The sequence below is a fragment of the Rhodococcus sp. 14-2483-1-2 genome (assembly GCF_002259405.1).
In the GTDB taxonomy this organism is placed as follows: Bacteria; Actinomycetota; Actinomycetes; order Mycobacteriales; family Mycobacteriaceae; genus Rhodococcoides.
In genome coordinates this window covers 57672-115342 of the sequence record NZ_NPFW01000022.1, presented here as the reverse complement: position 1 = coordinate 115342, position 57671 = coordinate 57672, and the positions used below count along the sequence as shown (strand labels likewise).

Annotated in this window: 54 protein-coding genes, 1 pseudogene and 1 riboswitch (2 of these 56 cut by a window edge); of the genes and pseudogenes, 28 read left to right on the top strand and 27 right to left on the bottom strand. The window is 64.7% G+C overall.

Annotation, left to right across the window (positions count from 1 at the left end; all coding sequences use genetic code 11):
- Both CH295_RS21665 and gnd read left to right on the top strand, forming a co-directional pair.
- Nucleotides 1-577, top strand: partial view of a DEAD/DEAH box helicase gene (locus tag CH295_RS21665; protein ID WP_037189258.1) — the 3' end only. 1145 nt of this gene lie to the left of the window's left edge; only the last 577 of its 1722 coding nucleotides appear in the window; its start codon lies beyond the left edge, outside the window; its stop codon occupies nt 575-577.
- A gap of 135 nt (nt 578-712) precedes the next feature.
- On the top strand, nt 713-2164 hold the full coding sequence (gene gnd, locus CH295_RS21660) for an NADP-dependent phosphogluconate dehydrogenase (RefSeq protein ID WP_094741913.1): 1452 nt from the start codon (nt 713-715) through the stop codon (nt 2162-2164).
- Nucleotides 2165-2234: 70 nt separating this feature from the next.
- Here gnd and CH295_RS21655 read toward each other — a convergent pair whose 3' ends face one another.
- The gene (locus CH295_RS21655; RefSeq protein ID WP_094634438.1) at nt 2235-2705 is read right to left on the bottom strand and encodes a DUF4262 domain-containing protein; all 471 of its coding nucleotides are present in this window, start codon (nt 2703-2705) and stop codon (nt 2235-2237) included.
- A 145-nt stretch (nt 2706-2850) separates the two neighbouring features.
- Here CH295_RS21655 and CH295_RS21650 point away from each other — a divergent pair, with 145 nt between their 5' ends.
- The 9 genes from CH295_RS21650 (at nt 2851) to CH295_RS21610 (ending at nt 15380) form a co-directional block, all read left to right on the top strand.
- Nucleotides 2851-4155: a DEAD/DEAH box helicase gene (locus CH295_RS21650; RefSeq protein WP_252342137.1), complete on the top strand. Its 1305-nt coding sequence runs from the start codon at nt 2851-2853 to the stop codon at nt 4153-4155.
- Nucleotides 4152-5051 (top strand): DMT family transporter, encoded by a 900-nt coding sequence (locus CH295_RS21645; protein ID WP_094741912.1) that lies wholly within the window; start codon nt 4152-4154, stop codon nt 5049-5051. The genes CH295_RS21650 and CH295_RS21645 overlap by 4 nt, the downstream gene beginning before the upstream one ends.
- 11 nt (nt 5052-5062) lie before the next feature.
- Nucleotides 5063-6499 carry a GuaB1 family IMP dehydrogenase-related protein gene (locus tag CH295_RS21640; protein ID WP_037189253.1) on the top strand — a complete coding sequence of 479 codons (1437 nt, stop codon included), beginning with the start codon at nt 5063-5065 and terminating at the stop codon, nt 6497-6499.
- Nucleotides 6500-6846: 347 nt separating this feature from the next.
- Nucleotides 6847-8226, top strand: coding sequence for a hemolysin family protein (locus CH295_RS21635; RefSeq protein ID WP_094741911.1), 1380 nt, complete (start codon nt 6847-6849; stop codon nt 8224-8226).
- Nucleotides 8219-9355 carry a hemolysin family protein gene (locus tag CH295_RS21630; protein WP_037189251.1) on the top strand — a complete coding sequence of 379 codons (1137 nt, stop codon included), beginning with the start codon at nt 8219-8221 and terminating at the stop codon, nt 9353-9355. Before CH295_RS21635 ends, CH295_RS21630 begins: the two co-directional genes overlap by 8 nt.
- Nucleotides 9356-10270: a hypothetical protein gene (locus tag CH295_RS21625; protein WP_037189250.1), complete on the top strand. Its 915-nt coding sequence runs from the start codon at nt 9356-9358 to the stop codon at nt 10268-10270.
- 66 nt (nt 10271-10336) lie between these two features.
- Complete coding sequence (locus tag CH295_RS21620) at nt 10337-12511, top strand: malate synthase G (RefSeq protein ID WP_094742167.1); 2175 nt, start codon at nt 10337-10339, stop codon at nt 12509-12511.
- 67 nt (nt 12512-12578) lie between these two features.
- Nucleotides 12579-14237: a substrate-binding and VWA domain-containing protein gene (locus CH295_RS21615; protein ID WP_252342136.1), complete on the top strand. Its 1659-nt coding sequence runs from the start codon at nt 12579-12581 to the stop codon at nt 14235-14237.
- Nucleotides 14238-14240: 3 nt separating this feature from the next.
- Nucleotides 14241-15380 (top strand): metallophosphoesterase, encoded by a 1140-nt coding sequence (locus tag CH295_RS21610; RefSeq protein WP_094634443.1) that lies wholly within the window; start codon nt 14241-14243, stop codon nt 15378-15380.
- Nucleotides 15381-15440: 60 nt separating this feature from the next.
- Here the strand turns inward: CH295_RS21610 and gcvP are convergent, their stop codons facing one another.
- From gcvP to idi, 12 genes are all read right to left on the bottom strand, one after another.
- Nucleotides 15441-18293 (bottom strand): aminomethyl-transferring glycine dehydrogenase, encoded by a 2853-nt coding sequence (gene gcvP / locus CH295_RS21605; RefSeq protein WP_037189248.1) that lies wholly within the window; start codon nt 18291-18293, stop codon nt 15441-15443.
- A gap of 193 nt (nt 18294-18486) precedes the next feature.
- Nucleotides 18487-18584, bottom strand: a riboswitch (glycine riboswitch).
- 11 nt (nt 18585-18595) lie between these two features.
- The gene (locus CH295_RS21600) at nt 18596-19153 is read right to left on the bottom strand and encodes a MerR family transcriptional regulator (protein ID WP_052047548.1); all 558 of its coding nucleotides are present in this window, start codon (nt 19151-19153) and stop codon (nt 18596-18598) included.
- A gap of 398 nt (nt 19154-19551) precedes the next feature.
- A complete protein-coding gene (locus CH295_RS21595) occupies nt 19552-20025 on the bottom strand; it encodes a bifunctional nuclease family protein (RefSeq protein WP_037189246.1) in 474 nt (157 codons plus the stop codon).
- Between the two features lie 98 nt (nt 20026-20123).
- On the bottom strand, nt 20124-20861 hold the full coding sequence (gene ftsR / locus CH295_RS21590) for a transcriptional regulator FtsR (RefSeq protein ID WP_037189245.1): 738 nt from the start codon (nt 20859-20861) through the stop codon (nt 20124-20126).
- Nucleotides 20858-21355, bottom strand: coding sequence for an oxoglutarate dehydrogenase inhibitor Odhl (gene odhI / locus CH295_RS21585; protein WP_032377955.1), 498 nt, complete (start codon nt 21353-21355; stop codon nt 20858-20860). The genes ftsR and odhI overlap by 4 nt, the downstream gene beginning before the upstream one ends.
- A gap of 213 nt (nt 21356-21568) precedes the next feature.
- Nucleotides 21569-21973, bottom strand: coding sequence for a glycine cleavage system protein GcvH (gcvH, locus tag CH295_RS21580; protein ID WP_037189244.1), 405 nt, complete (start codon nt 21971-21973; stop codon nt 21569-21571).
- Nucleotides 21974-22014: 41 nt separating this feature from the next.
- On the bottom strand, nt 22015-22764 hold the full coding sequence (locus CH295_RS21575; RefSeq protein WP_037189243.1) for a DUF881 domain-containing protein: 750 nt from the start codon (nt 22762-22764) through the stop codon (nt 22015-22017).
- Between the two features lie 3 nt (nt 22765-22767).
- Entirely contained in the window at nt 22768-23196 is a 429-nt protein-coding gene (locus tag CH295_RS21570; RefSeq protein ID WP_252342135.1) for a small basic family protein, read from the bottom strand.
- Nucleotides 23193-23990 (bottom strand): DUF881 domain-containing protein, encoded by a 798-nt coding sequence (locus CH295_RS21565; protein WP_230596205.1) that lies wholly within the window; start codon nt 23988-23990, stop codon nt 23193-23195. Before CH295_RS21565 ends, CH295_RS21570 begins: the two co-directional genes overlap by 4 nt.
- A 71-nt stretch (nt 23991-24061) precedes the next feature.
- Complete coding sequence (locus CH295_RS21560; protein ID WP_094741909.1) at nt 24062-24664, bottom strand: CDP-alcohol phosphatidyltransferase family protein; 603 nt, start codon at nt 24662-24664, stop codon at nt 24062-24064.
- A gap of 61 nt (nt 24665-24725) precedes the next feature.
- Nucleotides 24726-25361, bottom strand: a complete 636-nt coding sequence (locus CH295_RS21555) for an NUDIX hydrolase (protein WP_094741908.1) — start codon at nt 25359-25361, stop codon at nt 24726-24728.
- 26 nt (nt 25362-25387) lie between these two features.
- Nucleotides 25388-25996 (bottom strand): isopentenyl-diphosphate Delta-isomerase, encoded by a 609-nt coding sequence (gene idi, locus CH295_RS21550; protein ID WP_094634448.1) that lies wholly within the window; start codon nt 25994-25996, stop codon nt 25388-25390.
- A 44-nt stretch (nt 25997-26040) separates the two neighbouring features.
- Here idi and CH295_RS27910 point away from each other — a divergent pair, with 44 nt between their 5' ends.
- The 3 genes from CH295_RS27910 (at nt 26041) to CH295_RS21540 (ending at nt 27819) form a co-directional block, all read left to right on the top strand.
- Nucleotides 26041-26199, top strand: coding sequence for a hypothetical protein (locus CH295_RS27910; RefSeq protein WP_170946016.1), 159 nt, complete (start codon nt 26041-26043; stop codon nt 26197-26199).
- A 103-nt stretch (nt 26200-26302) separates the two neighbouring features.
- Nucleotides 26303-26560 (top strand): hypothetical protein, encoded by a 258-nt coding sequence (locus tag CH295_RS21545; protein WP_032398144.1) that lies wholly within the window; start codon nt 26303-26305, stop codon nt 26558-26560.
- Complete coding sequence (locus CH295_RS21540; protein ID WP_094741907.1) at nt 26557-27819, top strand: cupin domain-containing protein; 1263 nt, start codon at nt 26557-26559, stop codon at nt 27817-27819. Before CH295_RS21545 ends, CH295_RS21540 begins: the two co-directional genes overlap by 4 nt.
- A 6-nt stretch (nt 27820-27825) precedes the next feature.
- On the opposite strand, the gene CH295_RS21535 is transcribed toward CH295_RS21540, so the two are convergent.
- The 3 genes from CH295_RS21535 to CH295_RS27905 all read right to left on the bottom strand — a co-directional run bounded on the left by CH295_RS21535 (nt 27826) and on the right by CH295_RS27905 (nt 30669).
- A complete protein-coding gene (locus CH295_RS21535; protein ID WP_094741906.1) occupies nt 27826-28587 on the bottom strand; it encodes an SDR family NAD(P)-dependent oxidoreductase in 762 nt (253 codons plus the stop codon).
- A gap of 26 nt (nt 28588-28613) precedes the next feature.
- Nucleotides 28614-30410: an acyl-CoA dehydrogenase gene (locus tag CH295_RS21530; protein WP_094741905.1), complete on the bottom strand. Its 1797-nt coding sequence runs from the start codon at nt 30408-30410 to the stop codon at nt 28614-28616.
- Nucleotides 30411-30519: 109 nt separating this feature from the next.
- Nucleotides 30520-30669 carry a hypothetical protein gene (locus CH295_RS27905; RefSeq protein ID WP_170946015.1) on the bottom strand — a complete coding sequence of 50 codons (150 nt, stop codon included), beginning with the start codon at nt 30667-30669 and terminating at the stop codon, nt 30520-30522.
- Nucleotides 30670-30753: 84 nt separating this feature from the next.
- Here CH295_RS27905 and car point away from each other — a divergent pair, with 84 nt between their 5' ends.
- Nucleotides 30754-34281, top strand: coding sequence for a carboxylic acid reductase (gene car / locus CH295_RS21525; protein ID WP_094742165.1), 3528 nt, complete (start codon nt 30754-30756; stop codon nt 34279-34281).
- Between the two features lie 42 nt (nt 34282-34323).
- On the opposite strand, the gene CH295_RS21520 is transcribed toward car, so the two are convergent.
- Genes CH295_RS21520 through CH295_RS21505 form a run of 4 tightly spaced genes read right to left on the bottom strand, consistent with a single transcriptional unit; the run spans nt 34324 to nt 39189 of the window.
- Nucleotides 34324-35904, bottom strand: coding sequence for a regulator (locus CH295_RS21520; protein WP_094741904.1), 1581 nt, complete (start codon nt 35902-35904; stop codon nt 34324-34326).
- A gap of 10 nt (nt 35905-35914) precedes the next feature.
- A complete protein-coding gene (locus CH295_RS21515) occupies nt 35915-36628 on the bottom strand; it encodes a cysteine hydrolase family protein (protein ID WP_094741903.1) in 714 nt (237 codons plus the stop codon).
- Entirely contained in the window at nt 36625-38457 is a 1833-nt protein-coding gene (gene atzF, locus CH295_RS21510) for an allophanate hydrolase (RefSeq protein WP_094741902.1), read from the bottom strand. The genes CH295_RS21515 and atzF overlap by 4 nt, the downstream gene beginning before the upstream one ends.
- 57 nt (nt 38458-38514) lie before the next feature.
- The gene (locus tag CH295_RS21505) at nt 38515-39189 is read right to left on the bottom strand and encodes a GntR family transcriptional regulator (RefSeq protein ID WP_094742164.1); all 675 of its coding nucleotides are present in this window, start codon (nt 39187-39189) and stop codon (nt 38515-38517) included.
- 105 nt (nt 39190-39294) lie between these two features.
- On the opposite strand from CH295_RS21505, the gene CH295_RS21500 reads away from it, so the two are divergent.
- The gene (locus CH295_RS21500) at nt 39295-39591 is read left to right on the top strand and encodes a DUF503 domain-containing protein (protein WP_037189233.1); all 297 of its coding nucleotides are present in this window, start codon (nt 39295-39297) and stop codon (nt 39589-39591) included.
- A gap of 16 nt (nt 39592-39607) precedes the next feature.
- Here CH295_RS21500 and CH295_RS21495 read toward each other — a convergent pair whose 3' ends face one another.
- Nucleotides 39608-40171, bottom strand: coding sequence for a dihydrofolate reductase family protein (locus tag CH295_RS21495; RefSeq protein WP_037189232.1), 564 nt, complete (start codon nt 40169-40171; stop codon nt 39608-39610).
- Nucleotides 40172-40252: 81 nt separating this feature from the next.
- Between CH295_RS21495 and CH295_RS21490 the strand changes: the two genes are divergently transcribed.
- The 5 genes from CH295_RS21490 (at nt 40253) to CH295_RS21470 (ending at nt 42998) form a co-directional block, all read left to right on the top strand.
- Nucleotides 40253-41404, top strand: a complete 1152-nt coding sequence (locus tag CH295_RS21490; RefSeq protein ID WP_094741901.1) for an NAD(P)/FAD-dependent oxidoreductase — start codon at nt 40253-40255, stop codon at nt 41402-41404.
- Between the two features lie 19 nt (nt 41405-41423).
- Nucleotides 41424-41714, top strand: a complete 291-nt coding sequence (locus tag CH295_RS21485) for a hypothetical protein (protein ID WP_094634454.1) — start codon at nt 41424-41426, stop codon at nt 41712-41714.
- A 50-nt stretch (nt 41715-41764) separates the two neighbouring features.
- Nucleotides 41765-42184, top strand: a complete 420-nt coding sequence (locus tag CH295_RS21480; protein ID WP_094741900.1) for a hypothetical protein — start codon at nt 41765-41767, stop codon at nt 42182-42184.
- Nucleotides 42181-42477 carry a transcriptional regulator gene (locus tag CH295_RS21475; protein ID WP_094634456.1) on the top strand — a complete coding sequence of 99 codons (297 nt, stop codon included), beginning with the start codon at nt 42181-42183 and terminating at the stop codon, nt 42475-42477. The genes CH295_RS21480 and CH295_RS21475 overlap by 4 nt, the downstream gene beginning before the upstream one ends.
- Nucleotides 42478-42575: 98 nt before the next feature.
- Nucleotides 42576-42998 carry a VOC family protein gene (locus tag CH295_RS21470; protein WP_094634613.1) on the top strand — a complete coding sequence of 141 codons (423 nt, stop codon included), beginning with the start codon at nt 42576-42578 and terminating at the stop codon, nt 42996-42998.
- A gap of 6 nt (nt 42999-43004) precedes the next feature.
- On the opposite strand, the gene CH295_RS21465 is transcribed toward CH295_RS21470, so the two are convergent.
- The 4 genes from CH295_RS21465 to CH295_RS21450 form a co-directional block, all read right to left on the bottom strand.
- Complete coding sequence (locus CH295_RS21465) at nt 43005-44276, bottom strand: MFS transporter (RefSeq protein ID WP_094742163.1); 1272 nt, start codon at nt 44274-44276, stop codon at nt 43005-43007.
- Nucleotides 44277-44289: 13 nt separating this feature from the next.
- Nucleotides 44290-44922 (bottom strand): GyrI-like domain-containing protein, encoded by a 633-nt coding sequence (locus tag CH295_RS21460; RefSeq protein ID WP_094741899.1) that lies wholly within the window; start codon nt 44920-44922, stop codon nt 44290-44292.
- A 79-nt stretch (nt 44923-45001) separates the two neighbouring features.
- Nucleotides 45002-46522 (bottom strand): amidohydrolase family protein, encoded by a 1521-nt coding sequence (locus CH295_RS21455; RefSeq protein WP_094741898.1) that lies wholly within the window; start codon nt 46520-46522, stop codon nt 45002-45004.
- A 40-nt stretch (nt 46523-46562) separates the two neighbouring features.
- Nucleotides 46563-48020, bottom strand: coding sequence for a purine-cytosine permease family protein (locus CH295_RS21450; RefSeq protein ID WP_052047476.1), 1458 nt, complete (start codon nt 48018-48020; stop codon nt 46563-46565).
- Between the two features lie 119 nt (nt 48021-48139).
- Between CH295_RS21450 and CH295_RS28315 the strand changes: the two are divergent.
- Nucleotides 48140-48517: pseudogene (locus CH295_RS28315) on the top strand (PucR family transcriptional regulator ligand-binding domain-containing protein); the annotation flags it as partial.
- 39 nt (nt 48518-48556) lie between these two features.
- Complete coding sequence (locus tag CH295_RS28530; RefSeq protein WP_353955487.1) at nt 48557-49657, top strand: PucR family transcriptional regulator; 1101 nt, start codon at nt 48557-48559, stop codon at nt 49655-49657.
- A gap of 18 nt (nt 49658-49675) precedes the next feature.
- Here the strand turns inward: CH295_RS28530 and CH295_RS21435 are convergent, their stop codons facing one another.
- Both CH295_RS21435 and CH295_RS21430 read right to left on the bottom strand, forming a co-directional pair.
- Complete coding sequence (locus CH295_RS21435; protein ID WP_037189225.1) at nt 49676-51220, bottom strand: alanine/glycine:cation symporter family protein; 1545 nt, start codon at nt 51218-51220, stop codon at nt 49676-49678.
- A 92-nt stretch (nt 51221-51312) separates the two neighbouring features.
- Complete coding sequence (locus CH295_RS21430) at nt 51313-52530, bottom strand: EAL domain-containing protein (protein WP_252342134.1); 1218 nt, start codon at nt 52528-52530, stop codon at nt 51313-51315.
- Between CH295_RS21430 and CH295_RS28305 the strand changes: the two genes are divergently transcribed.
- The 5 genes from CH295_RS28305 to CH295_RS21410 form a co-directional block, all read left to right on the top strand.
- Complete coding sequence (locus CH295_RS28305; RefSeq protein ID WP_252342133.1) at nt 52514-52855, top strand: hypothetical protein; 342 nt, start codon at nt 52514-52516, stop codon at nt 52853-52855. The two genes, CH295_RS21430 and CH295_RS28305, sit on opposite strands and share 17 nt — an antisense overlap.
- Entirely contained in the window at nt 52807-54075 is a 1269-nt protein-coding gene (locus CH295_RS21425) for a serine/threonine-protein kinase (protein ID WP_252342132.1), read from the top strand. Before CH295_RS28305 ends, CH295_RS21425 begins: the two co-directional genes overlap by 49 nt.
- 30 nt (nt 54076-54105) lie before the next feature.
- Nucleotides 54106-55440 (top strand): flavin monoamine oxidase family protein, encoded by a 1335-nt coding sequence (locus CH295_RS21420; RefSeq protein WP_094741894.1) that lies wholly within the window; start codon nt 54106-54108, stop codon nt 55438-55440.
- A 129-nt stretch (nt 55441-55569) separates the two neighbouring features.
- Nucleotides 55570-57018 carry an alanine/glycine:cation symporter family protein gene (locus tag CH295_RS21415; protein WP_230596204.1) on the top strand — a complete coding sequence of 483 codons (1449 nt, stop codon included), beginning with the start codon at nt 55570-55572 and terminating at the stop codon, nt 57016-57018.
- A 90-nt stretch (nt 57019-57108) separates the two neighbouring features.
- Nucleotides 57109-57671, top strand: partial view of an SLC13 family permease gene (locus CH295_RS21410; protein ID WP_094742162.1) — the beginning only. 1042 nt of this gene lie beyond the right edge of the window; only the first 563 of its 1605 coding nucleotides appear in the window; its start codon is at nt 57109-57111; the stop codon falls past the right edge of the window.

The window sequence follows — 57671 nt, the reverse complement described above, 5'->3', positions numbered from 1 at the left end:
TCTGCGTCTGACCGGGATGGCCGGTGTCAAGGCCACCGCCGTCAACGTCTCGCCCGGTTCGGCCGAGCTGAACAGCATCACCGGGGCGAAGAAGCCGACCGGTGAGCCCCTGCGCGCCGAGTCCGCTCCCCGCGACCGGAACAGCCGTCCCGGATACCAGGGATCGAATCCCCGTAGCGGCGGTGGATACCAGGGCTCCAACCCGCGCAGCAGCGGCGGATACCAGGGCTCCAACCCGCGCAGCAGCGGCGGATACCAGGGCTCCAACCCGCGCAGCAGCGAGGGCTACCAGGGTGACCGTCCCCGCACCGGATACCAGGGTTCGAGCCCGCGTAGCGAGGGCTACCAGGGCTCCAACCCCCGCAGCAGCGGCGGATACCAGGGCTCCAACCCGCGCAGCAGCGAGGGCTACCAGGGCGATCGCCCGCGTCGCTCCGACTCGAGCTCGTACCGTGGCTCCGACAACCGTCGTCCCGCGTCCGGCCCCCGCCAGGACGAGCACCGCTCCGGAGGCTTCCGCAGCCGCACGGAACGCCGTTCGTACGACGGTTTCGACGGTCCGGCTCGCAGCCACTGATCGGTTCGTCACCGTGAGGTCGTGATCCGACCTGAACTGCACCAACGGGTGCCGCATTCTTCGCGAATGCGGCACCCGTTGTCGTTGCCGGGGGGTTGGCGCGCGCGAAATCTCTCGGCAGGGAAAGCTGTCGGTATGACCTCAGCAGCAGAACCGACAGAACTGGCTCAGATCGGAGTCACCGGACTCGCCGTCATGGGCTCCAATATCGCCCGCAACTTCGCCCATCACGGCCACACCGTCGCATTGCACAACCGCAGCGTCGCCAAGACCGATGCCCTGATCGCCGATCACGGCACCGAGGGCACCTTCATTCGCACCGAAACCATCCAGGAGTTCGTCGCCGCTCTCGCAAAGCCGCGCCGAGTGCTCATCATGGTCAAGGCAGGCGACCCCACCGATGCGGTGATCGAGGAGCTTGCAGGCGCGATGGAGGAGGGCGACATCATCATCGACGGTGGTAACGCCCTGTACACCGACACCATCCGTCGCGAGGCGGCCATGAAGGAGCGCGGATTGCTCTTCGTCGGTGCCGGTATCTCCGGCGGCGAAGAAGGCGCTCTCAACGGACCGTCGATCATGCCCGGTGGTCCGGCAGAGTCCTACAAAGCTCTCGGGCCGCTGCTGGAATCCATCGCAGCACAGGTCGACGGCACGCCGTGCTGCACCCACATCGGACCCGACGGCTCCGGCCACTTCGTCAAGATGGTCCACAACGGCATCGAATACGCCGATATGCAGCTCATCGGTGAGGCGTACAACCTGTTCCGCGATGCCCTCGGCTACACGCCGGCTCAGGTAGCGGACGTGTTCACCGAGTGGAACAACGGTGATCTGGAGAGCTACCTCGTCGAGATCACCGCCGAGGTTCTTCGCCAGGTCGATGCGAAGACCGGTCAGCCTCTCGTCGACGTGATCGTCGACGCCGCGGAGCAGAAGGGCACCGGTCGCTGGACCGTCAAGGCGGCCCTCGACCTAGGCGTTCCCGTCACCGGTATCGCCGAGGCGGTGTTCGCTCGAGCTCTGTCGGGGTCACGCGCTCAGCGCAAGGCAGCCGTCGGGCTCGCCTCTGGAGCACTCGCCGACAAGCCCACCGACGCCGAGCAGTTCACGCACGACATCAGTCGGGCTCTGTATGCGTCGAAGATCGTCGCCTACGCACAGGGCTTCGACCAGATCGCCGCGGGCAGTACCGAATACGACTGGAATCTGCATCCCGGTGACCTCGCCACGATCTGGCGCGGTGGCTGCATCATTCGCGCTCGGTTCCTCGATCGCATCAAGGACGCGTACGACGACAACGCCGAACTGCCGAGCTTGATCCTGGCCCCGTACTTCCGTGATGCCATCGAGAACGCCATCGACAGCTGGCGTCGGGTCGTCATCACCGCGGCCTCGTTGGGCATTCCGGTCCCCGCGTTCGCGTCCTCGCTCTCCTACTACGACGCGTTGCGGGCAGAGCGTCTACCTGCCGCTCTGACCCAGGGACAACGGGACTTCTTCGGGGCGCACACCTACGAGCGAACCGACTCGGAAGGAAAGTTCCACACTCTGTGGAGCGGCGATCGTTCCGAGATCGAAGCCTGACCGACGATCGTGCGCCGGTGGCGCTGCGTGCATCACGCAGCGCCACCGGTGAGACGTACCGGCAACCCGGTCAGACGGGCACCGGCCCGAGGACCGGCTGGACCACCGTCGACGGGATGCCCTCCCACGGGAGTGCACCTTCCAGGTCCTTCCACACCGCCTGTACGGCACTGAAGCAACCTGTGCCGTACACGTCGGATGCCGTGTACAGAATGTCCGCACAGTCCGGAACATCGATGGTGAATATCTCGAATCCCGCGGCAGAGCAACCGATTCCGGCTTCGAGTTCCAGCATCCCCGAGGCCACCGACGCGCCGAGTGCGTTGAGTATCCGAGAGGATTCGGTCGGCCCACGCCCCGTCAGGACTATTTCCGGACTCCCGAAATCGGTGAGGCCGACGGTGTAACAGAACGCCGGGTGGATTCCGTCACGGTCGACCTCGGATTCGACGTATTGCAATGCCCACCCGAATTGCTCCATGGTGCGCCTGACGTCTCCGATGTACTCGTCGACGCCGAAGCCCTGACACATCTTGCACATAGCTCCCCCACACTCTGCGTGCGATCGCCCCCTCGGCAACCACTGTGTCGAACGCCGATCGAACATGCGTTCTACCCCGAGTATTGCGCGGGGCACCGACAAGAAGATTCCGACGCCTGGTCGACGCAGCGGTAGGGTCACATCCATGCCGGGTCAATCCGTTCGATCGTTCGCAGAACTGGGACTGCCCGTGGTTCTCGTGCACTCGCTGAGGAAAGCGGGTGTCTCCGAGCCGTTTCCGATCCAGTCCGCCGCCCTGCCCGATGCGCTTGCGGGCCGCGATGTGCTCGGCCGTGCTCCGACCGGATCGGGGAAGACTCTCGCATTCGGGCTACCACTGCTCGTGCGGCTCGCCGGCCGTCGCAGTGAGCCCGGTGCACCGCGTGGACTCGTCCTGGCTCCCACTCGCGAACTTGCGCTCCAGATCCAGGAAGTGCTCGACGTCCACGGTGCGACATTCGGCCTGCGCAGCGTCGGTGTGGTCGGCGGCGTTCCGCTCGAGCGCAACGTTCGAGAGATCCAGCGCGGAATCGACATCGTGGTTGCCACCCCTGGTCGCCTCAACGACCTGCTCGCGCGACGCTCGATCACGTTGAATCGCGTGGAGGTGACCGTGATCGACGAGGCGGATCGCATGGTGGACATGGGATTTCTGCCTCAGATCGAGTCGCTTCTCGCCGCGACACCGGCCGTCGGCCAGCGGCTGCTGTTCTCGGCGACCCTGGACGAGGACGTCGACCGCCTGGTCGCGAAGTTCCTGAACGATCCGGCCGAACATTCCACGGCGGAGTCCGTGAGCGAGCCCGACATTGCTCACTACGTGTTCAGGGTCGATGCTGCCCGCAAGACCGAAGTGGCTGCCGCACTTGCCAACAGAGACGGTCGCACGTTGCTGTTCGTCCGCACCACTCACGCGGTCGACCGACTCACCGACGACTGTCGCCGGCTGGGCGTATCGGTATCGTCGTTGCACGGCAACAAGACTCAGGCACACCGCACACGTTCGCTTGCCGCTTTCGGCGACGGCGTATCGACTGCGCTGATCGCGACCGACGTCGCGGCACGCGGGGTTCACGTCGACGACGTCACCCTCGTGGTCCACGTCGACCCACCGTTGGATTCCAAGGACTACGTGCATCGCGCAGGCCGCACTGCACGCGCCGGAGCCAGCGGAACCGTCGTGACGTTGGCCACCGCCGAACAGCTGGATCACGTGTGTGCGATGGCAGGCGACGCCGGCGTCTCGGCAACGGTGGTCGACACCGAGACCGATCCCACCTCGTGGCGTCGTCTGACCGGGGCGCGTACACCCATCGGCAGACCGCTGCCGGCCGAGGCTGCGGAATCACCCGCACCTCGTGGTTCACGACGCGGTGCCGCACCCGTCCGACACGAGCGAAGCGGGCGGGCCGGAGGCAAGCGGGGCGGCAGCAGAGGACGACGCGGGTGACGGCCTCCTGGTTGTCGATCGCGCTCGCCCTGGTTTCGGCATTCCTGTTCGCCTGTGCGTCGGTGGCACAGCAGAGCGCCGCAGCATCGGTTCCCGAGGGAACGTCACTGCTCTCGGCCCTGATCCGAAGCCCGAGATGGTGGGTGGGCGTACTCGGCGACGGGGGCGGCTACGCGGTTCAGATCGCTGCGTTGTGGGTCGGTTCTGTCCTGGTCGTACAGCCCTTGCTGGTCACCGCCTTGCTGTTCGCCCTCCCGATGTCGGCGAAATTGGCGGGCCGGGTACTCCCCGCCTCGACGTGGGCGCTCGCATTTCTCCTGGCTGCGGCCCTCACGGTGTTCATCGTGGTCGGCGATCCCAGCGAAGGTGATACCGACGCCCCTCTGTCCGACTGGATCGTGCCGCTGATCATCGCCGCGGTCGTGATCGGTGGCGCTGCGGTGGGTGGTCTCCTGCTCAGAACTCCCGGCGCGCGGGCTCTGTTGCTCGGAGCCGCGGGAGGCTTGCTGTTCGGGTTGGCCGCGGCTCTGACGAAGTTCGTCACCGATCTGGTGGAGAGCGACCTGCTCGGTGCACTGGCCGCCTGGCAGACCTACGCCCTGGTGGGATCAGGTGCTCTCGGGTTCTATCTGCAGCAGCGCGCATTTCAGGTCGGCCCCCTGTCCGCGTCGCTACCGGCCGTCACGATCGGCGAGCCTCTCGGCGCGGCGTTCATCGGCATCGCGGTTCTGGACGAGCGAATCAGAACCGACGGGGCTTCCCTCGCCATCATCGCCGTGGCGGTGTTCGTCATGGTCGTCACGACGATTCGACTGTCGCGGACTCAGGCGTCGACCCGCATCGAAACGGAGACGATGGACGGGGCGTCGGCCCCACCGATTGCGACCGACCGGTAGTCTCGATCAACGTGCAGTTCCTCGATGGTCACCGACCGCCCTACGATCTCACCTACGACGATGTCTTCCTCGTCCCCAACCGAACCGACGTCACGTCGCGGTTCGATGTCGACCTGAGTACGGTCGACGGTTCGGGAACCACCATTCCGATCGTCGTGTCGAACATGACCGCGGTGTCCGGACGGCGCATGGCCGAAACCGTCGCACGCCGCGGAGCGATCGCAGTGATCCCACAGGATCTCCCCACCGAGGCCGTCGCCGAGACCGTCGCATTCGTCAAGAGTCGTGACCTGATCGCGGACACACCTGTCGTCCTCGGCCCCAACGAGTCCGTGTCCGACGCCCTGGCCCTGATGCACAAGCGTGCACACGGGTCGGTCGTGATCGTCGAACACGGCAAGCCGATCGGAGTGGTGTCCGAGAGCGCCTGCGCCGACGTCGACCGATTCGCGCGGCTCAGTTCCGTGGCGTCGGCCGATTTCGTGCGCGCCCCTCGCCATGCGTCGCCCAAGGAAGTCTTCGAGCTGATGGAGGCGGCACACGCCCACCTTGCCGTCGTCGTCGAGAACGATGGCTCCCTCGCAGGTGTCGTGACCAGGACCGGCGCCGTTCGGACCGGCATCTACGCGCCTGCAGTCGACGCGTCGGGACGCCTCCGTATCGCTGCCGCGGTCGGCATCAACGGCAACGTGGCCGAGAAGGCGACCGCACTGGTCGAGGCCGGAGCCGATGTGCTCGTGATGGACACCGCTCACGGGCATCAGCAGAAGATGCTCGAAGCCCTCGCTGCCGTGCGCTCCCTCGATCTCGGCGTTCCGCTTGCGGCAGGCAACGTGGTGTCCGCCCAGGGCACGCGTGATCTGGTGCAGGCGGGGGCGGACATCGTCAAGGTCGGCGTCGGGCCAGGAGCGATGTGCACGACACGCATGATGACCGGCGTCGGACGCCCCCAGTTCTCGGCTGTTGCCGATTGCTCCGCTGCGGCGGCCGAACTCGGGGCGTCGGTGTGGGCCGACGGCGGTGTGCGCCATCCTCGTGACGTTGCACTCGCACTGGCTGCCGGTGCCGCGAACGTCATGATCGGCTCGTGGTTCGCCGGCACCTACGAGTCGCCCGGCGACCTGCGAGTGGACGCATCGGGCAATCGGTACAAGGAGAGCTTCGGCATGGCGTCCAAGCGGGCCGTTGCCGCCCGTACCGCCACCGACGGAGCATTCGACCGGGCTCGCAAGGCCTTGTTCGAGGAGGGCATCTCCAGTTCGCGGATGCGCCTCGATCCCGATCGGCCGGGTGTCGAGGATCTGATCGATCACATCTGTGCCGGAGTTCGCAGTACCTGTACGTATGCCGGAGCCCGATCGCTTCCGGAGTTGGCCGAACGAGCGGTTCTGGGAGTCCAGTCCGCCGCCGGATTCGCCGAGGGACGGCCCCTGCCCTCCGGGTGGTGACCGTCGGGCACGGTTAGACTCACCAACAGCACACACAGTTGTTCGCGCTCGCCACGCGTCGGAAATTCGAGCATTCGATTCCCGACGCGTGGCCGAACGGTCGGTTCCGCACGGAGTGGGACCACAGCGCGAACCGGACAGAAGGGAATCAGGTGCCCGAGGCACCCACTATCTCGGTTGCCGTCGCGGCAACTGCGGAACAACACGACGACGGTTCCACTTCGGAGGGATCCTCTATCGAGCCGGGAGAGAAACCCGGCGACACAGATTTCGGCAGCCACGTGCACTCCGGCGGCGCGATGCTCCTTTCCCAGCTTCGACGGTCCCGGCTCAGGCGGAGTTGACGCGTGGCACTTCTTCTCACCATCGTCAGCCTGCTCGGTTTCGTCGCCTTGACGGCAGGCACCGCGCTGTTCGTCGCGGCCGAGTTCTCCCTCACTGCTCTCGAACGCAGTGCAGTCGAGTCACAGGCAGCGAACGGCGACCTGCGCTCCCGCCAAGTTCTGCACGCCCACAAGACACTGTCCTTTCAGCTGTCCGGCGCCCAACTCGGCATCACCATCACGACACTGATCACCGGCTACCTCGCCGAACCGGTACTGGCCGGCTTCATTCGACCCGTGGCCGACGCGTTGGGCGCATCCGAGACCCTCTCCGCAGGCATCTCGCTCGCGGTGGCTCTGATCCTGGCCACCTCGTTCTCCATGATCTTCGGTGAGCTGGTTCCCAAGAACATCGCCATCGCGAAACCGATGTCGACCGCTCGTGTCACCGCCGGTGCGATGGCCGGGTTCTCGCTGGTCTTCAAATGGGCCATCAACGGGCTCAACGGGTCGGCGAACTGGCTGGTACGCCGGCTCGGGATCGAGCCGGCCGAGGAACTGAGATCCGCGCGGTCGCCGCAGGAACTGGGTTCACTGGTCCGCACGTCGGCACGGCAGGGATCGATCGACGAGAACACTGCCCGACTGGTGGATCGGTCGTTGCAGTTCGGTGATCGCACGGCCGAGGAACTGATGACGCCACGAGTGAAGATCGAAACGCTCGCCACCGACGCGACCGTGGCCGATCTGATCGAAACGGCTGCGCGGACCGGCTTCTCGCGGTTTCCGGTGGTCGACGGCGATCTGGACGACACCATCGGGGTCGTTCACATCAAGCATGCGTTCACCGTCGCCGGATCGCACCGTCGCTCGACGACGGTCGAGTCCCTGGCACGCGACGTACCGGTCGTACCGTCCAGCCTCGACGGCGATGCTGTGATGGAACGGGTGCGCGCCGACGGCATGCAGGTCGCGCTCGTCGTCGACGAATACGGCGGTACCGCGGGCATGGTCACGATGGAGGACCTGATCGAGGAGATCGTCGGTGACGTGCGCGACGAACACGACGAGCCGGAGCTCGACGTCTCCAGGTCGGGCGACGGATGGGATTGCGCAGGCCTGCTGCGTATCGACGAGGTCGCGTCGGCCACGGGGTACTCCGCGCCGGAGGGCGAGTACGAAACCATCGGCGGTCTGGTACTGACCGAGTTGGGTCGCATTCCGACCGAGGGGGACGCAGTTCTGCTGCCTTCCCCGGCCAACGAGGATCCGCTCGAGCGAGACGGCGGTTGGGTGGCACGAGTGATCCGTATGGACGGCCGCCGCATCGACCGGGTGGTGCTCCTGCCCGTCGACGCGGCAGCGGTGGCTCGGATGAGATCGGACGGTGAGATCGATGGGTGATTTCCTCGGAGTCGGTCTCGCCGTTCTGTTGCTCGCAGGCAACGCATTCTTCGTCGGTGCCGAGTTCGCACTGATCTCGGCCCGGCGGGATCGCCTCGAAGCTCTGCTCGCGCAAGGCAAGAAGCGCGCGCAGAGTGTCATCGAGGCCGGTCAGAACCTGTCGCAGATGCTCGCTGCTGCCCAGCTCGGTATCACGATCTGTTCGATCCTTCTCGGTCGTGTGGCGGAGCCCGCGGTGGCACACCTGATCGAGGTTCCGCTCGAGGCAGTCGGCATTCCCGAGTCCTTCCTGCACCCGATCGCCTTCGCCATCGCGTTGACGCTTGTGGTCGTGCTGCACATTCTCATCGGCGAGATGGTGCCCAAGAACATCGCCATCGCGGGCCCGGAGAGCACTGCGATGGTTCTGGTGCCCATCCATCTGCTGTTCATCAAGGTGGCGCTGCCGCTGATCTCGTTCTACAACATGTGCGCCAACCTGACCCTTCGACTGCTCCGGATCGAACCCAAGGACGAGCTGAGTTCCTCGGTGTCGGCGGTCGAGTTGTCGCAGATGATCGGCGAATCACGATCGGAAGGATTGATCGACGCCGAGGAGCATCGACGATTGCGGCAGGCGCTCGAGACATCCGGCCGGACGGTGGGTGAAGTTCTGATTCCCTCGCACCAGGTTCGCAGTATCGAGTTGTCCGGGCCCGACCACACTCTCGGACCCACGCTCGGCTCCGTCGAACGTGCTGTCATCGAAACGGGATTCTCTCGCTATCCGGTTCGCGACGCCTCGGGGGCACTGGTGGGCTACCTGCACCTGAAAGACGTCCTCGACGACATGGCCGACGAGTCGGCAGGACCGGACACGGTCATTCCCCGCAGCGATGTGCGGGCGCTTCCGGTGGTCTCCATCGACACGGTGCTCGACGACGCATTGACCAAGTTGCGTCGGGCCAGCAGCCATCTCGGTGCCGTGCACGACGCAACCGGTGCCACGGTCGGCATCGTCGCCCTCGAGGACCTGGTCGAGGAGTTCGTCGGTACGGTTCGAGACGGCACCCACCGAGTGGCCGGCCCTCGTCCTGGTCAATCGTCGTCCAGCGTCGAGTCCACGCCCGCTCCCCCACGGAACGTGTGAATGTCGGACTCGACGTTGCTGCGCGAGGAGCAGTGGATCACTCGTCGCGCTGCGCATGCAGCGCGGGTGGAGAACCTGGTCGGTGACTATCTGACCGACCGGGGTCACGGCGGCGTTCATCCGGTGCTCGACTTCCTGTTCACCTATTACAGTCATCGCCCGGGTCAGCTGCGCCGGTGGAATCCAGGCCACGGCGTTGTGCTCACCGGTGATAGTGCGCACGATTTCGCGGCGTTCGCGTCCTACGAGCAGGTGGACACCGACGACGGCCCGGGTTTTCGGGTGCGGTCGGATCTGGTGGAGCGACGACGATCGAGTATCGAATTCACCCTCGGCCTGCTCGCCGCCACCCGGGAAAAGCCCCCGGTGCTCGGCTGTTTCGGACTGCACGAGTGGGCGATGGTCTATCGCGGGGGTACCTCGGCACAGCGTCACGAGCAGGTGCCGTTGCGTCTCGGACACGACGGAACCGATGCCGTGGTCGATTCGATGACGTTGCGCTGCACCCACTACGACGCCTTCCGGTTCTTCACCCCCGATGCTGCGCCGCGCAACGCTCTTGCGCTGTCTCCGGATTCGCGGCTGACATCCGAGCAACCCGGTTGTATCCATGCCTCGATGGATCTGTACAAGTGGTGCTACAAGCTGGGGCCACTGATCGATTCCGAGTTTCTCACCGACTGCTTCGAGCTGGCTCTGCACGCGCGAACGATCGACATGCGCGCGAGTCCGTACGACCTGAGCGACTACGATCTCGAACCCATTCGGATCGAGACCGCGGCCGGTCGCGCGGAATACGTGCGTGCGCAGGGAGAATTGTCGAGCGAAGCGGCACCTCTGCGTTCGGCGTTGATCGCTCGATGCCAGAATTTACTGATCGGCGGCGAGTTCGGCGTCGGACCTACCGCCGAGTAACATCGACAGCGTTGTCGTGGGGACACCGGTCAGCCGGTGTCCGTGACCGGAAAGAGTGAGGAATTCATGACCGATCGTGTGCAGGCTGGTGGACTTCAGGTCGCCAAGGTCCTATTCGATTTCGTCGAGAAGGAGGCGCTGCCGGGTACGAACGTAGATTCGGATGCCTTCTGGGCCGGTGCTGCGTCGGTGATCGCCGATCTCGCTCCCAAGAACAAGTCGTTGCTGGCTGTCCGCGACGAGATCCAGGGCAAGGTCGACGCCTGGCACGGCGAGCACGCAGGCCCGAATTACGACCGAGCCGCGTACAAGGCATTCCTGAAGGAGATCGGCTACCTGCTCAACGAGCCGGCCGACTTCCAGATCAGCACCTCCGGTGTCGACACCGAGATCACGACCACTGCAGGACCGCAGCTCGTGGTGCCGGTGCTCAATGCCCGGTTCGCGATCAACGCGTCCAACGCACGGTGGGGCTCGCTGTACGACGCCCTCTACGGAACCGATGCCATTCCCGAGACTGACGGAGCCGAGAAGGGCACCAGCTACAACCGGGTCCGCGGCGACAAGGTCATCGCCTTCGCGCGGGACTTCCTGGACGAGGCGCTGCCCCTGAGCTCCGGCTCGCACGTCGGCACCACCGGATACGTCGTCGACGCGGCATCGCTGACGGTGACTCTGTCCGACGGCAGCACGGTCGGGCTGAAGGATCCGTCACAGCTGCTCGGATACCAGGGCACCCCGGATGCGCCGTCGGCAATCCTGTTCGTGCACAACGGCTTGCACTTCGAGATCCAGATCGACCCCGAGAGCCCGATCGGCAAGACCGACGGCGCAGGCGTCAAGGACGTCCTGCTCGAGTCGGCTGTCACCACCATCATGGACTTCGAGGATTCCGTCGCTGCAGTCGATGCGGACGACAAGGTCCTCGGCTACCGCAACTGGCTCGGTCTGATGAAGGGCGATCTGACCGAGGAAGTCTCCAAGGGTGGCAAGAGCTTCACTCGTGCCATGAACAAGGACCGCACCTACACCTCGGTCGACGGTTCCGAACTGACACTGCACGGTCGCTCGCTGCTGTTCGTCCGCAACGTCGGTCATCTGATGACGTCGGATGCGATCCTCGATGCCGACGGCAACGAGGTGCCCGAGGGAATTCTCGACGCACTGTTCACCTCGCTGGCCGGTATGCACTCGCTGACCTCGGACAACGTGCTGTCCAACTCACGCACCGGTTCGCTGTACATCGTCAAGCCCAAGATGCACGGACCGGACGAGGTCGCGTTCACCGCGGAGCTGTTCGGCCGTGTCGAGCAGGTTCTCTCGCTGCCGACCAACACGCTCAAGGTCGGCATCATGGACGAGGAACGCCGCACGACGGTCAACCTCAAGGCGTGCATCCAGGCCGCCTCCGAGCGGGTCGTGTTCATCAACACCGGCTTCCTCGACCGCACCGGCGACGAGATCCACACCTCGATGGAGGCAGGTCCCGTCGTTCGCAAGGGCGCGATGAAGGGCGAGAAGTGGATCGCCGCCTACGAGGATTTCAACGTCGACACCGGCCTGGCTGCAGGCCTCGAAGGCAAGGCCCAGATCGGCAAGGGCATGTGGGCCATGCCCGATCTGATGCACGACATGCTCGAGCAGAAGATCGGCCACCCCAAGGCCGGGGCCAACACGGCGTGGGTTCCCTCGCCCACCGCGGCGACCTTGCACGCCCTGCACTATCACAAGGTCGATGTGTTCGCCCGTCAGCACGAGATCGCACAGGCCAAGCGCGCCACTGTCGACGACATTCTCGAAATCCCTCTCGCGCCGTCCACGGACTGGACCGACGAGGAGAAGCAGAACGAACTCGACAACAACTCGCAGTCGATCCTGGGCTACGTGGTGCGATGGATCGACCACGGCGTCGGGTGCTCGAAGGTTCCCGACATCAACGACATCGCACTCATGGAAGACCGTGCGACGCTGCGCATTTCGAGTCAGTTCATCGCGAACTGGCTGCGCCACGGCATCGTCACCGAAGACCAGGTGCGCGAGTCGCTGAAGCGGATGGCCCCGGTGGTGGACCGTCAGAACGAATCCGATCCGACGTACAAGCCGTTGGCTCCCGAGTTCGACACCAACATCGCCTTCCAGGCTGCCAGTGACCTGATCTTCCAGGGCACGAGCCAGCCCAACGGCTACACCGAGCCGATCCTGCATCGTCGCCGACGGGAGTACAAGGCCGTCAACGCCTGACGGACTTGTCGATCACGTGGGTGAACATCGGAACACAGGGCGCGGGCGTTCGATAGCCGCCGGACCCGTGATCGTCGTGATAACGATCGCGGTGCTGGTTGCGGCCGTGTTCGGATGGTTTCAGCTGCGGGATCGCATCTTCGATCAAGGGGTCGAAGCTGCCGACACCTGTGTGGAGGGATCGGCGGTGCTCACTGTCGCCGCCGATCCCGACATCTCCGGGCCTGTCGAACAACTGGCTGCTCGATTCAACGACACTGCACCGGTGGTGCGGGATCACTGTGTGACGGTGCAGGTTCGAGCGACGTCTTCGGACGCCGTGCGGACGGCGTTGAACGCCGGTATCGACAACTGGGACGTCGAAGCACTCGGTGCTCGGCCGGGCCTGTGGATACCTCAATCCTCGGGCGACGTCGAAGCCGTCACCGACAGGGGTGCCGTCGACGGCACCCCGCGGCCACTCGCGACGAGTCCGGTCGTACTCGCGGTGCCGTCTGCTGTGGCCGATGCTCTGACCACTGTGAGCTGGGCCGACCTGGTCCGACTGCAACGCGACCCACAGGCACTCGGTCTCGGCGAGTGGGGTGCGCTCCGTCTCGCCCTTCCGACCGGATCCGATTCCGGCGCAACCACACTCGCGGTCGCCGCGATCGCTGCCGGGGTACGCGGCGATCCGACCACTGCACTGACCCTCGAACAGGTCTCGTCGAGAGAACTGATCTCGGCAGTGTCGGAGCTGGCTCTCACCGACACCGGTGCCTCCGCGACGTCCGCGTCCACCACCTACGACGCGCTCGCGGCCCTCGAGAACGCGCCCGGCCCCGACGGCCCCGTCCACGCGGTTCCGGTCACCGAACAACAGCTGGCATCGACCGATTCCTCGACGTTGACCGCCGTCGAGCCTCAGGGCCCCGCTCCCGTTGCCGATCATCCCGCGGCCGTGCTCTCCGGTGATGAGACATCGACCCGGGCTGCGGCCGCGTTCGTCGATTTCGTCCGGCAGCCGGACGGTGCGCAGTTGCTCACGGATGCGGGCTTCGGCGTCGACGAGACAGTGAACGCGGAAGCGGTCACTGCTCCTTCCGGACCGGTCGCCGACGCACTGCTGACCGTGTTGCGAAATCCGGTCCTGCCGCGCCGCGCCACGGTACTGCTCGACGTATCCGAGTCGATGGGCACCGCCGAAGGCAGTGCAACTCGGCTGCAGAACACGGTTCGCGCCCTCGACGAGCAGTTCCAGCGAGTACCCGACTCCACCGAGCTGGGCCTGTGGAGCTTCAGCGAGGATCTGAACAACTCGCTGCCTTTCCGAGTGGATGTTCCGACCGGTCCGATGACGGCTGCGATCGGGCCGACTCCCAGACGCGCAGCACTCTCCACCACCGCGGCGGCGTTGACGCCGGCAACCGGGTCGTTCACCTATGCGTCGGTCCTGGTCGCGTATCTCGACGCCGTGGCCGGATACGTTCCCGGCCGCGTCAATTCCGTCGTGCTGATCACCGACGGCCCGGACGACTCGTCCTTGTCCGCGCAGGATTTGCTCACCGACCTGACCGCAGCGGCCGATCCGGCGCGTCCGGTCGCGGTGAACATCGTGCGGATCGGGGACAACTCCGATGCCTCCGCGTTCGACGACATCGCCGCCCAAACCGGCGGCACCGCGGAAGCAGTATCGACATCGGATTCGCCAGACCTCATCGATCGACTCGGAAAGTTGCTGTACTAGAACATGTCTCGTGTACTTTTTGTCGGCGTCTTCTTACTCCTCGTCACCCTGTTTCTGCACTGGCGATTCCTCTCCGTGACCAGGATGCCGACTCGTCCCAAACGGGCTGTCGATGCCGTGCTGGCGCTCCTGTGGCTGTGTGCGGTGATCGGCTTCGGCAGCGGCGTCGCATTCGATCCGTCCTGGGCACGGGGCCCCGCGTTCGTCGGCCTCAGCTGGCTCGCCGTCGTGCTGTACTTGTTCCTGGGAACGCTTCTGGTGGCCGTGGTATGCACCGTCACGAGAGTGGTTTTCGCTGCGAGGCATCGTGATTCGTCCGCTGCTCGACTGCGTGTGTCGAGGATCGGCTCGGCGGCGGTGGCACTGGTCAGCGTGGTCGCAGTGGGGTACGGACTCGTCGAGGCGGCAACTCCGCGTGCGACGAACACCGACGTCGCACTCGACCGGCTACCGACCGAATTCGACGGAGTCCGAGTGGCGTTGGTGTCGGATCTGCATGCCGGTCCCTCCCGCGGCGCGGACTTCGTTCAAGAGGTCGTCGATTCGATCAACGCCCAGAATCCAGATGTCGTGCTGCTCGACGGCGATCTCATCGACGGCACGGTTGCTCTGGTGGGAGCAGATCTCGAGCCGCTCCGCGACCTCGACGCCCCGCTCGGTGTGTTCGCCGTCAGCGGCAATCACGAGTTCTACGCGGGCGACGGCGGCGAATGGCTCGACTTCTGGTCGACGCTCGGAATCGACGTTCTGCGCAACGAACGCGCGACGATCACTCGTGGCGACGCTGCAATCGATATCGCCGGCATCAACGACGCCACCGCACCGGCCCCGTACGAACCCGATCTCGCCGCGGCATTGGACGGGATCGATCCCGATCGATTCGTACTACTGATGGCACACCAGCCGTTGCAGGCAGTGGAGGCATCGGACTTCGGAGTCGACATGCAGGTGTCCGGGCACACGCACGGGGGTCAGATCTGGCCGATCCGTTATCTGGTGCCGCTACAGCAGCCCAGTGTCGAAGGGCTGGACACGATCGGCAACACCACGCTGTACACCACCCGCGGCGCGGGTGCGTGGGGTCCACCGGTCCGCGTCGCCGCTCCGCCCGAGATCGCAATGCTCGAGCTCACCCGGGGCTGAAGCCTCCGACGCGAATACGACAGAGCCCGCCACGTCGACGTGGCGGGCTCTGTTCTCGGCTCAGGCGAACGCCTCGATCGGTGGGCACGAGCACACCAGATTGCGATCACCGTGGGCACCGTCGATGCGACGCACCGCGGGCCACACCTTGGGACGGTCGTAGCCCGCCGGGTAGGCAGCGAGTTCCCGTGAGTACGGGTGATCCCACTCGGCAACCAGACTCCGAGCGGTGTGCGGTGCACCTCGAAGTGGGTTGTCCTCGACCGTCCATTCGCCCGATCCGACGCGATCGATCTCTCCCCTGATGGCGATCATCGCATCGCAGAACGCGTCGATCTCCTCGAGATTCTCGCTCTCGGTCGGCTCGACCATCAGCGTTCCCGGCACCGGGAAGCTCATCGTGGGCGCGTGGAAGCCGTAGTCCGCCAACCTTTTCGCAACGTCGTCGACGGTGACTCCGGTGTCCTTGGTCAGGCCTCGCAGATCGAGGATGCACTCGTGGGCAACCATGCCGTTGTCGCCGGTGTACAGCACCGGGAAGTACTCGTCGAGGCGACGGGCGATGTAGTTGGCAGACGCGATCGCCGTCAACGTCGCCTGCCGCAGCCCCGTCGCACCCATCATCGCGATGTAGGCCCACGTGATCGTCAGGATCGAGGCACTGCCGTAGGGGGCACCGGACACCGTCGGTCCCGAACCGAGCTGCGGGGCCAGTGGGTGACCCGGCAGGTACGGCTGCAGGTGCGACCGCACACCGATGGGTCCGACCCCGGGCCCGCCGCCTCCGTGCGGGATGCAGAATGTCTTGTGCAGGTTCAGGTGGCTGACGTCGCCGCCGAATCGGCCGGGGCGTGCCAGCCCGACGAGAGCGTTGAGGTTGGCACCGTCGACGTACACCTGACCGCCCGCGTCGTGGACCGCTGCACAGATCTCGGAGATCTCGTGCTCGTACACGCCGTGGGTGGACGGATAGGTGATCATGATCGCGGCCAGGGTGTCGGAGTGCTCGGCGATCTTGGCGCGCAGGTCGTCGACATCGACGTCGCCGTTGGGCCGGCAGGCCACGACCACCACGCGCATGCCCACCATCACGGCCGAGGCTGCGTTGGTTCCGTGGGCGCTCGACGGGATCAGGCACACGGTGCGCTCGGCATCACCGTTGCCGAGGTGGTAGCGACGAATGGCGAGCAGACCCGCGTACTCGCCTTGGCTTCCCGCGTTGGGCTGCAGGCTGACCGCGTCGTAGCCGGTGATGTCCACGAGCCACCGTTCCAGGTCGGCGATCACCCGCAGCAGTCCGGGCACGTCCGAGGACGGGGCGAAGGGGTGCTGACGGGCGAATTGCGGCCAGGTGATGGACTCCATCTCCGCGGTCGCGTTCAGCTTCATCGTGCACGAGCCCAGCGGAATCATGCTGCGATCGAGCGCAATGTCCTTGTCGGACAACGCACGCAGATAGCGCAGCATGGCGGTCTCGGTGCGGTACCGGGTGAAGGCCGGGTGCGTGAGGTACTCCGAGGTGCGAGTCGTGTTCGCGGGCAACGACAGGGCCCCGGAACCGGCGGGTTCTGCACCGAACGCGGCGAGCGCGTTCGCGATGTGCTCGGGCGTCGTCGCCTCGTCGCACGCGACGGCCACGTGGTCGGCGTCGACCAGCCGCAGATTGATGCCACGCTGCTTGGCACCGTCGACGACGGCCTGAGCGCCACCCGGGATGGCAGCGAGGACGGTATCGAAGAATTCCGTGTGCACCACGTCGATACCCGCTGCCCGCAGACCTGCCGCCACGGTTCGAGCATGCGTATTCACCCGAGTTGCTATGGCCCGCAGTCCGTCTGCGCCGTGGTAGCTGGCGTACATCGCAGCGACGATGGCCAGCAGGACCTGAGCGGTACAGATGTTGGAAGTGGCCTTCTCGCGGCGGATGTGCTGCTCGCGGGTCTGCAGCGCCAGTCGGTAGGCGCTGTGACCGTCCGCATCGAGCGAGACCCCGACCAGACGGCCGGGTAGCTGACGGGAATGACCGGATCGCACTGCGAGGTAGCCGGCGTGCGGTCCGCCGTATCCCATCGGAACGCCGAATCGCTGGGTGGTTCCGAAGCAGACGTCCGCACCGATCTCACCGGGCGGAGTCACCACGGTGGCAGCGAGCAGGTCCACTCCCACTGCCACCAGCGCGCCGCGCTCGTGCGCGGCCTCGATGATCGCCGTGTGATCGACCAGACGGCCCGACGCTCCGGGCAGCTGCGCGAGGACACCGAAGAATTCTCCATCGGGGAGGCCGTCGGTCAGATCGGCGTAGACCAGTTCGATCCCCAACGGCTCGGCGCGAGTGGCCAATACGGCCACGGTCTGCGGGAAGATGTCGGAATCGACCAGTAGCCGAGGCGACTTCGATGCCCTGTTCGCGCGACGCATCAAGGTCATGGATTCGGCGGCCGCCGTCGACTCGTCGAGCATCGATGCATTCGCCACGTCCATGCCGGTGAGGTCGGCAACCATGGTCTGGAAGTTCAGCAGCGCTTCGAGTCGCCCCTGGCTGATTTCGGGCTGATACGGCGTGTACGCGGTGTACCAGGCCGGGTTCTCCAGAATGCCCCGGGTCAGCACCGGCGGGGTCAGCGTGTCGTAGTAGCCGAGGCCGATCATCGACGTCGCCACGGTGTTCTGCCCGGCGAGGTCGGCCAGTGCGGCAAGCACCTCGTGCTCGCTCAGCGCAGGCGGAAGCGTCGCCAAGCCGTCGGGAACGCCGTCGACCACGGTGTCGAGGATCGAGGACGGAACGGCCTTGCGGGCCAGCTCGTCGAGCGAGGCGACGCCGATCGTGTCGAGGATGCGAACCAACTCGGTCGGGTCCGGGCCGATGTGACGGTCCACGAAAGTGTGTGCGGGCGAAGCGGTTCGGTCGGTCACGATGTGCTCCCAGGTGCCGGAAAGACGAGGCGTCGGACGACCGAGGCATACGCTCCGGCCGCTCCTCCCCCTCTGTCGTGTGCCCGCTGACGCGTGCGCCTGAGAGATTCGGTCGGACACGGCGCGCCACTTCGGCGCGCCGGCACCTTTCCCCTTGGGCGGGTGGGTGCTCCCACCACTTTCCAGAGTTGTCGAAGCCCACACGGTCCGTGTGCCTGAGAGATTGACGGGGAGGTATTGCTCCTTCGGCGTCCGAGACTGGATGCCTCGGAACTCTCCCGCGCGGGCGCGACGGGGAAAGTCTAGCCGGTCTTGCGGCTCGCGCGATTCTTGCGTCGCGAGGCCAACTCGTCCTCGGGGCTCGGCTGGCTTTCACCGCCGTCGGCACGTTCGGCCGGGAAGTCGGCGATGGTGCCGGTGAGCTCGCGCATCGCGCCGTTCACGGCGATGCCGAACACGCCCTGCCCGCCTTGGAGCAGATCGACAACTTCTTCTGCCGAGGTGCACTCGTAGACAGTGGTGCCGTCGGAGAACAGCGTGATGTTGGCGAGATCGCCCACGCCACGCTGGCGCAGGTGATCGACTGCGACTCGGATGTTCTGCAGCGAGATACCGGTATCGAGCAGCCGCTTGACGATCTTGAGGACCAGCATGTCCTTGAACGAGTACAGCCGCTGGCTTCCCGAACCCGCTGCGCCGCGGATCGACGGGACGACGAGCCCGGTGCGGGCCCAGTAATCGAGCTGACGGTAGGTGATGCCGGCGATCTGGCAGGCACTCGGCACGCGGTAGCCCACGAGTTCGTCGGGCACGGAGTCGTCCGGGAACAATCCCGGCTGAATGTCCTGGGGCGCTTCGATTCGGGCGCTCGACGCCTGTTCGGGGGTGTCGACCCGAGCATCGGCACCGACGGGCGTGTCCTCGGTCCGGCCTGCGGCTTCGGAACCTCGACTGCCGTGATGCTGCTGCGGCTGATCTCCCACTGACTGCTCCCTCTCGGATGTCTCACTGCGTTCGGATCGAGTCAGTACTGCGATCCGTCCGAGACACTGGAAAATGTCTCGGTGTACTCGCGTGAAGTCATACCGTGTACCAGGCCAGAGTACGCCTCGACAGGTGTCGAAGAGGCGTGAACTGCACCGGATAGGTCCAGCGGCGGCGATGAACTTCACTGGCACGAACGTTATGGGGACGATCGTGCAGATTCAACGCAACGCGCCGTAAACCTGAACCTAAAGTTGAGGTTGAGACTCTTCTGTTACCCGTCGGTGGCTTTGAAGTCGTCCGGAGAGACCGATTCGAGGAACTCCTTGAACTTCTCGACCTCGTCCTCGCGCTCGTCGGGCATGATCAACCCGGCTTCGGCGAGCACAGGCTCCTCGGCGAAGATCGGCACCCCGGCCCGAAGAGCGATGGCAACGGAATCCGACGGCCGAGCCGAGACTCTGATGTCCTTGTCGAACACGAGATCGGCGTAGAAGGTGCCCTCCTGCAGATCGACGATGCGCACCTCCTTGAGCTGGTGCCCCAGTGCCGAGATCAGATTCTTGACGAGATCGTGGGTGAGTGGCCGAGCGGGTTGCACACCCTGCTGCTCCAAAGCAATTGCAGCAGCCTCGGTTTGACCGATCCAGATCGGGAGGTACCGGTCGCCGTCGGCCTCGCGCAACAGCAACACGGGCTGGTTCTGCGGCTGTTCGACACGAATACCGACCACACGCATCTCACTCATCGTGTCTGCCTCTCACCTCGAGAAATCCGGGCTGCACTGAAACTGGCTCAGCTCGTCGCTGCCGAGTCTATTGGAATTCGAAACGACGCGAGCGAGCGTCACCGATCGAGTGCACCGCGCACCGCCGCTTTGACCAGGCAGGTGTGCAAGGTCAAGGACAGTGCGGCCAACTCACGAATCATTTCTTCTGCACGATCGCGCGCACCGGCGTCTCGTCCCTTGGCAACGGGTCCGGCGATCTGCGCGACCAGGCCGGCTTCGCGGTCCGCCGCCAGCTTGAAGGCGCGGAGGTGGCGCACTTCGAGACCGAACTGCAACATCGCGTGCGCCGTTCGGGCGAGCGTCACGGCTCCGTCGTCGTAGAAACCGGCCTGCCCGGGGGTGATCAGACCGGCTCGCAGCAGCTCGGTGAGAAACGCATCGTCGATCCCCGCCTGAGCGAGTAGATCCGCTTTGGCGATACGAACCTCACGATCGGGCAGGAACTCCTCGGGAGACACCTCACCCGCGGCAACCGTGAGCGACCGCGGACGCTTGACCGACGCATCGGCCCGCTCCACGGTGGCGACCCCGTGGTCGATGGCTTCGAGTTGTTCCTTGATCACCTTGAGCGGCAGGTACTGATCGCGCTGCGCGGTCAGCACGAAACGCAGACGCTCGCAATCCGCGATGGAGAACCGCCGGTACCCCGACGGTGTGCGCTCCGGTGAGATCAGCCCCTCGGCTTCGAGGAATCTGATCTTCGAGATGGTGACATCAGGAAAGTCGGGCCGAAGTCGATCGAGGACGGAGCCAATCGACATCCCCCCGTTGGACTGCTGCCCGACGGCGGTCACTGGCTTCCTGCACCCGCAGACGCGTCGCCGACCTGAGATCCGTTGCCGCCCCGCGGTCCGGTGAGGAACACCAGGCGGAACTTGCCGATCTGGACCTCGTCGCCATTGGCCAGCACAGCGGAGTCGACCGGCTCGCGGTTGACGTACGTGCCGTTCAGGCTGCCGACGTCGACGACCTGGAAGTCGTCCTCGTCCTGCCGGAACTCTGCGTGCCGACGGCTGACGGTGACATCGTCGAGGAAGATGTCACTGTCGGGATGCCGACCGGCCGAGGTGGTCGGCTGGTCGAGCAGGAACCGCGATCCGGCGTTCGGTCCTCGCTTGACGACGAGCAGTGCGGCACCGACAGGCAACCCCTCGACACCCGATACCGGAGCTTCGGTGCTCTGGGCGGCCGCGGAGTTGTCCAGCTCCTGCAGGAAATCTGCACGGAAGACCGAGGTGGTCTCTGCCGGTGACTCCCCGTAGTTGCTGTCGTTGTCGTTCTGGCTCACCGTTACTCCTTCTCAGTCCGTTCACCCGGGGCAGAGAACGCCGCGGGTAACGCAGTACATGGTCTTCACATCAGGTGTTGCTTGGCGTTCGGTGTTGCGTAGCGTCGTACAGCTTGCTGGACCTTCGCCCCGACAGGGTATTCGCTCGGTGTCGACCGTACCCTGCGCAGCGGGGGCCGTGTGGCCTGTTGGCTGGTGTCGACAGCCGGCCGATCACTCGGCCGTGATGTCAGCATATCCGGCGGCATCGAGCATCTGCGCCAGTGCCGCGTCCAACTCCTCCGGTGTCGAAACCTCGAGGTCGATCAGCCAGCCTCCGGTGTAGGGTCCCGAGTTCACCTTCTCCGGTTCACCGTCCAGATCCTGGTTCACGGCAACCACTTTCGCGGTCAGAGGGCTGAACACGTCGGACACGCTCTTGGTGGATTCGACCTCGCCGAGAGACTCGCCCGCAGTGACGGTGTCGCCGATCGAGGGAAGCTGAACGAACACCACGTCGCCCAACTGCGCCTGCGCGAAATCGGTGATACCGATGCGCACCGTTGCAGGCCCCGTGCGCTGCACCCACTCGTGCTCGGGGGTGTAGTACAGATCAGCTGGTGTGTCGATGTCGCTCAACGCGGCATTCCCTTCGATCGTGGCCCGGGGCGAGCGGGCGGTCAGTTACCGGGCTGAGCGTATTGACGCGGGCGCGGGTCCCGCAAGGCGGACACCGTGACCTGGTCCGACTGCGCGATGTTCGACGTCGCACCGTTGCGAGTCACCGTGTCCACGACCCCGCCGGGAATGTTCAGGGCCGACGCGAGCGTCGGCGGGTCTCCGATTGCAGTGAAGGTATACGGAGCTCGCAGTTCTCGACCGTCGACCACCACCCGACCAGCGGAACCGGCGATCCACGAATCGACGCCGATGCGGACGGCATCTGCGCCGCCCTCGAGCTGGAGTGCTTCGGCACCGGCGGCGCGCAGTTCCTGCATGGCGTCCAGCAGCACCTCGGATCCCACACCCGAGCTCGGGTCCTCGATCACCAGCGTCACGCCTGGCCCCTGGGCTGCGACGGTGCCTACTTGAATCGACAACGCGGACAACCGTTCCTGGGCTTCCGCCACTGCGGCCTCCGATCCCGAACCGGACTCGCGCAGCGTTGCCAGAGTGGCCTGCAAGGTGCTGATCTCGTCCCGGATGGACGCCTCGCGACGGGTCAGGGTGTCCAGCACGACCAGTAGGTCCTCGGGCCTCGAGTTCTCCAGGCCATCGGTGGTGCTCGCCTCTCGTACCTGCGTGGCAAGGCCGATTCCCAGGACGCACAGCAGTGCGAGCGCGAGAACACCGAATGCCGCTCCGCGCCTTCGCCCCTCTGCATCGGGACGTCGCGCGCGCCATCCGTGCCTACCGCCGCCTGCCGTCATGATCTAGGCACCGAACAGACGTCTGCGCAGAGCGGCCGCGTTGCCGAAGATACGAATTCCGAGGACGACGACAATGGCCGTCGACAGCTGAGTTCCCACCCCGAGCTGGTCGCCGAGCCACACGATCAGGGCCGCGACCAGGACGTTGAAGACGAACGAGATCACGAACACCTTCGCGTCGAAGATTCCGTCGAGGAAAGCCCGAACACCGCCGAACACCGCGTCGATCGCCGCGACGACGGCGATCGGCAGGTAGGGCGCAACCACGGCCGGAACCTGAGGACCCGCGACCGTGCCGATGACGACCCCGACGATCAGTGCGGCAATTGCGGCGAGGGCGTAGACGCCGTGGGTGGGGGTGATCGGAGCGTCCGCCGACACCGGCACGTCGGACTCGGCCGGTAGGGCATTCGGTGGATCGTGCTCCGTCATCGTGGGCCTGCCTCCTCTGCCTGGAACGACTCTCTCACAGCGGCGGGACCGAACTCGAGATCGGTTGCCGGGCGCACCGTGAATCCGACGCCGTACAACTGCGCCACCGTGCTCATCCGCAGATAGGCGTCACTGACGACGAACTGGACCTGAATGCGCTGCGGCGGCCCGATCGCGTCGATCTCGTAAGGCGAGTCGATAGGACGATTGTCCAACAGCATTGCCCCGCCTGCCTGCCGGATGGTCACGTTCGGTCCGACGCGAATACCGTCCACCGACACCGCCTCGGCACCGCTCACCCACAACGAATTGACGATCGCTGCGATGTCTCGATCGAGCACGGCCGCGCCCGAACCCCGGCGAACCGACCGATCCGACGCGCCGTCCTCGGCCACCGGTTCGGTGACGACTACCGAGAGCCCGGGACCGGACACCGAATCGATGCCCGCGGCGGATTCGACAGCGCTCAACCGGTCCAGCAACGCACTGCCCGAGACATCGGACTGCAGGGCTCTGTCACGCTCCGAGGACACCTGCTCGGCCAGAGCCTGTTGCGTCGCTTCCAATTCGGCACTGCGATCCTGCGCGGCGCGGACAGCAGCCGACGCATCGGAACCTGCACGGTCCACGTCGGCGCCGGAAGCCAATTGCGAGAACGCGATACCGAAGATCACCCCGACCACGACGGCACCGCCCAACAACCAGAGCGCCGCAGGTACCCGCGGCTTGCGGGTGTGCTGCGCCGTACGTTCGGCGGCCGCTGCGCCGTATCCCGGGTCCAGATGGTCGGTCAACAAGGACGTCAGCAGCGACGGGACGGGATTCCTCCTGACCTGTTTTTCCGGTCGTTCCGCAGGCTCCACCGTCAGGTGCCGGCCGCAGTCGGCTCGACTGCCCTCGCGACAGCGATCGCTTTACCGAGGTACAGCAGACCGGTCCAGACGTACAGAGCCGTGCCCCAGATCAGCAACGCGTATCCGAGTGGTCCTGCAGCGTCGGCCACCGAATTGCTGCCGGCGGAGACCAGCAGGACCGGCAGCGCGATCATCACCACGAAGGTGGCGGCCTTACCGAGGTAGATGACGTCCGGAGGCGGGAGGGATCTGCGGCGATAGACGAACATCGTCAATCCGAGTACGGCATCGCGCCCGATGAGTATCGCTGCAACCCACCAGGGAATGATGCCGCGCACAACGAACGCCACCAGGGTGCTGACGACGTAGAGCCGATCGACCAGCGGATCGAGGATGGCACCCAGCTTCGATGCCTGGCCGAGCATGCGAGCCAGTTTGCCGTCGAGCCAATCGGTTCCACCGCTGACGAGCAGGATCACCAGCGCCCACCCGTCGGCCTGGGGGCCCAGCATGAGGTAGAGGAACAGAGGAACGCCCAACAGCCGGACTGCGCTGAGCAGGTTGGGGATGGTCGCGATGCGATCCGACACTTCGAGCTCTCGATCGTTCGTCATCGGCGATCACCTCCTTCTCGTCCTGCTCGTCGCGGTCTGCCCACCCTGGCCTGCGGCCACGTTAGCGCCATGCGAACACCGGCTGTTCGAAGTCCGCGACTCGGGTGTGTCGACCGTGCAGTGCCACTTCACGAAACTGGTGGACGATCGCGCCGGTCGGAGCGTGGATGGCCCCGGATCGGTAAGGCCATCGAATGACCGGACGCGTCGATTCGGGAATCGACACGAATTGGGCGTCGACGTCGAGTTCGTGGACCGTCACCTCGAACACTTCGGCCACCTCGTCCTCGCTGGGCTGCAACGAGGACGAGTAGTTGCCGACCCACACCACGAACGGCGTGATGACATACCCGGATCTAGTGACGTAGTCGTCCAACCTGCCGAGCACGTCGGTCTCATCGGCTCGAATCCCCAACTCCTCGGCCAATTCCCGCAGACAGGCCTGCATCCTGGATTCGCCCGGGTCCACACCGCCGCCGGGCAACGCGTACTGGCCCGGATGCGCGCGCAGCCGATCCGGCCTCCTCGTCAGAAGCATCCGCCTGTCCCCCGGCGGCCCACCGATCGCAACGGCGACGGCAGCGGCGCGCAATCCGTCGGCTTCGGCGGTGCGATGGGCGAAACGGGCGAGTTCGCGCGCGACGGAAGCCCGGTCGAGCAGGTCCTCTTTCGGCCTACCGGAATCGTCGACAGTCACAGCACGACCCTAGAGGCCCGGGGAGCTCAGTGAGTACCGGCAAGACGGGCGGCGGGGGGAAGCAGATCGTCCGGCGACGCCGGCCAACCGAGTGGCTCGTCGGCCAGAGCGGTCAGCTGCTCCACCTGCGTTCGGCACCAGGGTGATACGTCGATGGTGCCGTCCAGCACTCCCGCGGAGAACTCGGGCCACGACACCCATCGAGTCTCCTCCACCTCGGCCGGATCGGGATCGAGTGTCGCGTGCTCGTCGACTCTCACGCGGTACACGGGACATATCTCGTTCTCCACGATTCCGTTGTCCATGACGGCGCGGTACCGAAAGTGCGGCAGTACCAACTCGGCGGATTGCGCACGCAGGCCCAGTTCTTCACCGATTCGGCGCAGTACGGCGTCGTCGAGCTTCTCACCGGGAGCCGGGTGGCCACAGCACGTATTGGTCAGCACTCCTGGCCAGGTCGTCTTGCTCGACGCTCTGCGCGTGAGAAGAACAGCGCCGTCCGCTCTCACCACGTAGCTGGAAAACGCGAGGTGAAGGGGCGTGTCCTGCGTGTGGACGGTGGTCTTGTCATGCGTACCGACGGCACGGCCTTCGTCGTCCAGCAGCACCACGTGCTGCGCTCGGGATCGATCCATCGTTCCATGGTCCCACGGCCTCCGCGGCGGTCTACTGTCGAACCATGGGACGTGACGAGAACACCGACAACGAGAACCCGACAGAGACCGAAAAGACATCGGACACGCCGAAAGGCGGCCGACCAGGACCTGTGGACGGCGGCGGCGGAGGCGGGATGGCGACGCGGGAGAACGCCCCCGAGATCGCCGATGACTCTGCCTGAAATTCGCCACGCCACCGCTGTTTGAGAAACAGAGTTTGCGTCAATACCTCCGATGTTCTCGCGCTGCGCGGGCACACGAACCTCCACGACCGGAAGGACCTCGATGAGCATCAACGACGACGACATCACCACCACGGGCGGAGCCGCAGGCGAAGGACCCGCCGACGGCGGATCGAACCCCGGTGGCCATGACGGCGGAGCAGACGGCCCGGCCGGAGCCGGTGAAGGACCCGCCGACGGCGGATCCAACCCCGACGGTCACGACGGCGGAGCAGACGGCCCCGCCGGAGCGGGCGAGGGCCCGGCCGACGGCGGATCCAACCCCAACGGACACGACGGCGGTGCGGACGGTACCGCTTGAGCACTGACTCGAGCGGCGAGCGCGGATCGGATCATCGGTCCGCGCTCCGTCGTCTCACCGGTACCGACTTCGGGACGTTCGCAGACCAGCACTGGGGAATCGCACCCAAGCTCACCCGATCCGCCGAGCTGTCGGGATCGTTCGACGATCTGATGACACTCGACTCGGTGGACGAGCTGATAGCCGAACGCGGTGTACGTACCCCGTTTGTGCGCATGGCCAAGGACGGGCGTCTGCTGGACAGAACGCAGTTCACGGCGTCCGGCGGGTTCGGAGCCGAGGTGACCGATCAGGTGGATTCGGGCGCTGTGTTGGCGGCGTTCGCGGCCGGGAACACGCTGGTTCTGCAGGGCCTGCACCGGCTGTGGCCGCCGCTCATTCATTTCGTCGGCGATCTCGTCCGCGAGCTGGGCCATCCTGTGCAGGTCAACTCGTATGTGACACCGGCTGCGTCGCAGGGCTTTTCGCCGCACTACGACGTGCACGACGTGTTCGTCGTGCAGATCGCGGGCACCAAGCGGTGGAGCATTCACTCGCCGGTGCACGTGCATCCGCTCAACAACCAACCGTGGTCGGACCGACGGTCGGCCGTCGAAGCACACGCGCTCGGCACCCCCGAACTGGACATCGTCCTCGAACCCGGCGATGTGCTCTACCTACCGCGCGGGTGGATCCACTCGGCGCAGGCACTCGGCGACACCACCGTGCACCTGACCATCGGAGTGGCCTCGTACAACGACTACGACCTCGCCCACCACGTGCTGAAGTCGCTGGGCGACGTCGAGAGTCTGCGTGCTCCCCTCCCCGCCGGCCTCGACCACTCCGACCCGGAGTCCATCGTTCCGCATGTCCACCGAGTCGTGGACGCCATGCGCGCGGCGCTCGACGAGATCGGCCGAGACCCCGACGCAGTACGTCGACTGGCCGAACGCGTCGCAGATCGTCACGACGATCTCGTCCGACCGGAACCGGTGCGCCCACTGGCAAGCGTCGCCGCGATGGGAGCGTTGCGGGGCGAGGACTCGATCCGACTTCGGCCCGGTGTGTTCGCGCGCGTCGTGCGAGCGGCCGATGCCGTGTCCGTGATCGTGCGCGCCAAGACCGTGACGATGCCGCTCCAGTGCGCGGACGCTCTCGACCTGCTGACCCGGGGAGCACCGTGCCGCCTGGATGCACTGCCCGGACTCGACACCGACGACGCGTTGGTGGTCGCGCGCAGACTCATCCGCGAGGGGATTGCTGTCCCGGCAGTGCCGTGACAGCCGTCAGGTGATCGTGATCCCACCGTCGACGGCGATGGTCTGACCCGTCACGTATCCCCCGGCGTCCGAGGCGAGCCAGATCGCGGTTGCGGCCAGTTCTTCCGGATCGCCCTTGCGGCCGAGAATCATTCGAGGAGCCATCGAGTCGAGGTATCCGGGCTGGTACGAGTCCGTCATCTCGCTCTTGAAGAAACCTGGCGCAATGGCGTTGACCCTGATGCCTTTTCGCGCGCCCCACTGCTGCGCGAGATCGCGGGTGAGGCCGATGATGGCTGCCTTGCTGGCGCTGTAGGCCGCCTGCGGAAGGCCTGCGGTGGTCAGCCCCAGAATGCTCGAGATGTTCACGATCGAACTGCCGGGTGCCATCACCCGTCCACAGGCCTGCGCTGCCCAGTACGACCCGTTCAAGTTGATGTCGATCACCGAGCGGAACTGCTCGGGTGTCTCACGGGTTGCGGGGTAGGCCGTGCCTACCCCGGCGTTGTTGATCAGAACGTCGACCTTTCCGAACTCCGTCATCGCGGCCTCGACCATCGCGGTGCACTGATCGGGGTCGACCACGTCGGTGGCGACCGTGATCGACCGACCTCCGACGCTGTCGATCAACTCGGCGGTCTGCGCCAACTTGTCTACTCGTCGTGCGGCGAGCACCACATCCGCTCCTGCCTCGGCGGCTGCCTTGGCGAATGCCACGCCCAGTCCGGAGGATGCACCGGTGACGATGACGACGCGACCGTCCAGGCGAAATTTGTCCAAGATCGACATGTTCGATGAATCTCCTTGTTTTCGACTCAGAACCAAGCGGGTGACATATCGAGGGTGGTGCGGTCCAGCCTCGCCAACAGATCGAGCTGAACATCCACCTTCGGCAATTCGTAGACGTAGAAGTATCTTGCTGCAGAACGCTTTCCGTCGTAGAAGTCTCCGGATTTCGTGCCGACCGCCAGCAACTGCTCCAGCCACATCCAGGCGATGACCGTGTGCCCCATCGCCTCGAGGTAGGCCGTGGAGTTCGCCAGCGCCACAGCGGCGTCGCCGGTACCCCACACTGCCGCGGTCACCTCGACAATTTTGCCGAAGCGTGCGTGCAGTTCGGCGGCGTACCGAGCAGCGTCACCGCCCGCAGCGTGCGCCCGCTCGACTGTTTCTCCGATGTGTTCGGACAGCAGAGCCAATCCCGCGCCGCCCTGCATGATCACCTTGCGCCCGAGCAGGTCCAGACCTTGAATACCGTGTGTGCCCTCGTGAATGGGATTGAGGCGATTGTCGCGGTAGTGCTGCTCGACGTCGTAGTCGCGGGTGTATCCGTAGCCGCCGTGCACCTGAATGGCGAGACTGTTGGCTTCGAGGCACCACTGTGACGGCCAGCTCTTGGCGATGGGCGTCAGTACGTCGAGCAACAGTGTCGATCGCGCCGCTTCGGCATCGTCGGACGCCGAGTCCTGATGATCGACCAGACGCGAGCAGTAGAGTCCGAGCGCCAGCGCACCTTCGACGTAGGACTTCTGCGCCAACAACATTCGACGAACGTCGGCGTGTTCGATCAGCGCGACCGCAGGTGCGGCCGGATCCTTGGCACCGAGTGGTCGGCCCTGAGTGCGGGTCTTCGCGTACTCGACCGACTTCAAGTAGCCGACGTACCCGAGGGCGATCGCGAGGAATCCGACGCCGATCCGGGCTTCGTTCATCATGTGGAACATGTACGACAATCCGCGGTTCTCCTCTGCGACGAGGAAGCCGACTGCTCCGGGTTGCCCACCGGGAGAGTGGGTTCCGTCGCCGAACGCCAGCAGGGTGTTCGTGGTGCCGCGGTTGCCCATCTTGTGATTGAGGCCGGTCAACACGATGTCGTTGCGCTCGCCTGTACCTCCGTCGCCGTTCGGGAGGAATTTGGGGACGATGAACAGCGAGATTCCCTTGACACCGGGAGGGCCTCCCGGTGTCTTGGCGAGCACCAGGTGGACGATGTTCTCGGTGAGTTCGTGATCTCCACCCGAAATCCACATCTTGGTACCGGTGATGCGGAAGCTACCGTCGTCCTGCGGTACCGCCTTGGTCGTGATGTCCGCCAGTGACGATCCGGCCTGCGGCTCCGACAGACACATGGTTCCGAACCAGCGCCCGTCCAGCATGGGCCGGACATAATCACGCACCTGATCCGGCGTGCCGTACGTCGCGATCAGGTTGGCGTTGGCCATGGTCAGAAACGGGTACGAGGACGTCCCGGCGTTGGCGGCCTGGAAGAACGCCATCGCTGCCCGGGAGACGGTCGCGGGCAGTTGCATGCCGCCGATCGATTCGTCGAACTGCCCGGCGATCAGACCCGCCGACGCATAGACATCGAGCGCTTCCTTGACTTCCGGTATCAGCTCGACCGAACCGTCCGCATTCATCGTCGGCTCCTGCGCGTCCGCCTTCTTGTTGTGCGGCGCGAAGTGTTTGCGGGCGATGTCCGCACTGAGGTCGAGGACCGCGTCGAAGGTCTCCTTCGAGTGCTCCGCGAAGCGAGGTCGAGCAGTCAGTGCCGCCACGTCCAGCCATTCGTACAGCAGAAAATCCAGGTCGCGTCGCGAGAGGACGTCCGACATTCACTTCTCCGATCGAGAGGGGGCACCGCCGCCGCATGGGTCGTTCCGTAGAGGTTCCACTCCTGCGTGAGCGCTGTGACGCACGTGACTACTTTCCTCACCATACAAGTCATGTTTCGCCGGCCACGCCGAGCATCGCGACAGACCGTCCGGCCTGCGGGCTGTTGATCGATTGGACGTCCAAAGCCGCAGCAGGGCAGACATTTACGGCGAACCGGACTATGAGCAGCATCACGATTGAAAGAAGCTTCATCGGCATATGCTTACCTTTGATAACGATATTTGATCGAACAATCGACAGCGCCCGGCAGTTCCGGTGCGCATCGTCGGAGGGGAGTCGAGCATGACGCACACACTGGCCGTCGACAGCGAACGTGAGCGGGAGATCAGACAGCGTGACCGCTTCACCGAGCTCCACCGGTCCGATCGGGAGTTCCGAGCGGCAGAGCCGGACAGCGCAGTGGCCGACGCCGCCCAGGAGTTGTCGCCGAACCTGGCCCGCGTGGTCGCCGAGATCATAACGCGTTACTCCGATCGGCCTGCCCTCGGCCGCCGAGCTCGAGAGATCGCACGAATCGATGACAAGAACACTCTTCGCCTGCTCCCCCGCTTCGACACTGTCACCTACGGCCAGGCGTGGAGCGACGCCGGTGCACTCGCCTCGGCGCTGACCCACGACGCAATCGGTATCGCTTCGGGAGACTTCTTCGCAACGCTGGGATTCGCGAGTGCCGACTATGTCGTAGCGGAACTGGCCACTATCCGACTCGGCGCGATTGCCGTTCCGTTGCAGGCCGGAGCCACCGCGGGCCAGCTCTCGGCCATCGCCGACGAGGTCGAACCTGTCGTCCTCGCAGCCGATGTCGACAACCTGTCCGTCGCGGTCCAGGTCGCCACGCAGTGCAGGTCCATTCGGCGAATCGTCGTCCTCGACCACGACGGGGCGATCGACGCACATGCACGGATCATGGAGTCCGCGCGCAGCGATGCCGACCGGGTGGGAGTCTCCGTTCGGCCGCTCACCGAGTTGGTCGGCGACGGCGCGCAACTCCCGGAGGTTCCGCTTCCGGACGACGAGGATCCCGACCGACTCGCGACGCTGATCTACACCTCCGGCAGCACCGGAACCCCCAAGGGGGCGATGCACACCGAACGAATCGTGTGCGGAGCATGGACCGGTGCCTGGCATCACACCGGAGCATCCTCCGAAGCCAGCGACCGGCCGGCCTTCCCGGTCATCACCCTCGACTACCTTCCGATGAGCCATCTGGCCGGCCGCGGCCTGGTCTTTTCGACGCTGGCGGCCGGCGGCACCGTCCACTTCGCAGGAGCAAGCGACCTGTCGACCCTGTTCGAGGATTTCGCGCTCGCTCGGCCCACGATGGCCCTGCTGATCCCGCGGGTGTGCGAGATGATTCGGCACAACGTCCTCGCCGAGATCGACCGAGAGGTCGAACGCTCTGCCGGTGGCGATGCCGACAGCACGCGTCGAGAGGTACTCGAACGCAACAGGATCGAACAATTCGGTGGACGTATCCTGGCAGCGATGGTCGGCACCGCACCGATCGCTCCCGAGGTCAAGGACTTCGTCTCGGAACTGCTCGATATTCGGGTGCGCGACAACTACGGCTCCACCGAGGCCGGAATGGTGTTGCACGACGGCGTCGTTCAACGCCCACCGGTGATCGAATACAAGCTCGACGATGTGCCCGAACTCGGTTACTTCTCCACCGACACACCGCATCCGCGCGGTGAGCTCCTGCTCAAGACGGCGTCCATCATTCCCGGTTACTACAAGCGACCGGACGTCACGGCCGACGTCTTCGACTCCGAAGGCTTCTATCGCACCGGTGACGTCGTCGCCGAGCTCGAGCCGGACCGACTCGCCTACGTCGACCGACGCAAGAACGTGCTGAAGCTGGCCCAGGGTGAGTTCGTGGCCCTCGCCCGCCTCGAAGCGCTGTTCGGTACCAGTGAGCTGGTCGACCAGATATTCCTCTACGGCAACAGTCAACGGGCGTATCTCCTGGCAGTCGTCGTTCCGGCTCGACCGGACACAACCGCGGGTTCGGTCATCGAATCGCTGCAAGAAATCGCTCGCCAGGAATCGCTGAACTCGTACGAAATTCCGCGTGACGTGACCGTCGAGCACCAGCCGTTCACACAGGAGAACGGGCTCTTGTCCGGTGCAGGCAAACAACTGCGACCCAAGTTGGTCGAGCGCTACGGAGACGAACTCGAGCGTCGTTACGCAGAACTCGAATCCGGTCAGAACGAGCGCCTGCGTGAGCTCAGGCGCAGTGGTGCCGATGCCCCTGTCCTGACCACGGTCGGCGATGCCGCACAGGCTCTGCTGGGATGCGCCGGGTCCGATGTTCGCCCCGATGCTCACTTCAGCGACTTGGGCGGAGATTCTTTGTCGGCGTTGACGTTCTCGACGCTCCTCCGTGAGATCTACGATGTCGATGTTCCGGTCGGTGTGATCACCGGGCCCGCCATGGACCTGGCAGCACTGGCCGAGTACATCTCCTCCGCCCGCGACAACGATTCCGACACGGCCACATTCGCATCGATCCACGGTCGCGGCGCAACCGTCGCCGAGGCGTCCGACCTGAGGCTGTCGGCATTCCTCGACGACGCCCTCCTCGACGCCGCGCACCACCTTCCGGGCCCGCGAGAACAGACCAGCACGGTCCTGCTGACCGGTGCCAACGGATACCTCGGTCGCTTCCTGTGCCTGGAATGGCTCGAGCGCATGGCCGAGATCGGAGGAAAGGTGGTCTGCCTGGTGCGCGGACGCTCCGATTCCGACGCGCGAGCCCGACTCGACGCAGCCTTCGACAGTGGAGACGCCGAGCTGTCGGAGCGGTATCGAACCTTGGCCGACGCTGCACTCGAGGTCGTGGCGGGCGATCTGGGCACGCCCCGGTTCGGACTGGGTGACGAGGACTTCCGGACGCTGTCCGAGCGGGTCGATCGCATCGTCCATCCCGCCGCGCTGGTCAACCACGCCCTGCCCTACGAGCACCTGTTCGGCCCCAACGTCGTCGGCACGGCCGAGGTGATCCGGCTGGCGCTCACTGACCACGTCAAGCCGGTGACCTACCTGTCGACGGTGGCCGTCGCAGCGGGCGTCGAGGATTTCCGAGAGAACGGCGACATTCGCGCGGACAGCCCGTCGCGGGCTGTCGACGATTCCTACGCCAACGGGTACGGCAACTCCAAGTGGGCCGGTGAAGTGCTGTTGCGCAACGCATTCGACGAGTTCGGCCTACCGGTGTCGGTCTTTCGCTCGGACATGATTCTTGCGCACAGCACGTGGACGGGGCAGCTCAACGTGCCGGATGTGTTCACGCGTCTGATCTTGTCGGTCGTCGAAACCGGTCTGGCTCCGCACACGTTCTACGCCACCGACACCGGGGCACCGACCGACGAGAAGGGACGACCGCTGGCCCACTACGACGGACTGCCTGCCGATTTCAGTGCGTCGGCCATCACGTCGATCGCGGGTGGGGATACCTCGGGCTACCGAACCTTCGACATCCTCAACCCACACGACGACGACATCTCGCTGGACACGTTCGTCGATTGGATCCGTGCCGCAGGTCGCGACATCGAGATAGTCGACAACTACGACGAGTGGTTCGAGCGTTTCAACGCAGCAGTCGAGGCTCTTCCGGAGAAGCAGCGTTCGCACTCGCTGCTCCCCCTGATCGATTCGTACGCACACCCGCAACACCCGTCGTCCGGGGCGATGCTGCCCGCCGACGAGTTCGCCTCGGCCGTCGGGGATATTCCGCACCTCGGGCGCGAGTTGATCGAGAAGTATCTCTCCGATCTCGTGGCGCTCGAGCTCGTGAGCACGCGGTAGAGCACTTCCCGATGCGGGCCACGCGGCCCGCATCGGGAAGTCCTACTCCCCCACCGGTTGTGGTTCGCTCGTCGGATTCGTGGCAGGAACGAGCCGGGAGTACGCCAGACACACGAGTCCGAAGAACAGATAGCCAAGGGCAACTTGGGGATTGGCAGCCCAACCCACTTCGTGTGAATGGATCAGGCCGACCCACGACAGTGCCGCGGCCACTCCACCCGCTGCTGCGGCGGCGAGAAACCGTTTGTCGAGAACGAACGTGACGATGGTGCCCAACATCAGTCCGGCGAGTACCGCTCCCGACCCGAACGTCTTCAGCCCGTCGTACACGACACCCGCCTGACCCAATGCCTCGCTTCCCACTTCCGTCGCAGATGTGCCTGCCGCGCTGAGTGCGTTGTCGATCAGACCCACCGCCCACTCTGCGAGATTGGGGAGCAGTGCCACCACCACCGCGATAGCGTGCAGCTTCGGCACCGACTGGAATGCCTGGGCACCGATCAGCAGTCCGATGTACAGCAGAATCGGGACGATCGCGGGAATCGGCAGCAACGTTGCCAGCAATCCGAACAATCCGAGAAAACACATCAACCCGATCGCGACGCCCGACGCGACCGAGTAGCCGGTCCGGCCACCTGCGTCCTTCCAGCCTGGATGGCCGATGTAGACCGCGGGCGGGAACGGCGATCCGAACGCCGAGCCGACGATCGCACCGAAGCCGTCGGCGAGCAGCACACTGCGCAGGTTGTAGTTGTCTCCCGCTGCGGATGCGCTTTCGACGTTGCTCATCGCCTCCGTGAAGTTGTAGACACCCAACGGAATTGCGGTCGCGAGCAGCGGTGCCAGGTTGCCGAGACCGTCGAGGAGCAGGTCGAGGCGTAGGTCGGGAAGGCCGAGCGCGATATTGCCTGCTGCCTCTGTCACGTCCGGCACCGACATGTATCCGCCGATCCAGCCGATCGCTGTACCCACCAGGAGCGCGGCGAGCCCGACCGGAATGTTGCCGGGCAGCTTCACGTCTGTGAAGAAGCCGATCAGAATGATGGCCAGAACGGGCAATCCGATCCACGCTGCCTCCCACATCTGAGCGGCCGGGCGCATCGCGATGAACGTGATCGAGATACCGGCGAGAGTGCCGAGCATTGCCGCACGCGGGGTGATCCTGCGAATGTAGGGCCCGACGAACGCTCCGATCATGACGATGATGCCGATCATGAAGGCCCAGGCGAGCCCCGCCGCCCACGCCTGAAGCGCGTCGCCCGACGCCAGGTAGACCGGGAGCATGACCACGAACACGACGATGAACATGTGCGGAACGCTCGGACCGTACGGTAGCGCGGTCACGTCGGTTCGATTCTCGCGCTTGGCAAGTCGACGAGCGAGAACCATGTAGTACAGGTTCCCCAGGATCAGGGCGATCCCGAGAGCAGGCAGCAGCGTCCCGAGGACGTCACTGCCTGGAATTCCGACCACCGCGATGCTCAATGTCGTCAGAGTGAGCACATTGACGAGAATGTTGAAACCGAGTCCGAAGAATGCGTTGGTGTCGCCCTTCGTCCACCACGACAGGGTGAACGAGGACGGGGAGCCTGCAGCGGGTGTGTCTTTGACATCCATGGTCATGTTCTCGGTCCTATCGACTCGCAGTGGAGGGGACGAACGCAACCAACGCGGCCACGACGTCCTCCGACGACGCGGTCCAACCGAAAATCCCGCCTTGAGCCGAAATCATCTCGAGGCCCACTCGCTGGAACTCAGGAAAGTACGAACCGACACAGTCCGTCACCACGAGGCACTCGTATCCTCGATCGTTGGCCTCCCGAACCGTGGTGTGCACGCACACCTCGGTGGTCACACCGGTGACGAGCAGAGTCGTGATCCCGGCGCTCGTGAGAACCTCGGAGAGCTCGGTGGCGTAGAACGCCCCTTTGCCGGGCTTGTCGATGACAGTCTCGCCCTCGAGCGGTGCCAGCTCGTCGACGATGTCGTGACCGTACTCACCGCGAACGAGGATGCGGCCGAACGCTCCTCGATCACCGATGCGCTGCGAGGGCGTCCCGCGGCGCAACTTCGCAGGCGGGCAGTCCGACAGGTCCGGGAGGTGCCCCTCCCTGGTGTGGATCACCGGTATCCCGGCTTCTCTTGAGACAGCGATGAGACCTGCGAGTGGTTCGATCACGGTCCGGAGCAGACCGACATCGTTGCCGAGGCTCTCACCGAACCCCCCGGGCAGCAGAAAGTCCCTCTGCATGTCGATGACGATCAGTGCCGTCGTTGCGGCATCGATGGTGAACTCGGATGGTGACGCCGACGGTATCGACGTTACCGGTGTGGGTGCTGAGGTCATGAGATCTCCTGTGCTGCAATGGAATTTTCGTGAGCAGAACTGATCGCCCGGGAATATGCCCGCCAGCCACCGAACTCGCTGATGTCGTCGACGGTGTGCCTGTCCGCGCCGGTCTGCACAGTGGCGTCGCAGACGTAGCCGAGAACGTCGGAACCGTCGGCCAGCAGTACCCGTCCCAGAGCGAGTACCGCCGGCATTCTGCCCGCGAGTACCGCAAGAGAAGTGGCGGGCAGACGCCACCTCTCCACGTCGATTGCGCTGCCGCCGAATGGAACTCGCAGCAGTCCGGGTGTCGGATCGGCGGTTCCGATCCGAAGCAGGGTGTACGTCGCCGCGGTGGACGTGGCTTCGACCAGGGAGCCACCCAGCTCGAGCAGCTGCGGGTTGGCCCGCTCCCCCGACAGGTGGTGCCCGGCAACGACGATGTCGATGGTCTCGACTGTCGACCCTTCGGCCGCGGGAGGCGGTGAGTCGGCGCGCCCTTCCCCGAGCAACCGGGCCGCAACCGCGAGAATCGTATCGTCGGACAGCGCGGGCCCGATCACCATGAGACTGACCGGTCGACCGTCCTCGGTGAGCCCTACGGGAACCGCTACGGCCGTCAGGTCGAGAAGGTTCCCGAAGTGGGTGTAGTGACCGAGCTTCGTATTGCACGCGATGGGGTCTGCCAGCACCTCCGGCACGGTGAAGGTGGTGCCGATGGTCGGCACGATCATCACGTCCATCGACGTCCAGAGCTGCGCGACCCGGGCGCGGAGGTCTTGCAGCGTCTGCAGTGCACGGAAGGCATCGACGGCGCTGTACCGGCGCCCTCCCAGGAATATCTCGCGTACGACCGGAACGATGGAATCGGGTCGTTCGCTGAGGAATTCGTCGAACTCGACCAGCCGCTCGGCGACCCACGGCCCCTGGTACAACAGCGATCCGGCATCGAGAAACGGAGTGAGATCGACTGCTGTGGTCGGTAATCCACGCTCCGGAAGCGACCGGCGCGCGACCGAATGCGCATCGAACATGGCTGCGTCGCCGAAGAAGTCCAGCTGCTGCAGGTCCGGTAGTCCGACGGTGATCTCTCGCCCGTCGTACCGCCCTCCGCGCGGACGTGACCAACCGTCACCCGGATCCTCGGTGCACATGACGTCGAACACGAGGTCGAGATCCTCGATCGTGGTCGCCATCAGGGTGATGCAGTCCAGTGACTTGCACGCGGGGACGAGTCCGACGGTGCTGATCAGGCCGCGTGACGGCTTGTATCCGACGATGCCGTTGAGCGCGGCAGGCACTCGACCCGATCCTGCGGTGTCGGTGGCCACACAGAACGGCACCTGCCCGAGGGCAACTGCCAGTGCCGAACCGGAACTGGAGCCACCCGAGATCATGTCGCTGCCGTAGACGCTCCGCGGAATCGGGTGCGGCGTTCGGGTTCCGTTCAGTCCGGTCGCGAACTGGTCGAGGCTGGTCTTGCCGACGAAGATGGCTCCCGCGTTCACAAGCGCCTGGACGGCAGGCGCTGTCGAATCCGGTGTGTAGGCGTAGTCGGGACAGGCGAGGGTGGTCGGGTATCCGGCCACGTCGATGCTGTCCTTGACTCCGAAGGGAATTCCGTACAGGGGTAGCGACACCGCGTCGGGTCGCGCTTCGAGAGCCGCGGCGGCCGCGAGCAATTCCGCACGGCCCACAACGGTGATCCACGTACCGTCGTCGCCGCGTGCAGCCACGGCGGTCGAGAACGCCTCCACTGTTGCAGTGGGAGTCGACGCGCCGGTTCGGTACGCCGCGAGCATCTCGGTAACGGTCGGGCCGAGCGCCGGTCCAGGGTCTGAATTCATACCGTCGATTGTCGACAGTTTTCTGTTACTGCAGGTTGTTGCCGTGTTTCGAGTCTGTTAGGAAATACTCTCGAGATGGAGGTAGGTCAGCTCGCCATGCTGCTTCAACGCGGCGAGCGCCACCGACACGTCGTTCGATTCGATGGCGTCGAGCAACCACTCGTGACGCCGGATCCCGTCGACCGGATTGGCGACTCGGGCTTCTTCCCTGAGATTGCGGGCCATCGGTAGCTGCAACTTCAGCAGGATCGGTGCGTACGCAACATCGAGTTGCCGACTGCCAGCCAACGCCACGATGGCTTCGTGGAAACGTCGGTGGGCGTCGTCCTTCTCGAGGGTGTCGCCCCGCGCATCCGCGTCACGCATCTCGTCGAGCGCCGTTCGTACCGGAGCGAACGCATCGCCGCGAGACGACGCGAGCGGGAGCGCACGTTCGAGCGCATGTCGTTCGAGAACCTGACGCAGCTCGAAGAGTTCGAGAATGTCCTCTGCCGACCACACCGTCACTCGGAACCCGCGACGTGGGAGATGCTCGACCAGACCCTGCTGAGCCAACAGGCGCAGCGCCTCACGTACCGGTGCTCGGCTGATCCCGAGGCGCGCGCACAGGGTTTCCTCGACCACTCGGGATCCGGGCTCGAGCGCACCGCTGAGAACCTCGGATCGGACCTGGCGAGTCGCCATTTCGACAAGGCTCGGCGGCAAGGAGCCGTGTTCCGCCGGTGCAGCCATGACGCCAGTGTACGAACATGTTCGGCGAATGGTGCGCATCGGAAAACATCGCCGAGTCGAATCCAGAGCGCTCGGGTATCCCCCCAGCGTTAGAATGGTCGGCATATGTGGATTGGATGGATTGAATTCGACTTCCTTCTCGGAGATGTTCACTCACTCAAAGAGAAGCGCTCCGTGATCCGGCCGGCGATCTCCGAAATGCAACGCAAGTTCGCGGTGTCGGTCGCGGAGACCGATCATCGCGAGTTGCACAGACGAGCGGGTATCGGCGCGTCCGTCGTGGCAGGCGATCGCGACCACGTCACCGATGTTCTCGACCGCATCGAGCGCGTGGCGGCCTCACGTCCCGAGCTGCAACTCGTCTCCGTTCGGCGGCGCACCATCCGAAGCGACGACGTCTGAGGCCTGCCCCGCCGGCTCATCGACGTACGTCGAACACCTGCTTCTGAATTCCGTTGCCGTAGACCTCGTGTTCGACCAGTTCGAGATGCGTGGTGTCCTTGTCGGCCTCACTGAACAGTCGTTTTCCCGCCCCGAGCAGGAGCGGAAAGACGAGCAGGTGGTAACGATCGACGAGCCCGGCGTCGGCGAGACTTCTTCCCAGGGTGGCGCTGCCGTGTATGGAGATCGGCCCACCGTCGGAGTTCCTGAGCTCGGCAACGTCGTCGACACCGCGCAGAATGGTTGCCGGCCACCGTGAGTCGTCCTGTTCGAGCGTCGACGACACCACGTACCTCGGCATCGCGTTGTACCCGGCGAAATCGTCCATGGTGGGCCAGATCGGCGCAAATGCCTCGTACGAGGTGCGGCCCAACAGCAGCGCAGTGGCTTCTTCCTGCTCACGGCCCTTGATCTCGTACGCTGCCGGGTCGAATTCGATGCCCTGGAACGTCCACCCGGAGTTGCGATAGCCCACCTCGCCGCCAGGTCCTTCCATCACACCGTCGAGTGAAACGAACGCGGTCACGATCACAGTGCGCATGGACGGTCCTTACCGGTGCTGGGATGCGGGTGCCGGAATCGTAAACCATCCGCCCGCCGAATCCGCCGATACCATCGACCGATGATTGCCAGTGACAGCTCCCGCCCGGCGTGGGACGACGACCCGGTCGTGTCCGGCTGGTCGGGGTTACCCGCACTGGAGCGTGAGAGCACCGCGGACGTCTGCGTCGTCGGCCTCGGAGGGTCGGGTCTGGCCGCTGTCGCCGACCTCGTCGACCGTGGTCTCGATGTGGTCGGAATCGACGCAGGGCGGATCGCTGCCGGAGCCGCGGGTCGGAACGGTGGCTTCCTGCTCGGCGGTCCTGCGACCTTTCTGCACACTGCGCTCGCAGCATGGGGTCCGTGCGCCGTGGATCTGTATCGAGCGACTCTGGCCGAGATCGACTCTCTGGAAGGTCTTCTCGGATCCGAGGTCGTCCGCCGCACCGGATCCATCAGGCTCGCGGGAGTTCCCGGTGCGCCGATCGAGCACGCCGATTCGGAGGATTGCGACGCGCTGGCACAGTGCTTGCGCGAGAACGAGATTGCCGTCGAGCACTATTCGGGCGAGTTGGGGCGCGGCATCTTCCTGCCGGACGACGCGGCGATGAATCCTGCACGTCGCGCAATCGGGCTGGCGTCGATCCTCGCGGGCCGCGCCAGGCTGTACGAGCACACGCCCGCAACCACCATCGGGCCAGGAACGGTCACGACGCCGAGTGGGGTGGTTCGGTGCGGCCTGGTTCTCGTTGCCGTCGACGGTCGCCTCGAACAGGTACTCCCCCAGCTCGACGGCCGGGTTCGGACCGCACGTCTGCAGATGCTCGCCACCTCGCCCGTCCCGCCGGGACGACTGCCGTGCCCCGTGTACGGACGATGGGGCTACGACTACGCGCAGCAGGATGCGTCCGGACGGCTGTACGTCGGGGGCGGTCGTGACCTCTTCGCCGAGGACGAGTGGACACCGTCCGGTGAACCGACAGCTCAGGTGCAGAACTACATCGAATCTGTTGCGACATCGTTTGCAGGAGAACCTGTCTCGGTTCGTGCGCGATGGGCAGCATCCGTCGGGTTCACCGCGGATGGGCGCCCGCTGTGCACATTCGTCGACGACACCGTGATCGCATTCGGCGGCTACAACGGGACAGGCAATCTGGTCGGACCGGTCGCCGCTCGTGCCGCGGTGGCGCTCGGACTCGACGGAATTGCAGTGCCGCAGTATCTGAGCAGCTGACACATGGCAGTGTGGACCCATGGCCGAAGAACCGGAACGCACCGAGGACGGTCACTACATCGTCATCAAGGGTCGGCGTTGGCGCGCAACGGATCCTGACATCCCGGAGGATCGCAATGCCGAATTGCGGTCGATTCTGATGGCGTGGCGCAGGGAGGTCAAACGCACGTCGGGCGCTCCGGAATCTCGCGCTGGCGTGCAGGCCACCAAAGTCGCCCTCGGCGAGCGAGGAACACCGTGGTGGGAGCAGTCCGACGACGAACGACGGGCCCGATGGGAATCGGAAGTATCGCGGCCTGCCGACACCTGACCCTCGCCGGATTGTTGCCATGGTGGAAACTATCCAATACAGTTTCCATCATGGAAAGCATCGGAAGACTCACACCTGCCGAAGCACGAACAGCTCTCGACGACATCGACCGCGTCCAGCGCGCGGTACGAGACACTCCGTGGCCGGTGTGGCTGTATCCGATCAACGCCGCGCTGCTCGCACTGTTCGCACTGACCGCCCTGCTCGACAGCCGGGCCGCGTTCCTGGGCATTGCCGCGGTGATCGTCGCGGTCAACGTCATCACCGGATATCGAATGGGGACGCCGTGGGCCCTACCCACCAACCGAGGCTTCCTCACCTGCGTGGCGCTCTCGGCGCTCTGCGTCGCACTGGCACAGGCTGTCGGCAATCCAAGCGGACCTGCCTGGCCGGTGGTTCTGCTCGCGGCCGCGACCGCGGCGATCTTCTCGACCGGATCGGTCCTGCACTACCGCAGCACACGCCGATGACTGACGACCTCGACCCGATCATTCATCCGGCACATCGGCTACGGATCTGCGCTCTACTGGTTGCGGCGACCACTCTCGAACTCTCGATCGTCAAGGAACACAGCGGGTTGAGCGCGTCCGCGCTCAGCAAACAGGTCGCCGCTCTGGTCGATGCGGGATACATCGAGCAGCAGCGATCACGCACGGACTCGCGTCGACTGTGGTTGTCGTTGACCAAGGACGGTAGATCGGCGTATCGACGTCATGTGGCTGCACTGCGCACCATCCTGGCCGACACCGACGCCTCCATCTGATCGTCCGCGGTGACTTTCTCTCGCAGTGCGTGTCTACTGTTTCGACGGATGACGTCGACGTAGTTCAGCCCGCTCGTTCAGCGAAGAAGGAGACTTCGATCATGTCCATTCTCAATCCATACCTGTCGTTCCGAGACAATGCCCGCGAGGCGATGGAGTTCTATCGGTCGGTCTTCGGTGGCGAGCTCACCGTCACCACGCTCGGCGAGGCCAATGCCAGCGAGGATCCCGCCGATCAGGACAAGATCATGCACGGCCAGCTGACCACCCCGAACGGCTTCACTCTGATGGGAGCCGACACGCCGTCGTCGATGGAGCACACCCCCGGCAACACCATGAGCGTCTCGCTCAGCGGCGACGAGGAGGACGAACTGACTGGCTACTGGAACAAGTTGGCCGTCGACGCGCAGTTCACGATGGGCCTGGAGAAGGCTCCGTGGGGTGACGCGTTCGGTATGTTGACCGACAAGTTCGGTGTGCAGTGGATGGTCAACATCGCAGGCTCGAGCACTGGGAGCTGACCGCCTCTACACGACGACGTTCTTCGGCGGGATCACCTGCCGGAGACCTTCGGGCCCCCAGCCCCGGTCGAGTGCCACCAGCAACAACGCGCAGCCAAGACCGGACAGGACGAGTGCTGAACCGAACATCGCAGTGTATCCGAACAGGTCTCCGACCACACCGGCGGCAATTCCGGCCACTCCCTGCGCGAAGACGATCGCGCACGCCATCAGTGTGTAATCGCTTCCTGCGAAACGCTTCTCGGACGCGTCCATCATCAGCGCGAACACCGCAACGGTGGCCGCACCACCGAGCACGTGTTCGGTGATGTTGGCGGTGACGAGAAGAGGAAAGCCGCCGACGCCCAGGGACGCAACGACATACAGCGCGAGGCTCAGCGTTTGGCTCACTCCGCCCACCAGCAGCGCCCGACGGCGTCCGTGCCGAAACGCCAACCATGCCCCGAGGGCTGCTCCCCCGACCGCAGCCACCGACGACAGTCCGCCCTCGACCAGCGCAATCTGGGGCAGCGACAGTCCGCTGTCCGACAGAAACGGACCCACGAGTGCCGATCCCATCGAGTTGCCGAACTTGAACCCGATGATCAGCAGAATGAATGCCACCATTCCGGGTCTGCGAAGCCGCGACCACCACGCGCCGGCGAGCCGCCCCGGCGTCGGACGCTCGGCGTGTGGATCGGAGTCCCCGTCGGCCGCGTCGAGTTGTCTGCGCATCCACCACACGGGGATCGTCGTCAGCACGATCAGCAGTGCCATCGCAACGAACAGCACCCGCCATCCGGCGAAGGTGAACAGCCACAACAGTAGTCCGCCACTGCACACCATCCCGATGCGGTAAGCACCGACCTGCAGACCGTTGCCCAACCCGCGCTGCGCCACCGTGAGCGTACGCACTGCGATGCCGTCGGTCGCGATGTCCTGCGTCGCCGAGAGAGCATTCATGACGAAGATGCCGACGAACAGCCAGCGCAATGTCGAGGACAGATCGAGGAACGACAACGCCAGTGCCACCGCCGCGGCCGAGCACTGCAGCGACAGCAGCCACCGCCGCCGGGATCCGTACCGATCGACATACGGCGCCCAGAGAAACTTGAGCGCCCACGGCAGGAACAGCACACCGGTCGCGCTGATCTTCACCAAGGAGAACCCCGACTCCCGCAGTACCACCGGAAGGGCCTGGGTGAAGAATCCGAACGGCAGTCCCTGTGCGAAGTAGAGCGCACCCAGGAGAGTGAGGGTCCCGGCGGTGAACGACGCCGGGCGCACCGCGTTGGTCATGCCGGTCATCGTGTCAGAGCGAGGCCGATTCCGCCGAATGCGCTACCGGCTGGCGAAGAATGGTGCGCAGCTTCGCGGGTTCGACCCGGCGCGCATCGCTCAGGTAGATCTCGTGATGTTTGCCCGTCATCGTCAATCCAGATTCGGGGATGTATCGACGATGGAGCTCCTCGAGTACCGGCGTCTCGTCGTCGTAGGACCCGATGTGCAGCGTCTGCACGCACAGTCCCTCGTCGAGAGTTTCCAACCGAACCCTGCTCGACGCATCCGAGTTGCTCTTCGAGGCGGCGGTCGCCACCGCCGCCTCGAACATCGGACGGTCGATCCAGTCGGGCACCATGATCATGGTGGTCCAGTTCCACTCGCTCTTGTCCCTCTCGGTGGTGAACGAGTTCATGTCCTCGGCCCACCACAGAGCCTCGAGCGGCGGGACGACGTAATCGCGGTCGAGGGTGTTCTTGCTGGCGAACTTCAGCGCGTAGGCGACGGGGTAGATCGCGGCCATCGCTTCCGCATACTGCGGGGCGGTGTTCGGGTCGCCGTGCCCGTCGATCATCAGGTAGGTCAGCGGCGGAACGACAAGGGTGCGAAAGGTGTTGTGCCGCGCCGAATATGCGTCGAGCGTCTTCTTGAAATCGATCTTCATGACACCCGTTCCCATTCGATCGTGGATTTCAACGTACCGAACGTTGCGCGCCCTCCGGCACGGTCCCTGAGACGACCGTTCAGACGAGCCACGTGCGTTCGTCGTCGCTGAATTGGTTGACGGTGCCGCGGGTCGCAATCGCCCTGTCGTACATGGTCGCCAGCGCGTCCAGCAGGGGCTTGTTCAGCGAATCGAGTGCATTCTGGCGTGCCACGATCTCGTCGAGGCGCTCGGAGAGTTCGGCCAGCACCGCCGAACGGTCGACCGTGGTGACGCGTCCGCCCTCTACGACGATCCGGCCTGCCACGATCACGATATCGATCGAGGAGCCGTTCTCGGAGTACACCAGTTGCCGGTCGAGCTTCTGCCGAGGCGTGAAAGCCATGGTGTCGAGATCGAAGATCACCAGGTCGGCCTGCATCCCCACCTCCACCGTGCCCACAGTGTCTTGAAGGAGCGCACTGCGGGCCCCGCCGACGGTGCCTGCGTGCAGTACCTCGTCCACCGTCGGCCAGGTGGTGAAGTCCGGGTTGGTCACCTTGTGCAGCAGCGCAGCAGCTTTCACGACGTCGAGCATCCGGGGGGAATCACTGCTCGAGCATCCGTCGGTTCCCAATCCGAGGTTCACGCCTGCGGTACGCAGGGCGTGCCACGGAGCGATTCCCGATCCGAGCTTGAGATTCGAGATCGGATTGTGCGAAATAGACGTGCCCGCCGAGGCGATCATCGACATATCGTCTTCGGTCAGCCAAATGCCATGCGCCAGGGTGGTATTGGGTGACAGCGCGCCGATCCGATCCATGAATTCCACCAGCGACCCGCCGTACATCTCCGCTCCCGTGACCAACTGGGTCTTGGTCTCGAGGACGTGAATGTGGCATTCGGCGTCGAATTCGGTCGCCAACTGCGTGGCACCGACCAGGAGCTCCGCACCGCACCGTTGTGGTGCCGAGGGCGCGACCATGTACCGCAGACGACCGTTGCCTCGACCGTGATACTGCTCGAATGCCTGCCTGCTGAAGGCGAGATACTCCCCCGTCGTAGGAACGGGGTGGGACAGGATCTCGGCTGCGATCTCCTGCGGTAGGTAGTCCACGACGAACGGCACGGTGTCGACGAACGGCTTGCTGATCACGTGTCCGGAAATGTTGGCTCTGATGCCGATCTCTTCGTACGCGTCGAACACCGCCGACAGTTGCGCCCAATCCTGAGTCGGGTTCTCCAGCACGTCGTCGACGATCGTGGTCACGCCCGCTTCGAGAGATTCGATTGCGAACAACGTGCTGCGCAGACGAACCAGATCGGGTTCGACGCGACTGTCGCCGAGAATCGGATACGACATGGCCATCCACATCTCGAGGGGCATGTTGTCGTATCGGCCCTTGTAGAACGTCTCCCAGGAATGGGTATGTGCGTTGACGAAACCCGGCGTGACCAGCCTGTCGGTGCCGTCGATGATCGTATCGCCGTCGGTGGGTTCGAGATCACCGGCGACTGCAGTGACGACGTCGTTCTCGATTCGGATGCTACGGACGATCGGCTCGGAACCGGTGGACGCGTCCATGGTGATGACGTGCGCGTTCCTGATGAAGATTCCCATGTTTCCTTCCTTGACTGCGCGGTGCGATGACGGCGAGGAGCTATTCGACCGGCTGTGGTGTCGGAGCCTGCTCTTCGGGCTGTTGCTGACGAATCATCCACTGCCGATGCGACTTTCGTGCGAGAAGGTAGTAGGTAGCCGCTGCCGCACTACCACCGACGAGCCACGAGATGTCGAGACCGCCGAGTGCCTGCGAACCGAACCCCTGCAATGCCGGGACCATACCGTTGAGGAACATCCAGGTGCCGAAAATTCCCACTGCGAACGCCGCGAGTGCACGCCAGTTGACGTCCTGCATCCTCGTCGAGCCCACGTCGTCGAACAGATGGCCGTATCGGGTGCTGGCGCGCTCGAAGACGTAGTAGTGCACCAGCATGATCGCGCCCCACGTCGCCACCCAGCCCACCACACCCACGAGCCAGGCGTCGAGGGTCTGTGCCGCATCTTCCTGGAAGACGAAGAACACGCTCGCGGCCAGTGCGAGAACGCCGACCACGAGGTTCAGCGTCCGCCGACTCAACTTGATGTCGAGGGCCTGCGCCGTCACACCGAAGCTGTAGACGTTGAGAACGTTCGTGGCGATGGGGCCGTGCAGAACCAACAGCAGTACCGGGATGGCGAGCGCACCGAAGTTCTCGACGATGAGCTTGCCCGGATCGATGGAGCCGTTGGTGGTCGCCAACGTCGCGCCGAGCACACCGAGCCACACGACGGGGATCAACTGTCCCAGCGCACTGACCAGGTACAGCTTGCGGCGCGGAACACGTGTACTGACGAAGCGGGAGTAGTCGGCGGCGTAGGTCAGCCACGTCAGGCCCCAGCCGATTCCGATGGCCGTCATCACGGCCGACATGGCGACAATGCGCTCGGTGCCGGCCAAGGCGACGCCGTCCGGACCGGAGTAACTCCAGTCGATGTCCAGGTGGAACCAGGCCACGATCGACATCAAGACCAGCACCACGACGGTCGGCGGCACCGTCCAGCGCTCGAACGCCGCGATCGCCCGGTATCCGGCCATGGAGATACCGACCTGGACCGCCATGATGGCTGTGGCCACCGCCACCTTCCATCCGACGTTCGCGGCATCGGGGTCGACCCAGCCGAGTTCGCCGAACAGCGCCATCACCAGGTCGAGGACGATCCATGTGTTCACCGCGCACCAGCCGACGACCACCACGGCCTGGACGGCGGAGGGGACATAGTTGCCTCGACGGCCGAAGACCGACCGGCCCAACAGCATTCCGGTCGTTCCCGTTCGTTGCCCGAGCAGAACGAAGAATCCGAAGATCGCCATTCCGATGACGTTTCCGAGGACGAGCACTGTCAGCGTATCGGCCAGGCCGAGGCCCATACTGATGCCGAGCGCGCCGAGCACCCAGTTGATCGGTGCGATGTTCGCACCCGCCCATATCCAGAACTGACCGGACAGCACGGTGGTTCTCTGGCTCTCGGGAATCGGTTGCAGCGAATCCTCGACGTCGTGGGAATGTGTGGTCACCGTGAGCTCCTCGGGATGCGGTCGACCGGCGGTTCGGTCGGCCTGGTGAGAAGCCTCGTGCCCGTGTGTTTCCCGAACCCTTACGTAATGTAAGCCACTGGTAACAGCGGGTGGACAAAATGTCACGTATGAATGTGCTCGACGCCTTCGACGACGTCTATCTGTCCGCGGCGCGACCCGAACTCGTCGCGGGAAGGCGTTCGTCGACGCGATCTCTGCGGTGGGTTCACGCCAGCGAGCAACTCGACATCGCACCGCTCTTGCGCGGCGGGGAGCTGATTCTGATGGAGGGTGTGTGATTCGGTGCCTGTTCCGACGCCGATCTGGTGACGTACCTCGACTCGATCGATGCCGCGGGAGTCGTCGGAATCGCGGTGGAGACGGGGGGAACGCTCGACGTCATTCCGCCGCTACTGGTCGAGCATGCCGAGCGGATCGGCTTTCCCGTGGTGCATCTCCGACGGCGGGTGCCGTTCGTACAGGTATGCGAGAGCATCAACAGCCAGCTTGCCGACTCGGCTCTGCGTCGGCTGCAGATGGCAAACCGGATGTCTCGGTTGCTGTCGGCGTCGATCGAAACGGACGGAGCGGTGGACGCCGTTCTCGATGTGCTCGGCGTCGAGACGCGGTCGTCGGTGGCGCTGCGTTCTGCGTCGGGAGATCTGATCGGGCAATCCGGACTCGTCACCGAGCCATCGGACTTCACCACGTTCGAGGTACCTGTCACCAGTGGCGGTCGGGACGTCGCGGTGTTGACCGTGACTCCGGGCCCCGATGCGGACATCTACTCGATCAACGCAGGTTTGGAGAGAGCTCCGGAAATCCTGTCGATCGCGTTGCTCAGCGCGCGCCCGGCCAGGGTGGAGGACCGACTGCGTACCCGCTTCTTCTCACTGTTGTCGGCGATGAATTACCCTGCCTCCGATGTCACCGACCATCTCGACGGCGTCGCCGAGCGTATGGGTATGCTCGAACACGACGCCTACTTGACCGTGTCGGTCGAATTCGACGACAACCCGGAAGCGGGCACGCTGCAGCGCTTGTTGAGATCGGTTTCACCGAACATCTGGTGTCAGAAGATCGGCGACCGACACGTCGCGGTTCTCGGTTTCGCCGGCCAGGAGATGCTCGACGCCCAACGGCCGGTTGTGCTGTCGATCTTGCAGGCGACGCAGGTGCGTATCAGGCGAGCAGGTGTCGGTCCTGGAACCTCCGACCGCCACGGTCTGCGTCGGTGTTTCGGCACGGCCACAGCAGTGCTCGCGCTGGACCTCGGCCCTGACGACCGCATCCGCGATGCGCGCAATTTCGCGCTTGCCCTTCTGGTGGAGTCGATGTCGGGGGAATCCACTGTCGAGAAGTTCGTCCACGAGCAGATAGGACCACTGCTCGCTCACGATCGAGAGCGGCACGGAGAGTTGTTCGCGACCCTGCTGGCGTACATCACCCATTGGGGTAGCAAGACCGAAACCGCGAAGAGCCTTCGGATACAGAGGCAGACGCTCTACCAACGGCTCGACAGGCTCTTCGACGTTCTCGGTCCACTGCCGGCAGGCTCCCCTCGATTCCCGGGGATCGCCACTGCGGTGTTTCTCGAACAGGCCCGCCGCCAAGGCAGTACCGGCCCTGGCGGCTGACCCGTCGACCGATCCTTCTCACACCTCGGCGTCGACCTTGTCCGTCTCGCCTCGGCGCATGGCCAGGTACTCGGAGAGTTCGCGCTTGACCACAGGCAACAGCAGGTACAGGCCCGTGATGTTGACCAACGCCAGCAGGAACAGGGTCGCGTCGGCGAAATCGAGCACTGAGCCGAGCGAGAGCACGGTTCCGATGACGGTGAACATGCAGAACATCACGTTGAAGAAGGTGCGCGAGAAGCGGCTGCGTCCGAACAACGACGTCCACGCCTGCAGTCCGTAGTAGGCCCAGGTTATGGCAGTGGACAGTGCGAACAGAGCCACCGCAAGCGTCAGCACGTACGGGAACCACGGCAGCACGGTCTCGAAGGCGTCGGAGGTGAGGGTGACACCTCCGGCGGGTAGCTCGCCGGTCTCGGCGACGATCGCGCGCTGGTCCTGCCAGGTGACGGTATTGGCGATCACGATGGTCAGCGCGGTCGCGGTGCAGATGACGACCGTGTCGATGAAGGGCTCGAGCATGGCCACGAAGCCCTCGGTGACCGGATGCCTGGTCTTGACGGCCGAGTGCGCGATGGCCGCCGAACCCAATCCGGCCTCGTTCGAGAATGCGGCGCGCTGGAATCCGATGATCATGACGCCGAGGACGCCGCCGGCCACGCCCTCGGGCGAGAACGCACCCTCGAAGATCGCGGTGAACGCCGTGGGGACCGAACGGAAGTTGACGGCGATGACGACGCCGCACGCGACGATGTAGATCAGCGCCATGGTCGGTACGAGCTTGGCGGTCACCGCCGAGATCGACTTCATGCCGCCGATGATGACCAGTCCGATGATCAGCGCGACGACGATACCGAACACTGCCTTGGCTCCGTCGGAAGCGAGGAACCCATCGTCACCGCCGGTGACCGAACGGACCTGTGCGTACGTCTGATTGGCCTGGAACATGTTGCCGCCGCTGATGGCGAAGAACGTGATGACGATGGCGTAGAAGACGGCCATGACCTTGCCGACCTTGGCGAGTCCCCGCTCTGCGAGACCCTTGGTCAGGTATTTCATGGGTCCGCCGGAGACGGTGCCGTCCTCGTTGATGTCTCGGTACTTCACGCCGAGCGTGCACTCGACGAACTTCGATGCCATGCCCAGCAAGCCGGCGAGGATCATCCAGAGTGTGGCACCGGGTCCACCGAGTGTCACGGCGACGGCGACACCGGCGATGTTGCCGAGCCCGACGGTTCCGGACACCGCGGCAGTGAGAGCTCTGAAGTGGCTGACTTCACCGGGCGCGTCCGCCTCGTCCTCCTTGCCGCTGACGAGAATCAACGCTCTCTTGATTCCGCGGACCTGGATGAACTTGAACGCCACCGTGAAGACGACGGCACCGACGATGAGCCAGAGGACGATCAGTGGAACGGCGGCTCCACCGATATTCACGGTGAAGAAGACGACATTCGACACGGCAGCGGAGATCGGATCGAAGGCATTGTTGATCGCCGTCTCGATGGAGCTGATCGTGCCTCCGTCCGCGGCCAGTACATCGGTTGCGAGGGGGTGAGAGCTCATGGCTTCGAGTGAACAGCACGTGGACGGCAGAGGACGTGATTTACCGAATTTCTAGCAATAATTTACGTGATCTTGACCGAGAGCCCGCGGGCTCACACCGCAGATCGGGCGGGTATTCGCCTCAAAAGCACTGTTGCAGCATCCAGTACGACATGTCGGTCGTAGGTGAGGCGGTAGTCGTACATCGGGGTACCGTCCTCGGCCGTTCCACGCTCCACGGCGATGAGCGCCACGCTCGACATCGGAGCCACGATCACGATCGAACGTTCCAGCGCCAACGGCTCGTCCGCGCCCACGGCCACGGTCCGGAAGCCGGAGGCAGGCGGCGCGGCGTGCGAATCGAAGACAGCCGTGAGCGCAGTACGTGCGGCAAGGTCGTCGAAGATCGCACGCCGCGCAGGCGTCAGGCCGGTGGACGCGCTCACTGTCGCCAGTACGACAGTCGAGGAGCCGGTGCCGTACGCACTGTGCAACAAGCTGTTCTCGATGGCGTCGAGCAACGTCGAATCCGCTTGTCTGCGGGCACCGAGTGAGTGGGTGAGCCCGTACGGAGTGACTGCAACGGGGGCACGCACGGTCACCGTTCCATCCAGATCGAGCGAACGGACCGGCCCCTGCACCTCACCGAAATCCGGGAGAGCGTCCGGTGCGCCGTAGAGGTATCCCTGCCCCAGAACCGCGCCCATGGCTCGTGCAGAACTCTCGTGGTGCTCGGTTTCGATCCCTTCGGCCAGAACCAGGGCACCGGTCCGTTCGGCCTCGGCGGCAACGGCAGCAACGATGGCGGCGGTCTCGCGGCTCGAACGCCCCTGTACGAGAGCCATGTCCAGCTTGATCACGTCGGGACGCAGCAGTGGAATCAGCGCCAGGCTGGACGAATCTGCCCCCACATCGTCGACGGCGACTCGCCACCCCAGGTTTCGAGCGTGCTCGGCCGCTCGCAGCAGACCTGCCGGATCACCCATCAGGTCTCGTTCGGTGATCTCGATGATGATGGACAGCCGCGACGCGTCCGCGAGCATCGGTAGGCAGTCCCGAGGAGGCGGTGCATCGAGGGCGACGGGTTCGGCATTGACGAAAAGCGCGAGCCGGTCGGGATAGCCGGACTCGACGGCACCGCGCAGCGCGCTGAGTCGGCACCGCCAATCGAAATCTGCAGCGACGCCTTGTGCACGTGCCACGCCCAACAGTTCCGGCGGCGGAATCGGCGGACCGTCTCCGCAGGTCCGCACCAACGCTTCGAACCCCACGACGGCGCGTCCGTCCAGTGTGACGATCGGCTGGTAGACCGACGTGATATCGATCGACATCGGCGATTTCTCGGCCCTCGTCGTACGTCGACGCATGGGTGGAACCTCCCTCGATATCGATCGATCGGTCCCCACCCGCGGCATCATCATGCCCGACCGCACCGTGATGTCGTTACTCGACTGCGGTCTGTGCGTCGATCGACTGGCTATAAGGTGCTCGAAGGACTCGACGAACGGCGGTGACCGATGGTGGGAGCGGACTCTCGCGCTCGTGCCCCTCTCGACAACGTCTTTGCGGGTCGATACAGACTGGGCACCGTATTGGGGCGCGGCGCGATGGCCGACGTCGTGCACGCCGACGACCACGTTCTCGGCCGATCCGTAGCGGTGAAGATATTCCGCCACGACGAGCCGCCGGACACTGCCCAGCGCATCGATGCAGAAATTCGGACTCTCGCGTCGCTGTCGCACCCGGGTCTGGTGACGCTGTACGACGCGGGCACTGCACTCGATGCCAGCGGGGTGCCGGTGCCGTACCTGGTGATGGAGCTGATCGACGGTCCCACCCTTAGTGCGTATCGCCAGGGCCGAGCGATGGACGGCTCCCACGTCGCGCGGATCGGGTTCGAGCTGGCGGAGGCTCTCGCCTACATCCACGGTCAGGGTGTGGTGCATCGCGACATCAAACCGGCCAACATCCTCGTTGCGCAGTCTCCGGACGTCGGCGTGGGACAGTGCGCCAAACTTGCCGATTTCGGCATCGCCCGCATCCTCGATTCCGAACGACTCACCGAGCACGGCACCACAGTCGGTACTGCGCACTACCTCAGCCCGGAGCAGGCGACGGGTACGTCCGTCGGTCCACCGACGGACGTCTACACGCTGGGGCTCGTTCTCATCGAGTGCCTCACCGGCACAATGGCATTCGAGGGAAGCGCCGTGGCAGCAGCGGTGGCGCGCCTACACCGCGATCCTGACGTCCCCGAGAGGCTCGGATCGGACTGGCACGCACTGTTGACGGACATGACGTCCAGACGCCCGGAGGATCGGCCGGCCGCAGCCGCCGTCGCCCACCGACTGCGCGGGCTCTCGCGTAGCACGACACCCCGCTTCGACACCAACCTGCCCCGCACTGCCGTGATACCCGCCGAACCCGCAAACATGGTTGCGACAACAGCAGTTCCAGCGTCGGCTGCAGCGAAATCTCCACACCGACGATGGATGATCCCGGCGGCAGCGGCGCTGTTCACTTCGCTGGGAGCGGCGATAGTCTGGGTCGCAGTCGGCACGAGTGATGAGCCGGAACCCAGCACGCCGTCGACACCGACTCCGACTCTCGTGGAGTCGACGACAGTGGTGCCCACGACCCTTGCACCCGATCCTGCACCTGCGACGTCGATTCCGGTCTTCTCGAATACGCCCGAGCCAGCTCCCGTCCCCACGGCGAATCCGGCTCCGGTCGAGCCGGCTGTGCCGGCCCCGATACCTCTGGATGACGGCAACGGCAGCTCGGGCAACGGGAACTCCGGCAACGGGAACAGTGGCAACGGGAACGGGAACGGGAACAGTGGGAACGGCAATGGCAACTCCGGCCGGGGGAACTGACCCCACGGCCGTCGACAGACAGGAGCGACGGTGACACACGTCGATACCCTCGTGGTGGGAGCAGGCATTTCCGGCTTGGTCGTTGCGACACTTCTGCATCGTGCCGGTCAGCGCGTTGCCGTTCTCGAGGCCAGAGACCGCGTGGGCGGTCGGGTCTGGACGATGCGCACAGACGAAGGCACCCTCGACGTGGGCGCTTCCTGGATTCACGGAACAGACGACAACCCTCTCGCCGACGCCGTGCACGCTTTCGGAATGCGGACCGTCGAATTCACCGTCGGCAGCTACCAGCCGGACGGCAGACCCATCGCTTACTACTCCCCCACCGGGACCAGGTTGAGCGATGAGGCTGCCGCACGATTCGGCACCGACGTTCACCACTTCGACGAACTGTTCGCCAGGACGATCGCGGAGTCGTCCCCGGGGACCTCGTTCGGTGACGCCGTGGAAGCAACTCTGACGCAACTGAATTGGAACGACGACCGACTCGAACGAGTTCGTGAGTTTCTCGGACATCGAGCCGAGGAGCAGTTGGGCGTAGGAAAGGACCTCCTCGATGCGCACGGCTTGGACGACGACGCCATCGAGGGCGACGAGGTCGTGTTCCCCGACGGATACGATCGACTGGCCGTTCACCTGGCCGAGGGACTCGACGTCCGGCTCGAACACGTGGTGACGCAGGTCCGTTGGGGTCGAGACGGAGTTCTGGTCGATACCGGTTCCGGGACTTTCTCGGCCGAGCGCGCTGTGGTGACGGTACCGATCGGAGTACTGAAATCGCCAGATTTCACTGTGGAACCCCCTCTGCCGGAACCTGTTTCGGGTGCGCTGGAACGACTGGAGATGAATGCCTTCGAGAAAGTGTTCCTCCAGTTTCCCAGCAAGTTCTGGGACGAGAACGTCTATGCCGTACGGCAGCAGGGCGAAGCCGGGCGCTGGTGGCACTCCTGGTACGACGTGACCATGCCGCAGGGCCGTCCGACGCTTCTGACGTTCGCAGCGGGCGCCTGCGGGCAGCAGACTCGGCACTGGTCGGACGCGCGCATCGCGGACTCCGTTCTCGAGGCACTGCGCGGCCTGTACGGCGACCGCGTCGTCACACCAGACCGCGTGTATGTCACTCGCTGGCAGGACGATCCGTTCGCGTACGGCTCGTACTCGTACATGACGGTGGGCTCACGCACGCGCGATCACGACGACCTTGCCACTCCGATCGGAGATGTACTTCACCTCGCCGGTGAGGCGACCTGGACCGATGATCCGGCAACGGTTACGGCGGCGTTGAAGTCGGGACATCGTGCAGCAGAACGCATTCTGGGGCATTCGGTACCGTTCGGCGACATCTGGGGCCCTGCGGAGCACTGACATCATGCGCCGAACCCCATCCGGTGCGTCTGAGTTCGGTGCAAACTTTCGACCATCCGCGAGTAAAGTGCTGTCGACGCACCCACACACCGAGCGCTTCAGGATGGCACCGTGGATACCGTCAGTTCAGTGATCGACTTCTTGGCAGATCGTCTCTACAGCGTCTTCCTCATCTACTTGTTGATCGGCGTCGGACTGTACTTCACCGTTCGCACCAAATTCGTTCAGATTCGACTTCTTCCGTCGATGTTCAAGGCAATCGGTGGATCTCGGTCCGACGCCGAGGGCGGCATCTCGGCATTCCAGGCCTTCTGCGTCGGTCTGGCGTCCCGGGTGGGTACGGGAAACATCGCCGGCGTCGCCATCGCGATCACTCTCGGCGGACCGGGCGCAATCTTCTGGATGTGGCTGGTAGCGGTGGTCGGCATGGCTACGGCGTTCATCGAGGCGACGCTGGCGCAGATGTACAAGGTGCGCAATCCCGACGGCAGCTTCCGGGGCGGTCCCGCCTACTACATCCAATTGGGTCTGGGTTCGCGCCGATGGGGAATCGTCTTCGCGTGCCTGTTGATCTTCGCCTTCGGCTTCGCGTTCAACATGGTTCAGGCGAACACCATCACCGAATCGTTCTCGTCCACGATGAACATCGATGCGGGCTGGATCGCGGTGTTCCTGGTGGTGCTGTCCGCTCCGATCCTCTTCGGTGGCGTCCGGCGAATCGCTCGGGTGGCCGAATACCTCCTTCCCATCATGGCGCTGGTGTACGTCTTGCTCGCTTTGGTGATCGTGGCAATGAACATCGGCGAGATCCCGACGGTCTTCGGTCAGATCGTCTCCAGCGCATTCGGCCTGAACGAGGCGATCGGCGGGACGACGGGCGGAATCCTGGCCGCCATGCTCAACGGCGTCAAGCGCGGCCTGTTCTCCAACGAGGCAGGCATGGGCAGCGCCCCCAACGCCGCAGCGACCGCGACGGTGTCCCATCCGGTGAAGCAGGGTCTGATCCAGTCGCTCGGAGTCTTCTTCGACACCATCGTCATCTGCAGTGCGACAGCCTTCATCATCCTGGTCTCCGGTGTGTACGACATCAGCAACCCGAGCGGGGTGGCGGGCGCAGTTCTGACTCAGGACTCGATCTCGGCTCAGTTGGGAACGTGGACGACGATTCCGATGACACTGCTGATCTTCACGTTCGCGTTCTCGTCGATCCTCGGCAACTATTCGTACGCCGAGATCAACCTCAACTTCCTCGGAGTCGAGGGCAAACTGCTGAATTTGTTGCGCACCATCGTCCTTGCAGCCATCGGCTTCGGCTCCTTGTCCGCGCTCACGACGGTGTGGGCGCTGGCGGACGTCGCCATGGCCGCGATGGCAACCGTGAACCTGGTAGCCATTGCGCTGCTGGGCAAATGGGCCTTCGGTGCGCTGGCGGACTTCGAGGCCATGCGGCGCGAAGGTCGCGACGACAAATTCGTCGGACGCGGCAACAGCTATCTGCCGGGCGACCTGCCCGGCGACGTGTGGGATCCGGTGCTCGACAACGATCCGGCCGCGGACAAGCCCGACATCGCCCGCTAGCCGAGGCCTTCGCTTCCCCGCGTCGATTCGGACTTAATGGACAAATCACGCGTTAGGGTGATGGGACGTCCACTCCTGAGGAAGGTCCCCATGACGCAGATCGGCGATGACGAGAAGGCCGGGCGCGCACCCGACGGCCACGAGTTCGACGAAGTCGATCAGAGGTCGGCCGGAGAACGAGAAGACGAAGTGCAACCCGGTCGCCGCAAGCGCCAATGGGTCGGGCTGGGCGCAGGCGTTCTGTTGGCCCTTCTCGTCTATCTGGTTCTCCCCGAGGACGTGGCACACCCGGCTCGGTTGACCGCAGCCACCGCGGTATTGATGGGCATCTGGTGGATGACGGAGGCAGTGCCCATTCCGGCGACGGCACTGCTGCCCCTCGTCATCTTTCCGGTGTTCGATTCCGGCGTCGCGGTCAACGACGTCGGTGCGTCGTACGGCAACAACATCATCTTTCTGTTCATGGGCGGATTCCTGTTGGCGCTGGCCATGCAGCGGTGGAATCTGCATCGCCGCATCGCGCTGCTGACGGTCAACGCCATGGGCACGAAGCCCACGATGGTGATCGCCGGGTTCATGATCGCAACAGGCTTTCTGTCGATGTGGGTTTCGAATACGGCCACCGCCGTGATGATGATTCCGATCGGCGTCTC

What these genes read in the sequence shown, in the direction of transcription:
- gnd (WP_094741913.1), top strand. Translation starts at nt 713, where the DNA reads ATGACCTCAGCAGCAGAACCGACAGAACTGGCTCAGATCGGAGTCACC.
- CH295_RS21655 (WP_094634438.1), bottom strand. Translation starts at nt 2,705, where the DNA reads ATGTGCAAGATGTGTCAGGGCTTCGGCGTCGACGAGTACATCGGAGAC.
- CH295_RS21650 (WP_252342137.1), top strand. Translation starts at nt 2,851, where the DNA reads ATGCCGGGTCAATCCGTTCGATCGTTCGCAGAACTGGGACTGCCCGTG.
- CH295_RS21630 (WP_037189251.1), top strand. Translation starts at nt 8,219, where the DNA reads ATGGGTGATTTCCTCGGAGTCGGTCTCGCCGTTCTGTTGCTCGCAGGC.
- CH295_RS21625 (WP_037189250.1), top strand. Translation starts at nt 9,356, where the DNA reads ATGTCGGACTCGACGTTGCTGCGCGAGGAGCAGTGGATCACTCGTCGC.
- CH295_RS21620 (WP_094742167.1), top strand. Translation starts at nt 10,337, where the DNA reads ATGACCGATCGTGTGCAGGCTGGTGGACTTCAGGTCGCCAAGGTCCTA.
- CH295_RS21610 (WP_094634443.1), top strand. Translation starts at nt 14,241, where the DNA reads ATGTCTCGTGTACTTTTTGTCGGCGTCTTCTTACTCCTCGTCACCCTG.
- CH295_RS21595 (WP_037189246.1), bottom strand. Translation starts at nt 20,025, where the DNA reads ATGAGTGAGATGCGTGTGGTCGGTATTCGTGTCGAACAGCCGCAGAAC.
- CH295_RS21575 (WP_037189243.1), bottom strand. Translation starts at nt 22,764, where the DNA reads ATGACGGCAGGCGGCGGTAGGCACGGATGGCGCGCGCGACGTCCCGAT.
- CH295_RS21570 (WP_252342135.1), bottom strand. Translation starts at nt 23,196, where the DNA reads ATGACGGAGCACGATCCACCGAATGCCCTACCGGCCGAGTCCGACGTG.
- CH295_RS21560 (WP_094741909.1), bottom strand. Translation starts at nt 24,664, where the DNA reads ATGACGAACGATCGAGAGCTCGAAGTGTCGGATCGCATCGCGACCATC.
- idi (WP_094634448.1), bottom strand. Translation starts at nt 25,996, where the DNA reads ATGGATCGATCCCGAGCGCAGCACGTGGTGCTGCTGGACGACGAAGGC.
- CH295_RS27910 (WP_170946016.1), top strand. Translation starts at nt 26,041, where the DNA reads ATGGGACGTGACGAGAACACCGACAACGAGAACCCGACAGAGACCGAA.
- CH295_RS21545 (WP_032398144.1), top strand. Translation starts at nt 26,303, where the DNA reads ATGAGCATCAACGACGACGACATCACCACCACGGGCGGAGCCGCAGGC.
- CH295_RS21535 (WP_094741906.1), bottom strand. Translation starts at nt 28,587, where the DNA reads ATGTCGATCTTGGACAAATTTCGCCTGGACGGTCGCGTCGTCATCGTC.
- CH295_RS21530 (WP_094741905.1), bottom strand. Translation starts at nt 30,410, where the DNA reads ATGTCGGACGTCCTCTCGCGACGCGACCTGGATTTTCTGCTGTACGAA.
- CH295_RS27905 (WP_170946015.1), bottom strand. Translation starts at nt 30,669, where the DNA reads ATGCCGATGAAGCTTCTTTCAATCGTGATGCTGCTCATAGTCCGGTTC.
- car (WP_094742165.1), top strand. Translation starts at nt 30,754, where the DNA reads ATGACGCACACACTGGCCGTCGACAGCGAACGTGAGCGGGAGATCAGA.
- CH295_RS21520 (WP_094741904.1), bottom strand. Translation starts at nt 35,904, where the DNA reads ATGACCATGGATGTCAAAGACACACCCGCTGCAGGCTCCCCGTCCTCG.
- CH295_RS21515 (WP_094741903.1), bottom strand. Translation starts at nt 36,628, where the DNA reads ATGACCTCAGCACCCACACCGGTAACGTCGATACCGTCGGCGTCACCA.
- atzF (WP_094741902.1), bottom strand. Translation starts at nt 38,457, where the DNA reads ATGAATTCAGACCCTGGACCGGCGCTCGGCCCGACCGTTACCGAGATG.
- CH295_RS21505 (WP_094742164.1), bottom strand. Translation starts at nt 39,189, where the DNA reads ATGGCTGCACCGGCGGAACACGGCTCCTTGCCGCCGAGCCTTGTCGAA.
- CH295_RS21500 (WP_037189233.1), top strand. Translation starts at nt 39,295, where the DNA reads ATGTGGATTGGATGGATTGAATTCGACTTCCTTCTCGGAGATGTTCAC.
- CH295_RS21495 (WP_037189232.1), bottom strand. Translation starts at nt 40,171, where the DNA reads ATGCGCACTGTGATCGTGACCGCGTTCGTTTCACTCGACGGTGTGATG.
- CH295_RS21490 (WP_094741901.1), top strand. Translation starts at nt 40,253, where the DNA reads ATGATTGCCAGTGACAGCTCCCGCCCGGCGTGGGACGACGACCCGGTC.
- CH295_RS21485 (WP_094634454.1), top strand. Translation starts at nt 41,424, where the DNA reads ATGGCCGAAGAACCGGAACGCACCGAGGACGGTCACTACATCGTCATC.
- CH295_RS21480 (WP_094741900.1), top strand. Translation starts at nt 41,765, where the DNA reads ATGGAAAGCATCGGAAGACTCACACCTGCCGAAGCACGAACAGCTCTC.
- CH295_RS21475 (WP_094634456.1), top strand. Translation starts at nt 42,181, where the DNA reads ATGACTGACGACCTCGACCCGATCATTCATCCGGCACATCGGCTACGG.
- CH295_RS21465 (WP_094742163.1), bottom strand. Translation starts at nt 44,276, where the DNA reads ATGACCAACGCGGTGCGCCCGGCGTCGTTCACCGCCGGGACCCTCACT.
- CH295_RS21460 (WP_094741899.1), bottom strand. Translation starts at nt 44,922, where the DNA reads ATGAAGATCGATTTCAAGAAGACGCTCGACGCATATTCGGCGCGGCAC.
- CH295_RS21455 (WP_094741898.1), bottom strand. Translation starts at nt 46,522, where the DNA reads ATGGGAATCTTCATCAGGAACGCGCACGTCATCACCATGGACGCGTCC.
- CH295_RS28530 (WP_353955487.1), top strand. Translation starts at nt 48,557, where the DNA reads ATGGCAAACCGGATGTCTCGGTTGCTGTCGGCGTCGATCGAAACGGAC.
- CH295_RS21435 (WP_037189225.1), bottom strand. Translation starts at nt 51,220, where the DNA reads ATGAGCTCTCACCCCCTCGCAACCGATGTACTGGCCGCGGACGGAGGC.
- CH295_RS21430 (WP_252342134.1), bottom strand. Translation starts at nt 52,530, where the DNA reads ATGTCGATCGATATCACGTCGGTCTACCAGCCGATCGTCACACTGGAC.
- CH295_RS21425 (WP_252342132.1), top strand. Translation starts at nt 52,807, where the DNA reads ATGGCCGACGTCGTGCACGCCGACGACCACGTTCTCGGCCGATCCGTA.